General features: G+C 70.3%; 52 protein-coding genes and 1 tRNA gene (1 of these 53 only partly in view). 22 read left to right on the top strand and 31 right to left on the bottom strand.

Translation table 11 applies throughout. The features are described 5' to 3' along the window. Positions 1–159 precede the first annotated feature (159 nt). Positions 160–1,278 carry a DNA glycosylase AlkZ-like family protein gene (locus ACYU96_RS18725; RefSeq protein WP_460756988.1) on the top strand — a complete coding sequence of 373 codons (1,119 nt, stop codon included), beginning with the start codon at positions 160–162 and terminating at the stop codon, positions 1,276–1,278. A gap of 48 nt (positions 1,279–1,326) precedes the next feature. Here the strand turns inward: ACYU96_RS18725 and ACYU96_RS18720 are convergent, their stop codons facing one another. Both ACYU96_RS18720 and ACYU96_RS18715 read right to left on the bottom strand, forming a co-directional pair. Then, positions 1,327–2,964, bottom strand: coding sequence for a thiamine pyrophosphate-binding protein (locus ACYU96_RS18720; RefSeq protein ID WP_460756986.1), 1,638 nt, complete (start codon positions 2,962–2,964; stop codon positions 1,327–1,329). A 204-nt stretch (positions 2,965–3,168) separates the two neighbouring features. Then, entirely contained in the window at positions 3,169–3,843 is a 675-nt protein-coding gene (locus ACYU96_RS18715) for a GntR family transcriptional regulator (protein ID WP_460756984.1), read from the bottom strand. A 691-nt stretch (positions 3,844–4,534) separates the two neighbouring features. Here ACYU96_RS18715 and acs point away from each other — a divergent pair. The 5 genes from acs to ACYU96_RS18690 all read left to right on the top strand — a co-directional run bounded on the left by acs (position 4,535) and on the right by ACYU96_RS18690 (position 11,930). Then, positions 4,535–6,598, top strand: coding sequence for an acetate--CoA ligase (gene acs, locus ACYU96_RS18710; protein WP_460756981.1), 2,064 nt, complete (start codon positions 4,535–4,537; stop codon positions 6,596–6,598). Between the two features lie 132 nt (positions 6,599–6,730). Further along, the gene (gene mshD / locus ACYU96_RS18705; protein ID WP_460756978.1) at positions 6,731–7,696 is read left to right on the top strand and encodes a mycothiol synthase; all 966 of its coding nucleotides are present in this window, start codon (positions 6,731–6,733) and stop codon (positions 7,694–7,696) included. A gap of 12 nt (positions 7,697–7,708) precedes the next feature. After that, positions 7,709–10,153: an RNA degradosome polyphosphate kinase gene (locus tag ACYU96_RS18700; protein ID WP_460756976.1), complete on the top strand. Its 2,445-nt coding sequence runs from the start codon at positions 7,709–7,711 to the stop codon at positions 10,151–10,153. Further along, positions 10,150–11,148, top strand: coding sequence for an NUDIX hydrolase (locus tag ACYU96_RS18695; protein ID WP_460756973.1), 999 nt, complete (start codon positions 10,150–10,152; stop codon positions 11,146–11,148). Before ACYU96_RS18700 ends, ACYU96_RS18695 begins: the two co-directional genes overlap by 4 nt. Before the next feature lie 149 nt (positions 11,149–11,297). Next, positions 11,298–11,930 carry a hypothetical protein gene (locus ACYU96_RS18690; protein ID WP_460756971.1) on the top strand — a complete coding sequence of 211 codons (633 nt, stop codon included), beginning with the start codon at positions 11,298–11,300 and terminating at the stop codon, positions 11,928–11,930. Positions 11,931–11,943: 13 nt separating this feature from the next. On the opposite strand, the gene ACYU96_RS18685 is transcribed toward ACYU96_RS18690, so the two are convergent. After that, positions 11,944–12,948 (bottom strand): inorganic phosphate transporter, encoded by a 1,005-nt coding sequence (locus ACYU96_RS18685; RefSeq protein ID WP_460756968.1) that lies wholly within the window; start codon positions 12,946–12,948, stop codon positions 11,944–11,946. Beyond that, positions 12,949–13,569, bottom strand: coding sequence for a DUF47 domain-containing protein (locus tag ACYU96_RS18680; RefSeq protein ID WP_460756965.1), 621 nt, complete (start codon positions 13,567–13,569; stop codon positions 12,949–12,951). It lies immediately after the preceding gene. A 403-nt stretch (positions 13,570–13,972) separates the two neighbouring features. On the opposite strand from ACYU96_RS18680, the gene ACYU96_RS18675 reads away from it, so the two are divergent. The 4 genes from ACYU96_RS18675 to ACYU96_RS18660 all read left to right on the top strand — a co-directional run bounded on the left by ACYU96_RS18675 (position 13,973) and on the right by ACYU96_RS18660 (position 18,247). Beyond that, positions 13,973–15,418, top strand: coding sequence for a sugar porter family MFS transporter (locus ACYU96_RS18675; RefSeq protein ID WP_460756963.1), 1,446 nt, complete (start codon positions 13,973–13,975; stop codon positions 15,416–15,418). A 127-nt stretch (positions 15,419–15,545) separates the two neighbouring features. Continuing rightward, positions 15,546–16,043, top strand: coding sequence for a MarR family winged helix-turn-helix transcriptional regulator (locus ACYU96_RS18670; RefSeq protein WP_460756960.1), 498 nt, complete (start codon positions 15,546–15,548; stop codon positions 16,041–16,043). 4 nt (positions 16,044–16,047) lie between these two features. Then, on the top strand, positions 16,048–17,664 hold the full coding sequence (locus ACYU96_RS18665; RefSeq protein WP_460756958.1) for an MDR family MFS transporter: 1,617 nt from the start codon (positions 16,048–16,050) through the stop codon (positions 17,662–17,664). Between the two features lie 88 nt (positions 17,665–17,752). Next, on the top strand, positions 17,753–18,247 hold the full coding sequence (locus ACYU96_RS18660; RefSeq protein WP_460756955.1) for a MarR family winged helix-turn-helix transcriptional regulator: 495 nt from the start codon (positions 17,753–17,755) through the stop codon (positions 18,245–18,247). Positions 18,248–18,256: 9 nt separating this feature from the next. Here ACYU96_RS18660 and msrB read toward each other — a convergent pair whose 3' ends face one another. Together msrB and ACYU96_RS18650 are read right to left on the bottom strand one after the other, a co-directional pair. After that, positions 18,257–18,679, bottom strand: coding sequence for a peptide-methionine (R)-S-oxide reductase MsrB (gene msrB, locus ACYU96_RS18655; protein ID WP_460756953.1), 423 nt, complete (start codon positions 18,677–18,679; stop codon positions 18,257–18,259). A gap of 72 nt (positions 18,680–18,751) precedes the next feature. Next, positions 18,752–20,269, bottom strand: a complete 1,518-nt coding sequence (locus tag ACYU96_RS18650; RefSeq protein WP_460756950.1) for a DEAD/DEAH box helicase — start codon at positions 20,267–20,269, stop codon at positions 18,752–18,754. A gap of 138 nt (positions 20,270–20,407) precedes the next feature. On the opposite strand from ACYU96_RS18650, the gene ACYU96_RS18645 reads away from it, so the two are divergent. Next, positions 20,408–21,145, top strand: coding sequence for a M50 family metallopeptidase (locus ACYU96_RS18645; RefSeq protein WP_460756948.1), 738 nt, complete (start codon positions 20,408–20,410; stop codon positions 21,143–21,145). 84 nt (positions 21,146–21,229) lie between these two features. Here ACYU96_RS18645 and ACYU96_RS18640 read toward each other — a convergent pair whose 3' ends face one another. Beyond that, positions 21,230–21,511, bottom strand: a complete 282-nt coding sequence (locus tag ACYU96_RS18640; protein WP_460756945.1) for an iron-sulfur cluster biosynthesis family protein — start codon at positions 21,509–21,511, stop codon at positions 21,230–21,232. Positions 21,512–21,710: 199 nt separating this feature from the next. Here ACYU96_RS18640 and ACYU96_RS18635 point away from each other — a divergent pair. Continuing rightward, a tRNA-Lys gene (locus ACYU96_RS18635) sits at positions 21,711–21,786 on the top strand. A gap of 87 nt (positions 21,787–21,873) precedes the next feature. Here the strand turns inward: ACYU96_RS18635 and ACYU96_RS18630 are convergent. The 4 genes from ACYU96_RS18630 to ACYU96_RS18615 form a co-directional block, all read right to left on the bottom strand. Next, on the bottom strand, positions 21,874–23,037 hold the full coding sequence (locus ACYU96_RS18630; protein ID WP_460756943.1) for a tyrosine-type recombinase/integrase: 1,164 nt from the start codon (positions 23,035–23,037) through the stop codon (positions 21,874–21,876). Continuing rightward, a complete protein-coding gene (locus ACYU96_RS18625; RefSeq protein WP_460756940.1) occupies positions 23,034–23,249 on the bottom strand; it encodes a helix-turn-helix transcriptional regulator in 216 nt (71 codons plus the stop codon). Before ACYU96_RS18625 ends, ACYU96_RS18630 begins: the two co-directional genes overlap by 4 nt. 345 nt (positions 23,250–23,594) lie before the next feature. Next, positions 23,595–24,890: a hypothetical protein gene (locus tag ACYU96_RS18620; RefSeq protein WP_460756938.1), complete on the bottom strand. Its 1,296-nt coding sequence runs from the start codon at positions 24,888–24,890 to the stop codon at positions 23,595–23,597. A gap of 811 nt (positions 24,891–25,701) precedes the next feature. After that, positions 25,702–26,145 (bottom strand): hypothetical protein, encoded by a 444-nt coding sequence (locus tag ACYU96_RS18615; RefSeq protein ID WP_460756935.1) that lies wholly within the window; start codon positions 26,143–26,145, stop codon positions 25,702–25,704. 128 nt (positions 26,146–26,273) lie between these two features. Here ACYU96_RS18615 and ACYU96_RS18610 point away from each other — a divergent pair, with 128 nt between their 5' ends. Next, positions 26,274–27,080 carry a UTRA domain-containing protein gene (locus ACYU96_RS18610; protein ID WP_460756933.1) on the top strand — a complete coding sequence of 269 codons (807 nt, stop codon included), beginning with the start codon at positions 26,274–26,276 and terminating at the stop codon, positions 27,078–27,080. Positions 27,081–28,098: 1,018 nt separating this feature from the next. Here the strand turns inward: ACYU96_RS18610 and ACYU96_RS18605 are convergent. Beyond that, positions 28,099–29,145 (bottom strand): PIN domain-containing protein, encoded by a 1,047-nt coding sequence (locus ACYU96_RS18605; RefSeq protein WP_460756930.1) that lies wholly within the window; start codon positions 29,143–29,145, stop codon positions 28,099–28,101. 105 nt (positions 29,146–29,250) lie between these two features. Here ACYU96_RS18605 and ACYU96_RS18600 point away from each other — a divergent pair, with 105 nt between their 5' ends. Beyond that, positions 29,251–30,318, top strand: coding sequence for a hypothetical protein (locus tag ACYU96_RS18600; protein WP_460756927.1), 1,068 nt, complete (start codon positions 29,251–29,253; stop codon positions 30,316–30,318). A 1,241-nt stretch (positions 30,319–31,559) separates the two neighbouring features. On the opposite strand, the gene ACYU96_RS18595 is transcribed toward ACYU96_RS18600, so the two are convergent. From ACYU96_RS18595 to ACYU96_RS18540, 12 genes are all read right to left on the bottom strand, one after another. After that, entirely contained in the window at positions 31,560–32,744 is a 1,185-nt protein-coding gene (locus ACYU96_RS18595; RefSeq protein WP_460756924.1) for a tyrosine-type recombinase/integrase, read from the bottom strand. Beyond that, positions 32,696–34,573: a hypothetical protein gene (locus ACYU96_RS18590; RefSeq protein WP_460756921.1), complete on the bottom strand. Its 1,878-nt coding sequence runs from the start codon at positions 34,571–34,573 to the stop codon at positions 32,696–32,698. The genes ACYU96_RS18595 and ACYU96_RS18590 overlap by 49 nt, the downstream gene beginning before the upstream one ends. Further along, positions 34,570–34,782: a helix-turn-helix domain-containing protein gene (locus ACYU96_RS18585; protein ID WP_460756918.1), complete on the bottom strand. Its 213-nt coding sequence runs from the start codon at positions 34,780–34,782 to the stop codon at positions 34,570–34,572. Before ACYU96_RS18585 ends, ACYU96_RS18590 begins: the two co-directional genes overlap by 4 nt. Before the next feature lie 47 nt (positions 34,783–34,829). After that, positions 34,830–35,615: a class I SAM-dependent methyltransferase gene (locus tag ACYU96_RS18580; RefSeq protein WP_460756916.1), complete on the bottom strand. Its 786-nt coding sequence runs from the start codon at positions 35,613–35,615 to the stop codon at positions 34,830–34,832. Positions 35,616–35,653: 38 nt separating this feature from the next. After that, a complete protein-coding gene (locus ACYU96_RS18575) occupies positions 35,654–36,649 on the bottom strand; it encodes a bifunctional DNA primase/polymerase (RefSeq protein ID WP_460756913.1) in 996 nt (331 codons plus the stop codon). 153 nt (positions 36,650–36,802) lie between these two features. Beyond that, on the bottom strand, positions 36,803–37,174 hold the full coding sequence (locus tag ACYU96_RS18570) for a hypothetical protein (RefSeq protein ID WP_460756911.1): 372 nt from the start codon (positions 37,172–37,174) through the stop codon (positions 36,803–36,805). Positions 37,175–37,208: 34 nt separating this feature from the next. Next, positions 37,209–37,538, bottom strand: coding sequence for a hypothetical protein (locus ACYU96_RS18565; RefSeq protein WP_460756908.1), 330 nt, complete (start codon positions 37,536–37,538; stop codon positions 37,209–37,211). A gap of 1 nt (position 37,539) precedes the next feature. Further along, positions 37,540–38,670, bottom strand: a complete 1,131-nt coding sequence (locus ACYU96_RS18560) for a hypothetical protein (RefSeq protein WP_460756905.1) — start codon at positions 38,668–38,670, stop codon at positions 37,540–37,542. A gap of 3 nt (positions 38,671–38,673) precedes the next feature. Then, entirely contained in the window at positions 38,674–40,890 is a 2,217-nt protein-coding gene (locus tag ACYU96_RS18555) for an FtsK/SpoIIIE domain-containing protein (RefSeq protein ID WP_460756902.1), read from the bottom strand. A 3-nt stretch (positions 40,891–40,893) separates the two neighbouring features. Continuing rightward, positions 40,894–41,100, bottom strand: a complete 207-nt coding sequence (locus tag ACYU96_RS18550; protein ID WP_460756900.1) for a hypothetical protein — start codon at positions 41,098–41,100, stop codon at positions 40,894–40,896. Positions 41,101–41,111: 11 nt separating this feature from the next. Further along, positions 41,112–41,429, bottom strand: a complete 318-nt coding sequence (locus ACYU96_RS18545) for a DUF6284 family protein (RefSeq protein ID WP_460756897.1) — start codon at positions 41,427–41,429, stop codon at positions 41,112–41,114. Further along, the gene (locus ACYU96_RS18540) at positions 41,426–41,656 is read right to left on the bottom strand and encodes a hypothetical protein (protein WP_460756894.1); all 231 of its coding nucleotides are present in this window, start codon (positions 41,654–41,656) and stop codon (positions 41,426–41,428) included. The genes ACYU96_RS18545 and ACYU96_RS18540 overlap by 4 nt, the downstream gene beginning before the upstream one ends. Before the next feature lie 76 nt (positions 41,657–41,732). Here ACYU96_RS18540 and ACYU96_RS18535 point away from each other — a divergent pair, with 76 nt between their 5' ends. The 4 genes from ACYU96_RS18535 (at position 41,733) to ACYU96_RS18520 (ending at position 46,410) form a co-directional block, all read left to right on the top strand. Then, positions 41,733–42,638: a GntR family transcriptional regulator gene (locus tag ACYU96_RS18535; protein ID WP_460756892.1), complete on the top strand. Its 906-nt coding sequence runs from the start codon at positions 41,733–41,735 to the stop codon at positions 42,636–42,638. Beyond that, positions 42,635–43,318, top strand: coding sequence for an HAD family hydrolase (locus ACYU96_RS18530; protein ID WP_460756889.1), 684 nt, complete (start codon positions 42,635–42,637; stop codon positions 43,316–43,318). The genes ACYU96_RS18535 and ACYU96_RS18530 overlap by 4 nt, the downstream gene beginning before the upstream one ends. A gap of 106 nt (positions 43,319–43,424) precedes the next feature. Continuing rightward, a complete protein-coding gene (locus ACYU96_RS18525) occupies positions 43,425–44,717 on the top strand; it encodes a protein NO VEIN domain-containing protein (RefSeq protein ID WP_460756886.1) in 1,293 nt (430 codons plus the stop codon). 376 nt (positions 44,718–45,093) lie between these two features. Continuing rightward, complete coding sequence (locus tag ACYU96_RS18520; RefSeq protein WP_460756883.1) at positions 45,094–46,410, top strand: helix-turn-helix domain-containing protein; 1,317 nt, start codon at positions 45,094–45,096, stop codon at positions 46,408–46,410. Here the strand turns inward: ACYU96_RS18520 and ACYU96_RS18515 are convergent. Next, positions 46,407–46,970, bottom strand: coding sequence for an NUDIX hydrolase (locus ACYU96_RS18515; protein WP_460756881.1), 564 nt, complete (start codon positions 46,968–46,970; stop codon positions 46,407–46,409). The genes ACYU96_RS18520 and ACYU96_RS18515 overlap by 4 nt on opposite strands. Before the next feature lie 166 nt (positions 46,971–47,136). Here ACYU96_RS18515 and ACYU96_RS18510 point away from each other — a divergent pair, with 166 nt between their 5' ends. Then, on the top strand, positions 47,137–47,937 hold the full coding sequence (locus ACYU96_RS18510) for an HAD family hydrolase (protein ID WP_460756878.1): 801 nt from the start codon (positions 47,137–47,139) through the stop codon (positions 47,935–47,937). 91 nt (positions 47,938–48,028) lie between these two features. On the opposite strand, the gene ACYU96_RS18505 is transcribed toward ACYU96_RS18510, so the two are convergent. The 3 genes from ACYU96_RS18505 to ACYU96_RS18495 all read right to left on the bottom strand — a co-directional run bounded on the left by ACYU96_RS18505 (position 48,029) and on the right by ACYU96_RS18495 (position 50,755). Continuing rightward, positions 48,029–48,661 (bottom strand): hypothetical protein, encoded by a 633-nt coding sequence (locus tag ACYU96_RS18505; RefSeq protein ID WP_460756876.1) that lies wholly within the window; start codon positions 48,659–48,661, stop codon positions 48,029–48,031. A 574-nt stretch (positions 48,662–49,235) separates the two neighbouring features. Continuing rightward, entirely contained in the window at positions 49,236–50,141 is a 906-nt protein-coding gene (locus ACYU96_RS18500) for an SDR family NAD(P)-dependent oxidoreductase (protein WP_460756873.1), read from the bottom strand. Next, positions 50,138–50,755 (bottom strand): NAD(P)-dependent oxidoreductase, encoded by a 618-nt coding sequence (locus ACYU96_RS18495; RefSeq protein ID WP_460756870.1) that lies wholly within the window; start codon positions 50,753–50,755, stop codon positions 50,138–50,140. Before ACYU96_RS18495 ends, ACYU96_RS18500 begins: the two co-directional genes overlap by 4 nt. Before the next feature lie 100 nt (positions 50,756–50,855). Here ACYU96_RS18495 and ACYU96_RS18490 point away from each other — a divergent pair, with 100 nt between their 5' ends. Next, positions 50,856–51,422: a TetR/AcrR family transcriptional regulator gene (locus ACYU96_RS18490; RefSeq protein ID WP_460756868.1), complete on the top strand. Its 567-nt coding sequence runs from the start codon at positions 50,856–50,858 to the stop codon at positions 51,420–51,422. Between the two features lie 34 nt (positions 51,423–51,456). Here ACYU96_RS18490 and ACYU96_RS18485 read toward each other — a convergent pair whose 3' ends face one another. Further along, a complete protein-coding gene (locus ACYU96_RS18485) occupies positions 51,457–51,951 on the bottom strand; it encodes a hypothetical protein (protein ID WP_460756865.1) in 495 nt (164 codons plus the stop codon). 253 nt (positions 51,952–52,204) lie between these two features. On the opposite strand from ACYU96_RS18485, the gene ACYU96_RS18480 reads away from it, so the two are divergent. Then, complete coding sequence (locus ACYU96_RS18480) at positions 52,205–53,656, top strand: FAD-binding protein (RefSeq protein ID WP_460756863.1); 1,452 nt, start codon at positions 52,205–52,207, stop codon at positions 53,654–53,656. A gap of 154 nt (positions 53,657–53,810) precedes the next feature. Next, positions 53,811–54,866: a glycerophosphodiester phosphodiesterase gene (locus tag ACYU96_RS18475; RefSeq protein ID WP_460756860.1), complete on the top strand. Its 1,056-nt coding sequence runs from the start codon at positions 53,811–53,813 to the stop codon at positions 54,864–54,866. Positions 54,867–54,876: 10 nt separating this feature from the next. Here the strand turns inward: ACYU96_RS18475 and ACYU96_RS18470 are convergent, their stop codons facing one another. Further along, the gene (locus tag ACYU96_RS18470) at positions 54,877–56,274 is read right to left on the bottom strand and encodes a protealysin inhibitor emfourin (RefSeq protein ID WP_460756857.1); all 1,398 of its coding nucleotides are present in this window, start codon (positions 56,272–56,274) and stop codon (positions 54,877–54,879) included. Between the two features lie 5 nt (positions 56,275–56,279). Continuing rightward, a protein-coding gene (locus ACYU96_RS18465; protein ID WP_460756854.1) for a mechanosensitive ion channel family protein crosses the window boundary here: on the bottom strand, positions 56,280–56,638 show its 3' portion. 763 nt of this gene lie beyond the right edge of the window; the window shows 359 of its 1,122 coding nt (coding positions 764–1,122); its start codon lies beyond the right edge, outside the window; it ends in the stop codon at positions 56,280–56,282.

The raw sequence follows: 56,638 nt of genomic DNA, 5'->3' as shown, positions 1-56,638 counted from the left end.
GTCGTCCAGGTCTCCGACCGGGAATTAGTGACCGATCGTTCAGGAACTCATCCTGCCACACGGCCCGATGGAAGGAAACCGTCGACAGTGCGCAGCGGTCTCGTCCCCGGTACCAGGCCGCACGGCCCGCATGTCAGCCACCCGCCGTACTCTCGCCCCATGCCCAGCAAGCACCGGCTCTCCGTCACCCAGGCGCGGCGCATCGCGCTCCGTGCCCAGCTGCTCGATGCGCGGCGGCCGGTCGACCTCGTGCACACGGTGGAGGACCTGACGTTCCTGGCGGTGGACCCGACGTCGGCGATCGCGCCCGCGACCGACCTGATCTCGTGGTCGCGGCTCGGCAGCGGCTACTGGCCCGGCGCCGTGGACGACGCCATCGCCGACGGCATGCTCTTCCAGCTGCGCGGCACCGTGCGCTCGATGGGAGACCTGCCGCTCTACCTGGAGCAGATGACGCGATGGCCGCAGCACGACGGGCTGCGCGCGTGGCTGACGGAGAACGCGAGCTTCGAGCGGGACATCCTGCGCCTCCTGGAGGCCGAGGGGCCGATGCTCGCCAAGGACATCCCCGACACCGCGGTGACCCCGTACCGCTGGGGTGCCGAGGGCTGGAGCAGCCGGCGCAGCGTGGCGGAGATGCTGGAGGCGCTCAACATGCAGGGCAAGCTCGCGATGGTCGGGCGCAAGGGCCGCCAGCGGCTCTGGGACCTGGCCGAACGGGCCTATCCACGGGTGGATCCCGTGCCGCTGCAGGACGCCCGGCGGGAGCGCGTCGGCCGGCGGCTCGCCGCCGAGGGCATCGCCCGCCCGCGGGTGCAGAGCAGGCCCGGCGACGGCGACGGCTGGTGGACCGACCTGCCCGGCGAGCAGGTCGAGGTCGAGGGGACCGACGGCGAGTGGCGCGTGGACCCGGAGCTCCTGGAGCACGCCGACGACGACTTCGAGCCGCGCACGGCCCTGCTCTCCCCGTTCGACGCGCTCATCGCCGACCGTCGGCGCCTGCTCGACCTCTTCGACTACGAGTACATCCTGGAGATGTACAAGCCCAAGGCACAGCGCCGCTGGGGGTACTTCGCGCTGCCGGTCCTGCACGGAGACCGGTTCGTCGGAAAGCTCGATGCCAAGGCGGAGCGCAAGGCCGGCGTGCTGACCGTGTTCGAGCTGCACGAGGACCTCCCGTTCGACGGCCACGTCATGGACGCGGTGCACGCCGAGGTGGAACATCTCGCGTCGTGGCTGCGCCTGGGCGAGGTGCGCTACGCCCGTGGAGACGAGTAGCGCGGGCAGGAACCGCCACGCGGTGGCTCCCCGCCCGCACGTCGCCGCTCAGCGCTTCGCCTGAGCCGCCATCTCGTGCATGTACGGCGCCACGACCTCCGGCGACACCTTCGCGTCGACCACGAGCGTCCCGCGCGCACCGTGCCGCACCCACTGGACCACCCAGTCGAGGTCGGTCGGGCGCTTCACGGTCACGGCCTGCGCCCCGAACCCGCGAGCGATCGCGGCGAAGTCCATCTCGCTGACGCGCATCACTCCCTGGTCCAGCCCTTGCGACCCGTACTGGTGCACCTCGGCGCCATAGACGGCGTCGTTCACGACGAGCACGAGCGTCGACCGGCCGAGCCGCACCACGGTCTCCAGGTCGGCGATCCCCATGACGCCGCCGCCGTCGCCCGTGACGATCACCGTCAGTGCGTCGGGGCGGGCCACGAGGGCGCCCGGCGCGGAGGGGAAGCCGAGCCCGATCGACTGGAACGCGGTCCCGACCAGGAGCGTCGCGTCCGGCCGGGGGACCGACAGGTAGCTGGGCGCCCAGCCGATGAAGTGGCCGCCATCGGACACCACCTGCCGGTCCTTCGGGAGCATCCGGTCCAGGTAGGTGAACAGGGAGCGAGGGTCCAGGCGGCCGTCCCGGGCGACGCCGTCGCCCGTCTCGCGGACGTTGTGCAGGTCGCGCTCCCCGGCCTCGTGGGCGACGCCGGACCAGGGTTCGACCGGCGTCTCCCCTGCCTCGAGCGCGCCGAGCAGCGCGACGACGGTCCGCCCGACGTCCGCCCGCAGGTGCAGCCCGACGCCGGCGTGGGTCGGTCGCGCGGCGACATCGACCTGCGCCACCTTCGCCTCGGGCGCGAACGCCGTGCCGAACCCGGTCTGGAAGCCGTTGAGCCCGGCGCCGAGCACCAGCACGACGTCGGCCTGCCGGATCAGCTCGGCAGCGGGCGGGGAGGCGAAGCCTCCGCACACGCCGACGTCGTACCGGCGACCGGCGAACAGCCCGCGGGCCGGGGCGGACGTCGCGGTGAGGGCGCCGATCCGGTCGGCCAGCAGCCGCACCTCGGCGGCGGCGCCCACCGCCCCGCGGCCTGCCAGGACGAGTGGGCGCTTGGCCTCGCTGATCAGCGAGGCGACGGCCTCGATCTGCTCCTCTCGCGGACCGGCGGCCTCGGGCGGCGGCTCCAGCGCGGGGACGGTGTCGTCCCGCGCCTCGGCGGTGGCCAGGTCGTACGGGATGCCCAGCACGACGGGACGCCGCCGGACCAGCGCCTCCTGGACGGCGGCGACCGCCTGCCGCCCCGGGGCGGCAGGGTTCACGTGCCGCACCAGCGCACCCGCCGCGCGGGCGATCGACGCCTGGTCGACGTCGATGTCCCGCTGCCCGCCGGACGGCGCGTCGCCCGTCACCAGGAGCATCGGGGTGCGGGCGAGAGCGGCCTCGGCGAGCGGGGTCACCGCGTTGGTGAATCCGGGACCGTAGGTGGTGGTCGCGACCGCGAGGCGACCCGTGGCCCGGTGGTAGGCGTCCGCCGACGCGACGGTCGCCGCCTCGTGGCGCACCGCGGTGACGCGCGCTTCCGTGCGGCTCAGGGCATCCAGGAGGTGGGCGTTCCCGTTGCCCATCAGGGCGAAGACGTCATCGGCGCAGGCCGCGACGGCATGGGCGACAGCTTCGGAGACCGTGGTCATGAATGTCGTCGTTCCTCTCGCTCCGCGCGCCGGACGGGATCGCCGCCGGCGTCGAGATTCCGTTGTCCCGCTCCGGGCGTCCGGAGCCGGTTCGGATCGCATCGCCCCTGGTCAAGGGCTCCGCTTCCCGTTCGGGCCGGGTGGCCCGGTCGACCAGGAGGCTGCTCCGGCACTCGGGCTCGCCGGGACAGCACGCTGGTCTGCTCACGTCCGGGCGGTTCGCGCCCGGGCCGAGAGGTATTCGTTCATGGTGCGCAGCTTGTGGTTCCGGACCGCCCGCTCGACGTCGTCCAGCGGGGCGCCGGCGGTGACGAGCGCGAGGATCCGGTCGTGCTCCTCGACGGAGACGGCGGGACGGCCGGGCATCGCGGCGAAGCTGGAGCGCCTCACCAGTGACATGTGCAGCCACTCGCGCCGCAGCAGGCCGAGCAGGTGCTCGTTGGGGCAGGCCCCGCAGAGCACGCGGTGGAACTGCTCGTTCAGGGCGGTGAACCGCACCGGGTCGAACCCGCTGCCCAGCAGCTCGCGCATGTCCTCGTTGAGCGACCTGGCCCGCTCGAGCCGGTCGCCGTCCAGGTGGGGCGCGGCCAGGCCGGTGGCGGCGCCCTCCAGCCAGGCCAGGGTCTGCATGGCATCCGCGTACTGTCCGACGTCGACCCCGCGCACCTCGGCGCCCACGTTCCGGGTGAACGTCACCAGGCCCTCCGCCTCCAGCCGGCGCACTGCCTCACGCACCGGCACGGGGCTGACGTCGAGCTCGCGCGCGATCTGGTCCAGGACCAGGCGGTAGCCGCTGGTGTACTGGCCTTCCAGGATGCGTTCGCGCAGCGTGCGATAGACGCGCTCGGACTTGGAGACCTTCTCCGGGGCCTCTGTCACGACCGGTTCCTCCTTCGCAACCATCGTGTTTGATCTCATATATGATCGTACGCCGAGGATTCCGTCATCGTGTGGGTGCTGTCAAGGGCCGGGACCGCGGCACTTCGCCGGAGCAGCCGCCCGAGCGGGCGCAAACAGATTTTCAGCCGAACTTCGCGGTTGGCGATAAAATTCCTGCGTGAAGATCGGCGAGTCCCGCTTGCACTTACTCCCCTAACGGTGTGTTATTGAGCACACAGCACTACCAAAGGGACGGTCGGGTACCCACGCGTCGGAAGTCCGTATTCAGGACACGCCGGCCGGGCGCTCGGTCCGGAGCGGCGGAACACGCGGCCCCGGTCACTCCGTCTTGTTGGCGAGAGCGGCATCCGGCTCGAGGAATCTCCCAGATGCCGTGCTCGTGGGGGACGAGAACTCGCCACCGTGCTGGTCGGGCCCGTCGCAGGGCCGGGATCGCGAACCGCTCGCGACGCGCCCGACCATCCGGCCGAATCGATACGGCCGCTGTCGCCGCACGGTTCGCGCCGCCGCTCGTGGGCCGATTCCGACCGTTCGCCACCTCCACGGTCCCGAACGCGAAGCGCGCCTCACGCCGCGGTCCCGGTACGTGATACCTATCACCTGTGGGACTAGACTTCAGTCAGGAGTCCGAACAAATTAGCCCCGCATGGTTCCTGCATGCCCCGCAACGATGCGCACCGGAGGTCCGATCGTGACAGACACACAGCCCGCAAGCCCGGCGCCCCAGTCGGGAGGCGGCGCCGGCCCGAGCCTCGAGAACCTGCTGCACGAGACCCGCGCGTTCCCGCCCAGCGAGGAGTTCGCGGCCCAGGCGAACGCCAAGGCCGGGCTCTACGAGGCGGCGAAGGCCGACCGGCTGGGCTTCTGGGCGGAGCAGGCGAACGAGCTGCTCACGTGGAAGACCCCCTTCACCGAGACCCTGGACTGGTCGGGCGCCCCCGTCGCCCGCTGGTTCGCCGACGGCACGCTGAACGCCGCCTACAACGCCGTCGACCGGCACGTCGAGGCGGGCAACGGCGACCGCGTCGCGTTCCACTTCGAGGGCGAGCCGGGCGACACGCGCACGATCACCTACGCCGACCTCCAGCGCGAGGTGAGCAGGTGCGCCAACGCGCTGGCCGGCCTGGGCGTGGTCAGCGGCGACCGCGTCGTGATCTACATGCCGATGCTCATCGAGTCCGTCGTCGCGATGCTGGCGTGCGCGCGCATCGGCGCGCCGCACTCGGTCGTGTTCGGCGGCTTCTCCGCCGACGCGCTGCGCAGCCGCATCGCCGACGCCGAGGCCAAGGTCGTCATCACCGCCGACGGCGGCTACCGCAAGGGCGCCCCGTCCGCCCTCAAGCCGGCGGTCGACGAGGCCGTCGGCCCGAAGGACGGCGCGCCGTCGAGCACCGTCGAGCACGTCCTCGTGGTCCGGCGCACCGAGCAGGACGTCGACTGGACCGAGGGCCGCGACGTGTGGTGGCACGACGTCGTCGAGACCGCGTCCGACCAGCACGAGCCCGTGTGGGTCGAGGCCGAGCACCCGCTGTTCATCCTGTACACGTCCGGCACGACGGGGAAGCCCAAGGGCATCCTGCACACGACCGGCGGCTACCTCACGCAGACGGCGTACACGCACAAGAACGTGTTCGACCTCAAGCCCGGGTCCGACGTGTTCTGGTGCACCGCCGACATCGGCTGGGTCACCGGCCACTCCTACATCGTCTACGGCCCCCTCACCAACGGCGCCACCCAGGTCCTGTACGAGGGCACGCCGGACACCCCGCACAAGGGCCGGTGGTGGGAGCTCGTCCAGAAGTACGGCGTCTCGATCTTCTACACGGCGCCGACGGCGATCCGTGCCTGCATGAAGTGGGGTGACGACATCCCCGCCGGATTCGACCTGTCGTCGCTCCGCCTGCTCGGCTCGGTGGGCGAGCCCATCAACCCCGAGGCGTGGATGTGGTATCGCAAGCACATCGGCGCCGGCGCGACGCCGATCGTGGACACCTGGTGGCAGACCGAGACCGGCGCCATCATGATCAGCCCGCTGCCGGGCGTCACGGCGACGAAGCCCGGCTCGGCGCAGGTGCCGCTGCCCGGTGTCGCGGCCGACGTCGTCGACGACGAGGCGAACGTGGTGCCCGACGGCGCGGGCGGCTACCTCGTGCTCTCCGAGCCGTGGCCGTCGATGCTGCGCGGCATCTGGGGCGACCTGGAGCGCTACAAGGAGACCTACTGGTCCCGGTACGAGGGCCTGTACTTCGCCGGCGACGGCGCGAAGAAGGACGAGGACGGCGACATCTGGCTGCTCGGCCGGGTCGACGACGTCATGAACGTGTCCGGTCACCGCCTGTCCACCACGGAGATCGAGTCGGCCCTGGTGTCGAACGACATCGTGGCGGAGGCCGCCGTCGTCGGCGCCGCCGACGAGGCCACCGGCCAGGCCGTCGTCGCGTTCGTGATCCTGCGCGGCGAGCACGCCGACCGCGCGGTGACGGACGCCGGCGCCGCCGAGGTGCAGACCGAGCTGCGCAACCACGTGGCCAAGGAGATCGGCCCCATCGCGAAGCCGAAGCGCATCCTGGTCGTGCCGGAGCTCCCGAAGACCCGCTCCGGCAAGATCATGCGCCGCCTCCTGCGCGACGTCGCGGAGGACCGCGTGGTCGGCGACGCGACGACCCTGGCCGACTCGACCGTCATGGACAAGATCGCGGCGGGGCTCAAGGCCCCGGCCGCCCAGGAGGACTGACACCCCGCGACCGCCGAGGCAGCACCCCGCACGACCGCGGCGCTGCCTCGGCGGTTCCGCTGCCGGGGCGGCGCCGTCGGCCCCGAGGACCACCCTGCGGTCCCGGCCCAGGTGATAGGGGAAGATGGGGACGTGTCCTCCACGATCGAGATCGGCCCGCTCGGCTCCGAGACCCGCCATGCCGTCCGGAACGTCGCAGCCGCCGCTGCCGGAGCCGACGGCGTCGTCCCGCTGTCCGAGCAGCCGCTGCTGAACCTCGCACGCGACGAGGCCTGGCTCACGCACGTCGTCGCCCGTGACGGTTCCGACGCCGGCGGCGTGGCCGGCTACCTCCAGGTCGACCGCTCGGGGCCGGTGGCTTCCGCCGAGCTCGTCGTCCACCCCGACCACCGCCGGACCGGCGTCGCGCGGCGGCTGCTGCACACCGCCGAGCTGGACGTCACGTTCCCCATGCGGTCGGGAGAACCGGGTGGCCAGCAGCTTCGCGTCTGGGCGCACGGAGACCTGCCGCAGGCCAAGGAGTTCGCGGCGGCCCTGGGCTACAGCCCGGTCCGCGAGCTGCGCTTCCTCGCACGCCCGCTCGACCACGACCCCTCGCTGCCGACCCCCGAGGACGTCACGCCCGACGAGGACTACGTGCTGCGCACGTTCCGGCCCGGCTCCGACGACGACGCCTGGCTCCGCCTCAACGCGAGCGCCTTCGCCGCGCACCCCGAGCAGGGCCGGCTCACGTCCGAGGACCTGCGCGCCCGCCAGGCCGAGCGGTGGTTCGACCCCGAGGGCTTCTTCCTGCTCTTCCCCGCAGCGGGCGGGTCCGACCCCGGGCCGGACCCGGTCGCCTTCATCTGGACCAAGATCGAGACCGGCCAGCCCACCGGGTCGCGGGACGGCGAGATCTACGTCGTCGGCGTCGCGCCCGAGGCCCAGGGCAGAGGGCTGGGCCGGCTGATGACCGACGTCGGCCTGGCGCACCTCGCGCACGCGGGCGCGGACCGGGCGGTCCTGTACGTCGAGGGCGACAACGCACCCGCGCTGTCCACCTACCAGCGCGCAGGGTTTCGGCAAGATGCTCGTCATGTTCAGTACTTCCGAGCGTGACAACATGAGGCCATGAGCTCCACGCGCTCCCGCGACCAGCACGGCAGGTTCGTCAAGCGGGCCGCGGCGTCCCCGGCTCCGGCACCGGACGCGAGGCCGGCGGTGACGGCGCAGGCCACCCGCCCGAACGACATCGCACGTCACGACCCCGCCGACCCGGACCTGCCGCCGGAGGCGACGCCCGCTTCCACCTCTTCCCGGCCCCTCACACCGGAGCTGGCCGCGCACATCGCCGAGCACATCGCCGAGGAGCCGGCCGACAACGCGGCGGTCGCGCAGGCCGTGGCGGCGAACGAGGTCGCTGCCCTTCCCGACGACCGCTTCCTCGAGCGGGAGATGTCGTGGCTCGCCTTCAACGAGCGGGTGCTGGAGCTCGCCGAGGACGAGAGCCTGCCGCTCCTGGAACGTGTCCGCTTCCTCTCGATCTTCGCGTCCAACCTGGACGAGTTCTTCATGGTCCGGGTCGCCGGCCTGAAGCGCCGCATCGCCGCCGGCCTCGCCGTGACCAGCGCCTCCGGGCTCAGTCCGCGCGAGGTCCTGACCACGATCTCGGAGCACGCCCACGTGCTGACCGCACGGCACGCGCGCGTGTTCTCCGAGCAGGTCCAGCCAGCCCTCGCGGCCGAGGGCGTCACGCTGTCGCACTGGGACGACCTGGACGAGAAGGAGCAGGACCGCCTGCACAAGTTCTTCCGCAAGCAGATCTTCCCGGTCCTCACGCCGCTCGCCGTCGACCCCGCGCACCCCTTCCCGTACATCAGCGGCCTGTCGCTCAACCTGGCCGTCGTGGTCGCCAACCCGTCCACGGCCAAGGAGCACTTCGCCCGGGTCAAGGTGCCGCCGCTGCTGCCACGGTTCATCACGGTCGACAAGCAGGGCAAGCCGCGCCGTCCCGGGACGAAGAAGGCCGACCCGCACCGCGGCCCGATCTCCTTCGTCCCGCTCGAGGAGATCATCGCCCAGCACCTCGACCAGCTCTTCCCGGGGATGGACGTCCGTGAGAGCCACACGTTCCGCGTCACCCGGAACGAGGACGTCGACGTCGAGGAGGACGACGCCGAGAACCTGCTGCAGGCGATGGAGAAGGAGCTCCTGCGCCGGCGGTTCGGCCCCCCGGTCCGCCTCGAGATCGCCGAGGGCATCAGCCCGCGCATCCGCGACCTCATCGTGCGCGAGCTGGGCGTGCGGGAGTCCGAGGTCTACGAGCTCCCCGCACCGCTCGACCTGACCGGTCTCACCCTGCTCGCGGACCTCGACCTGCCCACGCTGCACTACCCGCCGTTCGTGGGCGGGACCCACCGGCACCTCGCCGAGGTGGAGACCGCCAAGCCCACCGACGTCTTCGCGGCGATGCGGCGGCGCGACATCCTGCTGCACCACCCGTACGACTCCTTCTCCACGTCGGTGCAGACGTTCCTGGAGCAGGCCGCGGCCGACCCGCACGTGCTCGCGATCAAGCAGACGCTGTACCGCACGTCGGGCGACTCACCGATCGTGGACGCCCTGATCGACGCGGCCGAGTCGGGCAAGCAGGTGCTCGCGCTCGTGGAGATCAAGGCGCGGTTCGACGAGGAGGCCAACATCTCCTGGGCGCGCAAGCTCGAGGAGTCTGGCGTGCACGTGGTGTACGGGATCGTGGGCCTCAAGACGCACTGCAAGCTGTCGCTGGTGGTCCGCCAGGAGCCCGACGGCTCGCTGCTGCGGTACTGCCACGTCGGTACGGGGAACTACCACCCCAAGACGGCCCGCCACTACACGGACCACGGGCTGCTCACCTGCTCCCAGGACGTCGCCCAGGACCTGACGCGCCTGTTCAACCAGCTCTCCGGCTACGCGCCGCTGTCGAAGTTCCACCGGCTGCTGGTCGCCCCGCGCGCGGTGCGCGCCGGCCTCGTCGAGCGCATCGAACGTGAGACGGCCGCCGCCCGCGCCGGGCACGAGGCCTGGGTGAGGGCCAAGGTCAACTCCTGCGTGGACGAGACCGTCATCGACGCCCTGTACCGCGCCTCCCAGGCCGGGGTGAAGGTGGACCTCCTGGTACGCGGCATCTGCGCCCTGCGGCCCGGAGTGCCCGGGCTGAGCGAGAACATCCGGGTGCACTCGATCCTGGGTCGGTTCCTGGAGCACTCGCGCATCTTCGCGTTCGCGAACTCCGCCGGGCCCGCGATCGGGGAGGGACCGGAGGCCGGACCGGAGGTGTACATCGGCTCCGCCGACCTCATGCACCGCAACCTGGACCGCCGCGTGGAGACCCTGGTGCGGATCACGGACCCGTTGCACGTCATCGAGCTCACGGAGCTCCTGGACACCTCGATGGCCGACTCGACGTCGTCGTGGCACCTGCAGTCCGACGCCACGTGGGTGCGCCACTCGACCGGTCCGGACGGGCAGCCGCTGCGCGACATGCAGTCGGTCCTGATCCAGCGCCAGCGGCGTCGCCTCGAGCCCATCCGGTGACAGGGACGCTGGGGCCGGGCGACGCGCACGCTCCCGTGATCGACTCCGCCGGCGCCCTCGTGTGGCGCAAGCGGAGTGGCACGCTCCAGGTGCAGCTGGTGCACCGGCCCAAGTACGACGACTGGTCGTGGCCCAAGGGCAAGCTGGACCACGGCGAGAGCTCCCCGACGGCGGCGGTCCGCGAGGTCGCCGAGGAGACGGGCAAGCCGATCGTGCTCGGCCGGCCCCTCCCCGGCCTGCAGTACCTCACGCCGGAGGGCCGCGTGAAGCGCGTGCGCTACTGGGCGGCGCGGCGAGCACGCCGGGGGCACGACTCCTACGCGCTCTCCGCGCGGCCGCCGGTGGCGCCCGTGAACCGCCGGGAGATCGACGCCACGGAGTGGCTCTCGGTCGACGACGCCGCCCGCCGGCTGACCCGCGAGACCGACCGCGGCCCGCTCGAGGCCCTGGTCGCGGCCTACGAGGAGGGCCTGCTCAGCACCCGCACCGTCGTCATCGCCCGGCACGGGCTGGCGCTGCCCCGTGCCGCGTGGCACGGGTCGGAGCGAGACCGCCCGCTGACGCCCGTCGGCCACGCGCACGCGGCGGCCCTGGTGCCCGTGCTGGCCGCCTACGGCGTGGAGCAGGCGTTCAGCTCACGCTGGGAGCGCTGCGCCACGACCGTCGATCCCTACGTGCGGGCGGCCGGCCTGCGCCCGTCGTTCAGCGAGTACCTCACCGAGGCACAGCACGAGCGCTCCCCGTCCCGCGTCGCCGCGACGGTGCGCGACCTGCTCGCGGAGTCGGACGAGTCGACGGTGCTGTGCACGCACCGGCCGGTCATGCCGACCGTGCTGGACGCGCTGGCCCAGCACGCGCCGCGCGAGGTCGCGGACGTGCTGCCCACCCGCGACCCGTTCCTCGACCCGGGCGAGGCGCTGGTCGCGCACGTCGCCTCGGCCATCGAGGGCCCTCGGGTGGTCGCGGTGGAGCATCTGACGCCACCGCTGCACTGATGACGCTGCCGCCGCGCGGCACAGGGCGGACCCGGCGAGCCGAGCCACCGCCCTCCGGAACACCAGGGCGATGTGACGGTCGGGGGTTGCGCTCCACGCGAACACCAGGGGTCTCGCCGTAGGCCCGGTCAAAAGAGACACTTGACGGCATGGACGACCATCGCGTTCCCCGCCGCCCCGCCATGCTGGATCCGCGCGACGCCGAGGGCATCACCGGCGAGCTGGACCCCGCGATGCGCGACGAGGTCGCCCACGTCACCGCCCGCATCCTCGTCGACCGCGCCCGCACCACCGAGGACCCGGTGGTCGTGGACCGCCTGGTGCGCCTGGTGGAGCACGAAGGCCTCGACACCGTCGCGGAGCTCTGGGCGGACGCCGCGCCGTCGTCCCTGCCGGGCGCGCTGTGGCGGATCTACCTGCTGCGCGAGTGGGTGCGCCGCGACCTGCAGACCATCGTGCTGCGCTACCGGCTCGGCGTCGACGCCGCCCCGGTCAGCGAGGCCGTCGCCGGCGTGCCGAGCCCACCGGAGCCGGGAGACCTGCGGCAGCTGGCCGACGCCGTGCTGTCGGGCGTCTTCACCGGCGACCTCGCCGTCGCCCTGGAGCGCGCGGGCGCCTTCTGCCGGATCCTGTCCACCGGAGCCGCGTTCGACGCGGATGCCCGCGAGCACGCCGACCCCCGGAGCGCGGCCCGCATGACGCACGGCGCGAGCTCGCTGCTGCGCACCGCGGAGGAGCTGGAGCAGGCGGCCGGGCTCTGGCGCCAGGGCCTGCTGGAGTAGTCCTGCCGCCGGTTCAGCCGAGGACCAGCAGCAGCGGCCAGGTGACCAGGGCCGCGACCAGAGCCGCGGCGGGGATCGTCAGGACCCACGCGGTCGCGATGTTCCCGGCCACGCCCCAGCGCACGGCGGACAGCCGGTGCGTCGCCCCGACGCCCATGATGGCGCTGGTGATGGTGTGCGTGGTGGACACGGGCGCGTGCAGCACGAACGCGTTCGCGTACAGCACCACCGCGGAGACCGACTCGGCGACGAAGCCACGAGCGGGGTCCAGCTCGATGATCTTGCGGCCGAGCGTACGCATGATGCGCCAGCCGCCCGCGTAGGTGCCCGCGGAGATCGCCGCCGCCGCCGCCAGCTTGACCCACAGGGGGATGCCGGCGTCCGGGTCGGCCCAGCCCGCCGCCAGCAGCGCCAGGAAGATCACGCCCATCGTCTTCTGGGCGTCCTGGAGTCCGTGCCCGAGCGCCATCGCAGCCGCCGACGCCGTCTGCGCCATCCGGAACCGGCGGCCCGTGCGCGCCGGCGAGGCGTTCCGGAAGGCCCACAGCACGCCGATCATCACGGCGAACGCGATCCCGAAGCCCAGCAGCGGCGACACCACCATGGGCACCACCACCTTGTCCACGATCGCGGACCAGTGCACGACCATCCCGCCGGCGAGGCCGGCGCCGACGAGGCCACCGATGAGAGCATGCGTGGACGACGACGGCAGGCCGAACCACCAGGTGATCAGGTTCCATGTGATCGCCCCGACGAGGGCGGCGAGGACCACGACGAGCTCGACGTGGGTGCCGGCCCCGTCCAGGTTCACGATCGACGTCGCGATGGTCTCGGCCACCTGGGTGCCGAGCAGGGCCCCCACGAAGTTCATGACGGCCGCCAGGATCAGCGCGACGCCCGGCGTCAGCGCCCGGGTCGAGACCGAGGTCGCGATCGCGTTGGCTGCGTCATGGAAACCGTTGGTGTAGTCGAACGCGAGAGCAAGGGCCACCACGACGACGACGAGTGCGGCCTCCACTCACGACTCCTTGAGGGCGATCGTCTCGACCATGTTCGCGACCTTCTCGAAGTGGTCGGCGGCGTCCTCCAGGACGTCCACGATCTCCTTGAGCTTGATGAGCAGGATCGGATCGGTGACGTCGTCGAACAGGTGCGCGATGAGCTTGCGGTGGAGCTTGTCCGCCTCGTTCTCCAGCCGGTTCACCTCGACCCAGTAGTCCGCGAGCTTGCCCATGGTGCGCAGCCGCGGCATGGCGTCCGCGGTCAGCTCGGCGCACCGGTGCAGCACCTGGACCTGGTCGGAGACCCGGCGCGGCAGCTCGTCCACCTTGTACAGGACGATGAGGTCGGCGGCCTCCTCCATGGAGTCCATGCAGTCGTCGAGGGCCGAGGTCAGCCGGTAGATGTCGTCGCGGTCGAAGGGGGTGACGAAGGTCTGGTTGAGTCGCCGCATGATCTCGTGGGCGGCCTCGTCGGCCTGGTGCTCGGTGTCGCCCAGGCGGGCGGCCAGCTTCTCGCGGCCCTCCCGATCCGCTCCCAGCAGCTCCGCCAGGAGCGAGGCTCCCGTGACGAGGTGCTGCGCCAGCGTGCCCAGCAGGTCGAAGAACGTGGTGTCCCGCGGAGTAAGGCGCAGACGCACAGGTAGCTCCAGGAAAGAGGTGGATCGAACTGGCTCAGCGTAGAGCCGCTTGAGCGATGATCGCCAACCAGATTGCACTTCTTGACTCCTTCGTGACACACGACACGAAGTGCTGGTCCGGGAGCCGGAGCAGGGAAGAAGTCCTGGAGAAGGTAGGGGCGACACCGGACCGGGAGCGCCTCTCGGCGCGGGGCCGCTCGTAGCGGCTGAAGATGGAGCCCGGGGCTACCGCAGCCCGGCGTCGCCGGAGACCATCCTAACGGCCGTCCGCCGAAATCCAAGGCCTTGCGCACGTGACGAATCTCGCGCGGCCGTGTCGCACCATGCCGAGTCGACGGTGCGGATCTAGCATCGAAACCGGTAACGAACGCCGAGACCCGCCGTCCGAGCCAAGGGAGACGTCATGTCCAGCACCCCGCAGACCGTCCCGACCTCTTCGCACTCCGCGCATCGCCGGGCCCTGGTCCTGGCGATCGCGGCGGCGGTCGGCGGGTTCCTCTTCGGCTTCGACTCCTCCGTGATCAACGGGGCGGTCAATGCCATCGAAGGCCAGTTCGAGCTGGACTCCACGGTCACCGGGCTCGTCGTCGCCGTCGCCCTGCTGGGCTGCGCGCTCGGCGCGTGGGCGGGCGGACGTCTCGCGGACCGCTGGGGCCGGACCCGGGTGATGCTCCTGGGCGCCGTCCTGTTCCTGGCCTCGGCGATCCTGTCCGCACTCGCCTGGTCCGCGCTCGACCTGGCGCTGTGGCGGTTCATGGGCGGGATCGGGATCGGGATCGCCTCGGTCATCGCGCCCGCCTACATCGCCGAGGTCGCACCGGCGGCGATGCGAGGCCGCCTGGGCTCGCTCCAGCAGCTGGCGATCACCGTCGGCATCTTCACCGCCCTGCTGTCCGACCAGCTGTTCGCGACCGCGGCGGGCGGCGCCGCGGAGGAGCTGTGGTTCGGCTGGGAGGCGTGGCGCTGGATGTTCCTGGCGGAGGCGGTCCCGTCCGTGGTCTACGGCGCCCTCGCGCTCCGCATCCCGGAGTCGCCCCGCTTCCTCGTGGCGGCGGGCAGGGGTGACGAGGCACGCGCGGTCCTGACCAGCGTGCTCGGCCAGGAGGAGGACATCGACGGCCGGATCAGGCAGATCGAGCGCTCCATCGAGGCGGACGAGTCGAACGCACGCCTGGGCTCCATCCGGGGCTCGGTGCTGGGTCTGAAGCCGATCGTGTGGGTGGGCATCCTGCTCTCGGTGTTCCAGCAGTTCGTGGGAATCAACGTGATCTTCTACTACTCGACGACGCTCTGGCAGGCGGTCGGGTTCGAGGAGTCCCAGGCGTTCACCGTCAGCACGATCACGGCGGTGACGAACGTCGCGGTGACGTTCATCGCGATCGCCCTGGTGGACAAGGTGGGCCGCAAGGCGCTCCTCCTGGTGGGCTCCGCCGGCATGACGGTGATGCTCGGCGTCATGGCGCTGGCGTTCACCCAGGCGAGCGGGGCCGCGGAGGACATCCAGCTCACCGGCGCCTGGGGCCCGGTCGCGCTGGTCGCCGCCAATCTCTACGTCGTGTTCTTCGGTGCGACCTGGGGCCCGGTCGTGTGGATCCTGCTCGGCGAGATGTTCCCCAACCGCATCCGGGCGGCAGCCCTCGGCGTCGCGGCGGCCGCGCAGTGGCTCGCGAACTTCACGATCACCCTCACGTTCCCGCCGCTGCTCTCGGCGTTCGGCGCCTCGATCCCCTACCTGCTGTACGGGATCTTCGCCGCGTGCTCCTTCGTGTTCGTCCTGACCCGCGTGCGCGAGACGAAGGGTGTCGAGCTCGAGGACATGCCCGAGGACACGCGGACCCGGCGGCACTGACGGGCGTGGCCGGCTCCCCGGACCCGGCCACGCCACCCGGCTCGACCGTTCGACGCATCACCTCCTGATTGGTTGCTTGGCGCAAGCATCTTGGCGTATTGTTGCTTGCAGCAACCAAGGAGTCGAGATGCACCACGAGCGCCCCGTCACGAGCCCGCCGTCCGGCGTCGGCACCGCCGACCTGGTCGACGCGCTCACGCTCCTCGGCCGCACGCAACGTGTCGCGGCCGAGCGGACGGCGCGCGATCTGGGCTGGCCTCGCGCAGGACTCGGCGTCCTGCGGATGCTCGGCTGCTCCGGCGCAGCACCGCTGTCCGACGTCGCCGCCGCGCTCCAGGTCGACCTCTCCGTCGCGAGCCGCCATGTCGGCGCCCTCGCCGACGCCGGCTACGTGGTCCGCGCGGTCGACGAGGACGACCGCCGGGTCCGCACCGTCGAGATCACGGACGCCGGCCGCGCACTCGTCGAGCGCACGAACGAGCAGTTCGCCCAGCTCGCCGAGCGCATGTTCGGGACATGGTCCGAGGACGACGTCGCCGCAGCGGTCATCCAGCTCCGCCACCTCACGGACGCCATCGGCGCCACGCACGACATCGACCCACACCAGAACGTCTCGAGGATCTGAGCCCATGAGCAGCACCACCACACAGAGCGCGGAAGCACCGCCGTCGACCCCGTCGACCGGCTCCGCCCCGATGTCCCACCGCCGGGTCCTGGAGGCGCTCTCCGGGATCCTGCTCGGCATGTTCGTCTCGGTCCTCGCCATGTCGGTGGTGTCGAGCTCGCTGCCGAGGATCGTCACCGACCTCTCGGGGTCGCAGTCGTCGTACACCTGGGTCGTCGTCGCGACCCTGCTGACCTCGACCATCACCGTGCCGATCTGGGGCAAGCTCGCCGACCTGTACAACCGCAAGACGCTGGTGCAGGTCGCGCTGGCGATCTCGGTCGTCTCCGCGGCGTTCGCCGGGTTCTCGCAGGACGTCGGGCAGCTCATCACGGCGCGCGCGTTCCAGGGCATCGGGGCGGGCGGCCTGCAGGCGCTGTCGGTCGTGCTGATCGCCGACATCGTCAGCCCGCGCGAACGCGGGAAGTACATGGGGCTGGTCGGCGCGTTCATGGGGGTCGGCATGGTCGGCGGACCGATCCTCGGCGGCTGGCTCACCGACACCTTCGACTGGCGCTGGAACTTCTTCGTGGGCCTGCCGTTCGCCATCGCGTCGATCATCACGCTGCAGCTCACGCTCAAGCTCCCGAAGCGGCCGCGCCGCAAGGCGAAGATCGACGTCGTCGGCGCCGCGCTGATCTCGGCCGGGATCGCCTCGCTGCTGCTGTGGGTCACGTTCGCGGGCGACAAGTTCGACTGGGCCTCCTGGCAGACGGCCGTGATGGTCGGCGGAGCGCTGCTGGCCCTGGTCGCCGCCGTCCTCGTCGAGCTGCGGGTCGACGAGCCGCTGATCCCGATGCACCTGTTCCGCAACCGCACCCTGGTGCTCGCCGTCATCGGCTCGGTCGCCGTGGGTGTGGCGATGTTCGGCACGTCGGTGTTCCTCAGCCAGTACATGCAGCTCGCGCGCGGCAAGACGCCGACCGAGTCCGGCCTGCTGACCATCCCGATGGTCGCGGGGATGTTCCTGACGTCGACCGTCGTCGGGCAGATCATCACGCGGACCGGGCGCTACAAGCCGTTCATGGTGGCCGGCGGAGTGCTGCTCACCGGCGGCCTGGCCCTGCTCTCCACCATCGACTTCCGCACCAGCCTGGTCCTGGTGAGCGTCTACCTGTTCCTGCTCGGGTCAGGCGTCGGCATGCTGATGCAGAACATGGTCCTGGCCACGCAGAACACGCTGCACATCAAGGACTCGGGGGCCGGCACGTCCACGGTGGCGTTCTTCCGCTCGCTCGGTGGCGCGATGGGCGTCTCGGCGCTCGGTGCCGCGTTCGCCGTCCGGGTCAGGGACGGGATCACCGACGGCATGCAGGCGATCGCGGGCCGGCTCGCCGCGGCGGGCATCGACCCGTCGCAGCTCGGCGGCGGCTCCGACGACAGCCTGCCCGACCTGTCGACCATGCCTCCCGTCGTGCGCGAGGTGATCGAACGGGCCTACGGCGACGGCATCGCGGAGATCTTCCTGTTCGCCACTCCGCTGGCCGCGATCGCCCTGGTCTGCGTGCTGCTGATGAAGGAGATCCCGCTCGGGCACAAGTCGGGGCTGGAGCAGATGAAGGAGTTCGACACCGCCGGGTGAGCCGCCTGAGACCGGGCACAAGGTGAAATAACCGGCCGACATCCGGTCGCCACTGTGCCCCGTGGCCCTGACACGGAATGATGGGCCCATGTCCGAGACATCGACGGCCTCCGGCGACGGCGCCCATCCAGCGGATCTCGCTCCGTTCACTGCCCTGGAGCACGAGATCCGGCTGATCATCCGCCGTGCCCAGTCCGCGGGCACACGGATCGCAGAACGGGTCCACCCGGAGCTGGAGGCCAGCGCCTACCCGCTGCTCGCACACATCGCGCAGAACCCGGGGACGCGCGGCTCGGACCTGGCCGCGCACTTCGGTGTCGGGCGGGCGACGGTGTCACGACAGCTCAGCCGGCTCGCCGACCTCGGGCTCGTGGAGCGCGACATCGACCCGGAGGACAGCCGCGGACAGCGGATCACCCTCACGGCGGACGGCGCCGCCCGCTTCGAGCGAGCGCGCGCCAACCGCATCGAGATGTTCGCGGGCGCACTGGCCCGCTGGGACCGCGAGGACGTGCAGCACCTGGCCGACCTGCTCCACCGCTACTCGGCGGACCTGGTCGCCTGGCAGTCGCAACGCCGCTGAGCGAAGGGCTCAGCCCTGCTCGGCGACGCCCTCGGGGATCTCGTCGAAGGTCAGGCTGATCGAGTTCATGCAGAAGCGGTCACCGGTCGGGGTCTGCGGGGCGTCGTCGAACACGTGGCCCAGGTGCGAACCGCAGCGCGCGCACCGCACCTCGGTCCGGACCATCCCCATCGACCGGTCCTCCAGCAGCTCGACCCGGTCGCCGGCGAGAGGGCTGTAGAACGACGGCCACCCGCAGTGCGAGTCGAACTTGGTCTCGGACCGGAACAGCTCGTTCTGACACGCCCGGCAGCGGTACACGCCCACGCGCTTCTCGTCGAGCAGCTCGCCGGTCCAGGCACGCTCGGTCCCGGCCTTCCGGAGCACCCCGTACTCCTGCGCGGACAGCTCCTCGCGCCACTGCTCCTCGGGCTTGGACACCTCGTACGTCATCGCTCGCCTCCACTCGGTACGTCAGGAGCCGGGCGGAACGACGATCGCGTCTGCACCGGCTCCTGCGTCAACCTATCCGGCAGGGCTGATGTTCCGCCCGCGGCCACGCCCGCCCCGGCGCCGACGCCGGTTGCCGCCCCCGTTGCCGCCACCGCCGGTGCCCGAGCCGCTCCCGGCGGCCTCCGCGGGACGACCGCCACCACCGCGCCGGCCCTCGCCGGCGGGGCGCTCGCCCGTCCTCCCGCCACCGTGCCCGGCCGCGCCGTTGCCGCCCGCGCCGCCACCCTGCGCGCCACGACGGCGCCCGCCGCCGCTGCGGCCGCGGCCCTGGCCGCCACCGTTCCTGCCGGACCGCGGGGCCGCCGTCGACCCCGCGCCGCCCTGGACGGGCGGCGGCGCCTGCTCCACGAGCGGTGCCATCTCACCCACCAGGTCCGACACGATGTGATCACCCGGGACCACGGTGCGCGGACGCGCCGAGATCTTCGCCTTGCGGGTGAGCACGCTCATGTCGCCGCGCTGCTCCGGCAGCATCACCGTGACGACGTCCCCGACCGAACCGGCGCGCGCCGTGCGCCCGGAACGGTGCAGGTACGCCTTGTGCTCGGCCGGCGGATCGACGTGCACCACGAGCTCGACGTCGTCCACGTGGATGCCGCGCGCCGCGATGTCCGTCGCGACCAGCACCTTCACGTCGCCCGACGTGAAGGCCGCGAGATTCCGCTCGCGCGCACCCTGGCCGAGGTTCCCGTGCAGGTCCACTGCGGGCACGCCCGACGTCGTGAGCTGCCGCGCGAGCTTCTTGGCCTGGTGCTTGGTCCGCGTGAACAGGACGCGGCGGCCCGTGCCCCGCGCGAGCTGGTGCACCACGTCCTTCTTCGCGTCGCGGTCCGCGACGGCGAGGATGTGGTGCGTCATCTGCGGCGGCGGAGCGGCGGCGTCGTCCACGGAATGCGTCACGGGCTGCTTCAGGTACCGCTTGATCAGCACGTCGACACCGTTGTCCAGGGTCGCGGAGAACAGCAGCCGCTGGCCGTCGCGCGGCGTCCGGTCGAGGATGCGCTTCACGCCGGGCAGGAACCCGAGGTCGGCCATGTGGTCGGCCTCGTCCAGCACGGTGACGTCGATCGCGTCGAGCGACAGCACGCCCTGCCCGAGCAGGTCCTCGAGCCGCCCGGGGCACGCCACGATGATGTCGACCCCGGCCGCCAGGGCCTGGACCTGCTTGTTCTGGGAGACGCCGCCGAAGATCGTCGTCGTCCGCAGCCCCATGGTGCGCGCGACGGGCGCGAGCGCCTCGTCGATCTGGTTCGCGAGCTCGCGCGTCGGGCAGAGGATGAGCCCGCGCGGCCGCTTCCGCGCGCTCGACGACGGCCGGCCGGCTCCCGAGCCGGCGGCCAGCCGGGTCACGAGCGGCAGCGCGAACGCGAGCGTCTTGCCGGAACCGGTACGCCCACGGCCGAGCACGTCACGCCCGGCGAGGGAGTCCGGCACGGAGGCTGCCTGGATGGGGAAGGGTTCGGTGATACCGCGGTCGGCGAGCGAACGCACGACGGCGTCGGGCAGGCCGAGTTCGGCGAAGGTTGTCACAGGGTGCGTGGCCTCTCAGGGCTCGTTGCTGGCTTCCGCCGCGCAGCAACCCGGAGGGAACCTCACGACGCCGGGCGCGCGGGTTCGCGCTGCCCTCGATAAAAAAGTGTCTCACGTTCTTGTGGTTCGATGGCCCGCATGACGGACTTCTTCGCCCAGGCCGGCGACGTGCTCGGCACCATCTGGAGCGCCGCGATCACGCCGGTGGACGCGCCGTCCTCCGTCCTGGTCCTGACCATGTGCGGGGTCGCGCTGGCAGTCGTCCTGTTCCGGCCGTCATGGCGCCTGACCAGGCATGTCATCACGATCGCGCACGAGGCGGCGCACGCGTTCGCCGCGCTCCTGACCGGGCGGAAGCTCGAGGGGATCCGTCTGCACTCGGACACGTCGGGCGTGACGGTGTCGCGTGGCCGGCCGCGTGGTTTCGGGATGATCGTCACAGCGTTCGCCGGGTACGTCGGGCCGGGCGTGATCGGGCTGGGGGCGGCCTGGCTGCTGCGTGAGGGCTACGCCGTCGGGCTGCTCTGGCTGCTCGTCCTGCTGCTGGCCCTGCTCCTGGTGCAGATCCGGAACCTGTTCGGGCTGTGGTCGATCCTCGTCAGCGCGGCCGCGCTCATCTTCGTCTCGTGGTGGCTCTCGCCGGACGCGCAGATGGGGACCGCGTACGCCGTGACGTGGTTCCTGCTGTTCGGCGCGGTACGGCCGGTGCTGGAGCTGCAGGTACAGCGTGCCCGCGGACGCGCGCCGTCGTCGGACGCCGACCAGCTCGCCGGGCTCACGAACGTTCCGGGACTCGTGTGGGTGGGGCTGTTCCTGCTCGTCACCGGCGGCTCGGTGCTGCTCGGCGGCGGATGGATCCTCGCCGCAGCGGTGTGACGCGACCGGGGCAGCGCGCCGACGATACGGCGCGCTGCCCCGGTGGACGAACCGTGCGGCTCGTCGACGTTTTTCGGCGAGGCCTCAGGCCTGGACCAGCACGAAGCCCGGACCTTCGGTGTCAGGCTGCACGTCGAGCGTCAGCTCGTCGAGCGCGGCGGAAGCCGCCTGGTCGACGAAGACATGCGTGGTATCGGACTGAGCAACAACCTGGTCCTCGATCTCAGGACCCTGGACGAGCACGAGCTCGAAGTTGCCCGGCTGACCCGTTGCCTCCGCGATGCGAAGGCCACCTTCGGCAGGAACCTGGTTCTCCTGGACCAGGCCCTCGACTGCTGTGCGGGCGTTGTCGGTCACGGTGAGCACGGCGGGCTCCTCTCGTCGGTGTCGTGACACGCCCCACCGAATCAAGGAGCGAGCGACACCGCAAGCGCGCAACGCGGCGGAGACGACATCTCCGACGATGAGGGCATCACTCCGCCGCCGCGCCGAGTAGGGTGAAATCTGCGGCTGACTTCGCGCTGACCTGGGTAGGCTGAGGCGTCGCGCGCCGACCAGGCGCCACGGGCCTCTAGCTCAACTGGCAGAGCAGCGGACTTTTAATCCGCGGGTTCTGGGTTCGAATCCCAGGGGGCCCACCAAAGTCTGTCTCTGACCTGCACAGACAGACCAATGCCCGTGGTCCGATCGAACACACGATCGGACCACGGGCACTGTCACGGGCACCGTCAGGCCGCGTCGCCCGCCTCGTCGCCGTCGTCGGACCGCTGGAACAGTCCGTCGAGCGGGCTCGACGCGCTTCCTACGATGCGGCGGCCCATGTACACGTCCTGCGTCATGGACGGCCGAGCGTGCCCGAGCTGGTCCGCGATAGCCCGTGCCGTCGCCCCGCCGCCGTCGAGCAGCGTCGCGACCGTGCGCCGGGCCGTGTGCGACTTCACCCAGGCGAATTCCTCCCCACGGGCCTTACGGAGATCCTTCCCGGCGTTGCCCACGTCTCGGAGGCCACCCTTCGAGTCCGGGAAGACCAGCGCGTCCGGAGCCTGCCCGTCGGCACGACGACGGAGCATCACGACGCACCAGTCCGAGAGCCGGAGTGCCCGCTCCGAGGTCTCCGTCTTGACCGGCTTCCGGATGAGGCCACGACCCTTGACACGGCCCACGGTCCACTCGATGTGGACTACGCCGGCGTCCAGGTCCACCTCGGACCAGCGGAGCGCGAGAGCTTCGCCGAGACGTACCCCCGTGGCGAGCAGGAAGCGCATCAGGTCCGGGAGGTCGCGACGCCTGGCGAACGTGTCGCCGTCGAGCCGTTCGAGGAAGCTGGACACCTCTTCGCGGGTGAGCGCACGAGGCGCGGAGCGCCGCCCTGCCTCCAGCCGTGCGACATCGCGCACGGGATTGGCGCGGAGCACGTCGCGCCGAACGAGCATCCCGCATGTCCCGTTCAGGATCGCTCGGACCGCCTTCGCCGTGGCGAACCCCTTCCGACGCCGCAGCTCGTCGATGAACCGATCGACCCTGCCCGCCGTGAGGTCCGCGATACGCACGCGGCCGATGGTCTTGTAGACCTCGACGCGCGCGTACCGCTCGTACTGGTCCAGCGTCGTCGGGGCTCGCGAACCCTCGTTCACGAGCACGCGGTACGCCTCCAGCCACTCGCGGACGGCTTCCTCGAGCGTCGCTCCCTTCTTGAGCGTGCCGTCCGCCGCCATGGCGGCATCGATGTTCCGTTTCGCGGTCCGTCGAGCTGCCTCCTTCGTCTTCCCGACGCCGGTCCCCTTCCGCTTCACGCCGTTCAGGTCGCGGTACGCCTGCCGGGCCCGCCACCCCGAGGGGGTCTCCTCGTAGGAGACCTCCCCGCGCTCCCCCGGCTCCAGACGGCGCTTCACGATGCGACCCCGGTCGGGAGGTCGGCGACCCAGGCGTGCACGTCCTGAGGGCGGTACCGGATGTACTTCCCGACGCGCCGCGACGCCGGCCCCTTGCCCGACGAGCGCCAGGCGTACAGCGTCGCGACGGGAACTCCGAGGAACTCGGACACGTCGTCGATGGTCCACAGTCGGTCGATCTTCGCGGTGGGGTTCGTGGTTCGCGTGGTCACTGTGCTTTCGTCCTTTCGGCGGTTACTTCGTGGCCGGGCGGTCGGGCGGCCGGGTGCTAGTGCTAGAGCGCGCGGTCTGTCCGTCCGGCGGGTATGTGAGGGCCGTAGCTCGGCTACAGGCGGGGGTACTAGCGGCCTAGATCGGCGGTATCTCGCGGTTCTGGGTGCTAGTGCTTCGACTAGCGCTAGGCGACCTCCGCCTAGCGTCCGAGGGGTGAGCGAGGGGATGAGGGGTGACGGGTGTCACCCCTTGATGTCACGGCTAGATTCGGTGTCTGACCTGGGGTTTTAGCCGTGAGGGTGAGGGGTGACGTCACGTCACCCCTCACCCCCTCGCGGGCGGGGCTACTCGCGGAGCCGGAGCAGGGTGCGGGGCTGTCCGCGGTACTCGTCCTCGTGGCGCTCGATCAGGCCGCGTGCGATGAGTTCGTCGATCGCGGTGTCGAGGTGCTGGCGCAGGTTCGGCCCGAGGCCGCGCTTGACCGTGCTGGCCGAGACCGGCGTGGTGGTGAGCTTGTCCAGGACCTTCTTCGCGGTGCGTTCGACGATGGCGGTGTCGTGGTGCTCATCGAACGCGGCCCGTGCCTCTGCTCGCTCGCGTGCGGCGCGCTGGGCGTCGGCGTGTAGCGCGTCGCGCATCCGGGCGCGGGTGCGGTCGGAGACGGCCATCACGTAGCCGGCCAGGTGCCAGTCGGGTTCGGTGACGTCGGTTCGCCGGGCGAGCAGGGCGAGCAGGGCCGCGACCTTGAGCCGGACGAGAGACTGTTGCCCGTCGTCGTCGGTCACTTCCTCCCGGAGTCGGGCGCGGCCTTCGGCCTGGAGTTCGGCCTTGATCGAGGTCGCCACGTGCAGGAGGGTGTGGCGGGGCTCGGTGGTCAGGACCGGGCTGGACCAGTCCAGCGGCTCCGGGGCGGGTGGGAGTGTGTCCGGTGCGTCGGGGTCGGTGGCGGGCATCCACAGGAACCGCTGGGGCGTGCCCCCGGCGTCGTCGCTCAGCAGTGGTCCAGCTTTGCGCGGCTGCACGCCCGCGACGAGCGCGGCCCGGTAGGAGTGGGCGGGTACGAGCTTGCGGCGTGTGGCGTCGGCGTTCTGGAAGCCCAGGGCCTCCCCGGAGAACATCTTGCGCACCTCCGAGGCCGTGGTGGACGCCTGACGGCCCAGCAGGGCCGTCAGGGTGTCGACCTCGGGCACGTCGAACCACACCGAGTGCGGCGCGGGGATGTCCTGGCCGTCATCGTCGGTGTCGGTGAACACGTGCGAGATGCCCTCGCCCGAGCCCAACGGCCGTTCCGTGATGAGCCGACCGCCACCGGGCGGCACCGCGAGGAAGCTCGCAGCGGCGCGCGTGGCCACACCCTTGCCGACACCGGACGGCGCGACCAGCCCGACGAACACGTTGAGCGAGGCCACGGCGGAACGGTCGTTGCCTCGTGGCGGGAGCACCACGGACGGCGGGACCGACAGCGCCACGCGGGCCAGCACGCACCCGAGCACGGCCCACGGTGAGGCCATCGCCGCACGGGCGTACTGGCGCACGGCCGACAGTTCCGGGCGGGAGTCCCAGAACCCGAGTCCCACGGTCTCCACGTCCAGCGCGCTGTCCGTCGTCCTGTCCGTGTCACCTTGCGTACGGGCGGACATGTCCGTCGCGTCGAGGGGTAAGGCGGGTGCGGGGGTGACGTGATCGTCTCCCGTGGTGTTCACTGGGTTGGGGCTGTTCATCGTGTTCCTTCCTGGCGGTCGGACTGGTGGGAGTTCTGTCCGGACGTCCGACCCCTGGCCGGGTCGGGTGTCCGCGTGTCCGGGGCGGACAGTTGGCGCTGTCCGCCTCGGTGCTGTCCGGGCTGGTGTCCGCCCGAATGTCCGCCGGGGTGTCCGGGTCGCGTGTCCGCGTCCGGGTGCCTGTCCGCCCGCGCCGTGCGTGGGGTGAGGCCGTAGCGGTGGGCGAGGTAGGCGGGGTCGAACCCTGCTCGCGCCAGCGCGTTCGCCAGCTCGCGGCGCTCGGCCTCGCTCGGGATCGCAGCGGCCGGCGTAGGTGGCGGTTCGGTGCGGGCCAGGTGGGCGTCCAGCCCGCGGGAGTGGCGACGACGCCGTTCGATCGCGTGGAGACGGGCTCTCGCGGCGGTCGCGGCGCGGCGGCCGGGTGGTAAGCCGTGCCAGTCGTGGCCGGGCCTCGGGGCCTCGGCGGATGCCGTGGTGGGCATTCGAGGGTTCCTCTCGGTGGGTGTGTTCCTGGCCGTGTGGCCGGGGCTTGAGGGCGGTAGCGGTAGCGGGTCTGGGACCCTGCCGAGGGGCCGTAAACCGGGTTTACAGGGGTCCTGGCTTGGTGGGGCTCTCGCGCTACCTGGGGCCGGGATCGTTGGAATCTCGCGGATTCTGGGGTAGCGCGCCGGGTAGTGGCGGCGCTACCGGTAGCGGGTGCTTGCGCTACCTTCGCGGGCCGTCGTCGGGGTCAGTCGCGGTCGGTCCAGCCCGCACGCCGCGTGTTGCCCGCCGCCTGGGAGCGGGCCAGGATCGCGTCCGTCTCGGCGCGACGGACGGCGGCCTCGCGCTCCTGCTGGGCGAGGAACCCGTCCACGTCGTCAGACGGGAGCACGTCACCGCGCAGCTCGATGTACAGGTCGTTGGCCGCGTCGTAGCCGAACGCGACACGGTGGACCTCACACGCCGCCATGTCGTGGTCCAGCTTCCGACCCGGCAGACCGGCCTCCGTGCCCATCGCCCACGCGTCCTCCTTGACGAAGATCCGCACCTCCCTCGCGTGCACGTGCGTCTCCATGACGCGGTGCTGACCGAGCCGCCCGATCAGCGCGCCCGCCTCCACGAGCGCGTCCAGCAGCGTGCGCGGCTCACCCGCCGCGATCGACGTCACACTCTCCGTCGTCGTCATGCTCATCGTTCCCCATCCCTTCGGGTTACCCCCCTAACGGTTAGGGGGCTTACGGAGAAGGTAATGGGGGGTTACCCCCGTGCGCAACCCCTGGAGGGAAATCCCCCCTAACTTCTTCCGGCATACTGGGACTCATGGACCCGCGAACGTTGCAGGAAGCCGCCACTCTCACCGACCCGATCGAGCGTGCGCGCGTGCTGACGCGGATGATGACCGAGGACCAGGGACTCCTTGACGCCGCCGCCCGGTACCGCCGCCAAGCCATCGCTGACGCGCGCGAGGGAGGCATGTCGCGCGAGCAGATCGCATCCGCTCTCGGCGTCACGCCTCCACGCATCACGCAGATCGCCAAGGGACCAGTCGCGAAGGCGCCAGAAGCATCCGCCACACCAGCACCCCGCGTCCTGGTCCAGCGGAGCATCCCGACGCCACCCTCCGTCCGTGGCAGCGTGAGCCTCTATCTCGTCGAGGCAGAACGCCAGGGCATCAAGGCGGATCGGAAGATGCTCTACATCGGCTTGGAGCCCGCCACCGAGCACGTGGCAAACGCCTTGCACGTCGAGACCGGCGACGACGTCGTCGCGCGCCGGAAGATGATGTTCGCGAACGAGGTCCCCGTCCGCATCGCGACGTCGTACTTTCGCGCGGACCTGTTCGCCGACACCCGCATGAACAAGCCCGACTTCGTACGCCCATCGCTCCAGGCCGCGCTGGACGAACTCGGGTACACGTTCGGCCGCGCGGAGGAATTCCTCATCTCGCGTCGGCCGACGATCTTTGAGCGCGAGACCCTGGAACTCGAACCTGATGAGTGGGTGGTCCAGGTGCTTCGCACGAGCTACAGCGCAGAAGACACCCCGGTCCACGCACTGGAGACCGTGTGCGCCGCAACGCGCCACCTGTTCCCCATCGGCCAGGTAGCCGGCGCCGACGAGTTCTGATCCAACCTAGGGCTGACCAGGCTTACTGTCGACCTGTTCAACGATCCATAGGACCCCATCGGGGGCCACGTCGAACTGCACGGCTCGACGACCCACTGCTACACCCTCGGGTGCACCGCACTGCATGGAGTCCGGGGTAGGAGTCTGTTGGAGTCGTCGGTGGTACGGAGCCGCACGCAGGACCGCCCCATGTTCGTTGTGAATCGTGAACCCAGATTCGTGCTGGCCGACCTGAAGTGTCGACCCTGCGATCCCGACACGCACCCAGTCAGGATATGGACTCGAGGGTTCAAACTTTTCCGGTATCTGGCCAAACACGAGGTCCAGATCAGCTGCCCATCCGTCCAGGGGACGAGGGATCGTCACCCGAGCACTACTGGCGCGCCTCGGCACACGCGTCAGAGCGTCAGGGAGCGCACAAGCCTCGGGCGTCACTCGTATCCGAATAGCGAGAACGCCGAGTTGCTGCGACACGCCAGGGAAATGCAACGGCCATCCGTCCCGTGGTGGCAGCAGCCCCAGGGCCGGGGCTTCCTTGATCCCCTTTCCACTGCGCGGGTCGGGCTCGACTCGGAAGTGCCCTCCCGAGGGGTGGCGAGGATCCACACCGTGCAGACTGACCTTGAGCCCGCCGAGGTCCGCGTTCGTGAGGTAGAACGATGTTCGGTGCGCCCACAGATGCCAGGTACTGGAGAGCGGGCCCTGATCGGTACCGACATTGACATAGAGACGGAACCGCTTCTTTCCACCCATGCGTCGGAAGGTATCGGACGGGCGTCGTCACGGGCACCGAGCCACGGAGAACGACCGAAGGTAACCCCCATTACCCCGCGATCACGACAACAGTAATCCCGGGTAACCTGCACGGGGAAACGTCTCCGCGGGTTCCGGGTTCGATCCCCGGGGGGCCCACCTTCGCTCCAGGTCAGGAGTGGTTCCCGACCTGGGGTGCGCCCGTTACGGGGTTCGCATCCAGCGGAAACCCACCGCTATCGCACCCGCTGTCCTGCCGAGGCTTTCACTCGATCTGCCTGTAACGAACGAACTCCACAGCGAAGCCGGCCTCGCCGTCGCTCAGTTCGAGGTTGGACGGACTGAACGTCACGCCGAATCTAGCGATGATGGAAGCATCCCAGTTGGCGTCGACCATCCCCGGCGACGATGTGTAGATGTGGCTCCAGCCCTGCGCTTGTGCATGAGCAGCCGGGACCACGGCTTCCAGTCGCACTCGCAGTGGCTGTTCGAACTCTACGTACACCTCTCCCCCCGGGAGCTCACGCGTAAGTGCGGTCTGGAGTTCACCGCGATCGTGAACCTGGGCAACAGTCGCGTCGCTCGCTTCAAGCGGCAGCCGTGCCGAGGCAGGTTCCATAGCGGTGTCCTCGTACCCCCATGGGCCGAGGTACACCTCTGCGAACGTCAACTCGCGGTCAACGGCCGCGTCTTCCGCGGGTACCTCCTCGGTCGCTGGACTGACACGATCGATCACCCACCGTCTCAGGTCGGTGATGAGTTCCAGGGAACCAGAAAGTTCGTCTACTTCAGACTGCAACTCACGGCAGAGTTGGTCCGCTTCCCCTCGGAAGGCCTTGTCGCGGGTCGCGAGATAGACGGTGTGCCCACGCTCGACGAGGAGTCGTGCACTCAACCACACCAGCGTGTCCCTATATCCCCCGCCCTTCCCATCGAACGGAGGGACTCGGTCGGCCGCCCTCTGCACCACCAGGGCGTGACTGTCTTCCGGCCATGGCAGTGTGACGATGCCATAACGCCGGAGTGCGTCAGAAAATAGTTCGGCATAGCCGGTCGTCGGAGACGGATGAAATGCGGCAGGCAAACCGAGCCGCCGTCGGGCGTTGTTTTGCTTCAGCATGGCCTGGTGTGCTTCTTCTACAGCCCGGCCGTGATTCGCCACGGTCTCGACGAAGACTGATGCGGGGATCGCGATGCGAAGATGAGGGATACGTGCAGCCTGGCGATAGGTGACGCCGGAAAGCGACCAGTCGGAGGCAAGCTCGGTGCTGTCGAGAACCAAATAGGCCGGGAGGTCTGCGCTCGGGCTCATGTCGCATCTTCCCACGTGGCGCAAGGTCCGCGGCCATGCGGGCCCTCCTCGGCGGGCGTCGGAGGAGACCTGGTAGACCAGGCGGACCGCGCGCTAGGGTAAAGCATGACAAGTCCTGATGAGGTCGCAGTTGTGCCCATCGACGTGGAACACCTACTCCTTGACTGGGCGAACCCCCGGCTCGCGGCAGAAGATCATGACCCCGAGCGTTCGCAGGCGGACCTCGTTGCGATCATGGATCGGAAGTACAACGCCCTCGCCGTCGCTCAGTCCATCGCGAGACACGGGTTCTTTCCAAGCGAACCTCTCATCGCAATCGTCGAGGGAGATAACTTCAGGGTCCTCGAAGGAAACCGCCGGCTCGCTGCCCTGAAGGGCATGCGCGACGACCAACTCAGGGAGCGGTTGGCGCAGGAGAACCGCGGATGGTCACGCTTGGACGTCAGCCGTGTCCCGGCTCGGGTGCCCGTCCTCATCGTCGAACGAGAAGAAGACGTAGACCCTTTGCTTGGATTCCGGCACATCTCCGGTATCGATCCATGGTCTCCATACCAGCAAGCACAATTCATCGCCAAACTTGTCGACGAGAGGGAAATGCCCTTAGAGGCTGTAGCTGACGTAGTCGGGCGCCCGCTGACAGAGGTGCGATCCATGTATCGCGATTTCGACATTCTGCGCCGAGGGCAATCGTTGAAGGTGGACGTTAAGTCCGCTCGGGACCGTTTCGGCGTTTTCACCGCCGCGATGGGTAGGCCCGCGATCCGCGCGTTTATTGGAGCGTCCGACCCTGCTGAAGTTGACCCTGAGTACGAGCCTTTCGAAGACGAGAAGGCGCCCGAGTTCGAAGAGTTGCTCGGTTTCTTGTTCGGTAGTCCGACTGAGACACGGGTCGTCGGCGACTCCCGCCAGATCAAGGATCTCGTTGCGGTCTTCCGAGATGAGAGCGGGGCGGCGCTGCAGGAACTAAGAGCCACGCGGGACCTCGGGGAGGCGCTGTCTGCGCTCGGGCAGCCTGACGCTCAGGTGACCCGTGCGCTGTCGCTGGCGAACCGACATCTCCGGCGAGCTATAGAAGCGACCCCGGGCGCACTATCCGCTGAGGCGGTCACTGAACTTTCAACCGCACAGTCGCTAATCGAGCAGTTGACGGCGAAGTCAGAGGCCACGTCGTGACCGTATATTTTCGGACGGCGGAGGTTGATGCGTTTAGTCCCAACGCTGTTGCGGACACAGTTGAGGTCCAGTTGCTCGCTTCGGGCGACGCGTATTTGTCGTACTCGGAGTATCGCGACCTATTTCCAGCCGGCTCTGGCCCGGCCGCCATCGAATTAGAGACTGGTTTCGCCGAAGTCGAGGATCGTGCTCGGGTCATGGGGCGACACTATCCTTTCAGTTTTGACGGGCAGGGAGTGCGATTCGACCCTTCCGGGACGTGGGAGGTGTACGCCTTCCTGTTGCTTCTTTCGCTGCGCGGAACACCGTTCCGAGAAAATCAAGACTGGAAGCGCTCAGACCCCCTCTTCGACTTCGTGGTGATGCGCGCATTCGCTAGCAAGTACTCGGAAGTCCTGCACTTCGGGTGGCCGCCTAGAGGCGACCGCCCTCCTACTTTCCCTGAAGCCATTGACTGGGCTGCAGAGTCGTTGGGTCTGGAGTTGCGCTCTGTGACACAGTCGCTCCCCACACACCGGCAAGACGGCGGTGTGGATGTAATCGCGTGGAATCCGTATGCCGACCGCGCGAACGGTTTCCCTGTCGTGTTGGTACAGAACACGATTCAGCAACACTTCGCTGGAAAGCCTGCGGACGTCGACCCTCTCCTGTGGCGGGACTGGATCAACTTCGGCAACACTCCTGGAGTCGGTTTCGCAGTTCCTTTCGTGCTAACCGCGGACGACCCCTGGCGCCCTCAGGTCATCAGCAGGGTGCTTGACTTTGTAGATCGCCCACGCCTCATGGAGATGCTCGCTAGCGACGAGCCGAGCGACTGGGATCGTTGGGCCGGTATCACGTCATTTGTCGCCGAGCAACTGGCCGCTATTCAACAGGAAGCGACCGCGACAGCAGCGTCTGTCGCTCCTGCGCGGTCGCGGAAGAGGAAAGCGCGTCCCCCGCGGCCGGCCACGGCTTAAGGTCCGCCCTGCTAGTCAATTTCCAGCACAAAGGGGTTCACTTGTCACTGCGGGTGCGGGTGCGGTAAGCGCAACAACCGGCGGAACGGCTCTGTCTACTTGGCGGCCGATGGGCCGAGCAATCGGATTGGCCGGTTACCCATCACATCATGCGCATCGCCGGACGACGAAAGACGGTCCCAACTTTAGTAGTTGGGACCGTCTTTCGTGGCTCATGGGGCGAGCCTCCTCCGTGCGCCCAGCTGAGTCAGGAGTGTCGAGAGGACCACGGTGCCCCCGCGATCACCCGCCGAACTGCTCCAGAATCTCCCGCTGGTCCGGCCCCACATCCGGCGTAGCGACGTAGTACTTAGCCGTGATAGCCGAACTCGCGTGCCCGAGCTGCTTCGCCGCAGCAGCGATGTCCGCGCCCCTCTCCACAGCCGTTCCGACGCTCTTGCGGAATGTGTGCGGCGTGATCCAGGTCCACTTTGGGTGCTGCTCGCGGAACTTCCGCCACTGCTTCTCGACGGTGCTTCCCTCTCGGAGTCCCTGAACCGTGGAAGGGAAGACGAGGTCGAGCGGACCTGGAGCAACCTCGGCAGCGCGCCGTTCCAGCATCACCATGGCGAACTTCGGCACAAAGTAGCCTCGCGGCTTCTTGCCCTTCGTCGTGTCCTGACGGAACAGTCCAACGCCCTTCTCCCGGACTACTGTGCCCGTGAGGTAGACGATGTGCTCGTCAAGGTCGACCTCTGACCAACGCAGCGCCAGCGCCTCGCCAATGCGGCACCCCGTGGCGAGCATGACGTCGACGAGATCGGGTAGGTCCCGCGCCACCGCCTTGGTGTCCTCAGCGAGCGTCGCACGCAGCTCGACAACGCCAGCCACGTCCAGTGCGCGAACATCCTTGGATACCGTGGCCGGCACGGGTGTGACCGACCGTGCAGGGTTGACGCTGATCGCGTCCTCACGGACCGCAGCGTCCAGCATGCCTTTGAGGCACGTCAACGCGATCCGTGCATTCGCCGGGTGCTTCGCTACCTCGGCAGCAATCCAGGCTTCCAGGCGCGAGACAGTGCACTCGCGCAGGCGGAGACCGCCCAGACCAGGTACGACGTACTGCTCCGTGATGTACCTGTAGGTCTGGCGCGTGCCGACTGCCCGGCCGCTCGGATCGACCTTCGTCCGGAGCCAGTAGTCCGACAGCACATCGAGTCGGGTGTCTGCAGTGATCGTGTCGGACGACGTCCGCTTACGCGTCGTCAGTTCGGTCTGGAGACGCTGCTCCGCCTCGGTGCGCGTGCCGCCCCATGCCTCGACCGGGCGGGTGCGACCGTCGTTGTCGCGGAAGCGGCAGCGCGCGGCCCATCGGATCTTCTTCGTGGGCACGGTCTCACCGTCCGGCGTGCGCCAGGACTTGCCCTCTCCGACGAGCTTCACGCCGTTGTAGTACGGCGTGGTGTTGATCTTGCCGTGGGTGCCCACGGGCATTGGCTTACGCGACATGGTTGGTGACCTCCAGGGTCGTGACGTCGTGGTTGGGGCGGCATCGGGTGGTGTAGCCGGGGCCGGTGAGGGGTTCTCCGCAGTCGTCGCAGGCGGCGACCTGAGATGGTCCGTATTTCCGCCCCGCAACCCCCGCTCCCCCGTTTGTGCTGGTCAGAGGGTCGGAGTCGGCGGGGGTAGGCGGGGGTAGGCGGGTGTTGGCGGGGGTAGGCGGGTGTTGAACCCCCGCCTTTGACCCGCCCACCCCCGCCTACCCCCGCCTCGCGCAACGCTGTGACCTGCGATGACGGGGGTTGCGGGTGTTGCGGGGGTTGGATACGGGCCATCTCAGGTGGAGTGAGCGCCCAGACGGTGACCTTCTGCTTGTTCCGGGTCCCGAGGTCGTCCACGGTCCAGCCCGCCGACCGCAGCGCCGGCGCGTTGCGCTTGATCACACCGGCCACGGCACGCACGCTGCGCGGCCACGTGCGCGGGGGTAGCCCGTCAGGCTGGACCAGGGCGTGGAGGTCGGCAGCAGTGCCCTGCCACGCCTCGGTGATCGTCTCGGTCAGGGCCGCAAGGAACGGGTCCGACGTGACGGCGTCCAGAGCCAGGCTGTTGGCCTGATCGCTGTACGCGGTCAAGGAGTCGGTGCCGTGCACCTGGTCCAGCGCTCCCAGAACCATGGCGAAGTCAGCCATGCGCGGCATGGTCCCCAGACGGACCGACGGCATCCGCGTCTTGCAGATCCGCACCTGTTCCAGCAGCGCACCGAACACGCGCGGGTGCGCCGACTCCCACGCCGCGGCGAGCTGCGACTCGGGGCGGCGGCGATCCTCGGTGATCCGGTCCAGGTTGACCACGATGGACCGGTCCGCGAGGTCCGGCGCCATGGCTCCGACGTCGATCCCGTTCATGAGGATCACGCGGCGGAACGAGAACACCGACAGCCCGTCGTCGCTGTACAGCTCGCGGCGCACGTCGCCGTCCCCGGTCACGGCCCGACACAGCGAGTCCGACAGCCACGGCGGGATCGTGGACAGGTTGTCCAGCCCGACCACCCACGACCCCGACGCGGCGGTAACCCACCCGTCGGCGTCGCGGGGCGGCTTGCGCAGCGGCACCGGGGACGGGTCCACGAGCTGGACCAGGTTCTTGGTCGCGGACGACTTGCCCGTGCCCTGCTCCCCGAGCAGCGCGAGCATGGGGTGCGGGATGTGCGCCCACCCGAGGGCGGCGACGAGCCACCCGAGCACGAGCGGCCGGTCAGCCGCGGTGACGTTGATCAGCGCCCACAGGTCGTCCAAGGTGCCGCCCGGCTCAGGCATCGGCAGCGCACCCGACAGCGCGGTGCGGCGGAACAGCACCGGGGCCTCGGTGACGACGGACCACCCGTCCACGCCGACGCGCACGACGTGTTCGGCGGCGTCGCCCAGGTCGATCCAGGTAGCGCCGTCGTGCTCGGCAACGCGGATGTGGACCTGTTCCGGCTCGGCCTCGCCTGCGGTGCCCTGGAGCACGAGCAGCGCGTCAGCGAGGGCCTGCTGTCCTGCGATGGCCCCGGTGTGCTGGCGGTACGCCTTCGCCAGCTCGGCGCGCAGCGAGGACCGGCCGCCGCGCAGCATCCGCACGACGTTGCCGCCCGTGCGCGGCACCGCATAGGCGTCGCCGTCCGGGGTGCATCCGAGGTCGTAGCGCTGGAGTGCGAGGTCCACCAGGACTGCCGCGGCGGTCTTCTTCTCCGGTGCGCCATCGGACGCCGCGGCGGGAGTGGTCGGGTCGGTCGCGGGGGCGTCGGGGACGGTCTCGTTGGGCTGCGGGGCGCTCATGCTGCGCTCCGGGTGAACTGGTCCTCGATCCATGCCTCGACGTCCGAGAGGCGGTAGCGCAGGTGACGGCCGATCTTCACGCCGGGCGGTGTCGGGCGACCGGCCGAACGCTGCACGTACAGCGAGCGGACCGGGATGCGGAGCAGGTCGGCCACCTCCTGCGGGGTGAGCAGCACTTGGGCGGCGGCGCCTGCGATGTACGTGGTCATGGCGGTCTCCTTCTGCGGCGTGAGCGGTCGTGGTCGGGTGGGCGCGGTCATGCGACGGCCGCAGCGAGGTCGGTGCGGCCGAGGGCGAGCAGCTGGGTGCCGATGTGCTCGGTGTAGGCGGGCGGGACGGACTCGAACAGGCCCGCCCAGGTCATGTCGTGCTCGATGCCGAGCAGCGCCTTGACGACGTCCTTGCTGCGGGGCACGTAGCCGCCCTTGCGGACGTACTTGGCCTCGTACTTGTCGCGCCGCGCGCCGCCGTAGGATCCGGCGACCCACTCATGAGCGGAGTGGTCGCACGGCCGCGGCGCGGTGAGCGGGGTGTTGGTCTCGAACAGGCGCAGCCGCTGGAGATGGATCGTCACGCCGTCCGTGTCGACGGTCGAGAGGCCGAACATGCATCCGCACAGGCCGACCGGGTCGACCATCTCGGGTCCGGCGTCCTTGACGTTCTCGATGACGTACGGCAGGCCCGTGAGGGTCACGAGGGCGCGGAAGTCGGGGATGAGCTTGGGCCAGTCGGTGACCTTGCCCGCGTTGCCGCGAGAGTAGCCCTGGCAGGGAGGGCTGGCGTGGATGGCGTCGAAGTCCGCCAGGCCTAGCAGCTCGACGGTGCCGTCAGGGTGGGTGAACGGCAGCCGGTGACCGGCCAGCAGCAGGCGGAGCGCGATGAGGCCGTCCATCCGCAGGAACGGGAACGGGTAGCGGCGCTGGTTGACCAGGTCGATGCCGTAGACGTCGTATCCGGCGCGGTGGTAGCCGGTTCCGGCGCCGCCCTGGCAGCAGCACAGGTCCAGCGCACGCGGCCTACGTGGCAGGGACAGGATGCTCATGGTGTGTCCTCTCTCCAGCTGGTCGTGGGTGGTGGTGGTCATGCGGCGGTGCGGGGCTTGGCGGCCCCGCGGCGGAAGCCGGAGCGGATCGTCTGCCAGGCCTCGGCCTCGGTGAATGCGCCGTTGGCGATGTGGCCAGCGCACGCGTCCAGCAAGGTCCCGGCGGCGTCGGTCTCGGTCAGGGAGCCGCCCGCGATCAGTTCTCCGAGGCAGCACGCGGCGGCGAACAGGGCGTGATTGCGGGTGCCCTCGGTCGCCTCGCAGATGTGCTCGGCTTCCTTGGTCAGCACCGCCCGCAGGTAGGCGGAGCGGTGCGTGACGGGGCGCAGCTCGCGCGGGCTGACCGGTGCAGCCGGGCGCGTGGTCAGGCGCTGGACCAGCCAGGAGGGCAGCGGCTCGGGCGGGGTGTCGAGGCCGACCAGGTAGCGACCGGCGTCGGTCACCGTGGGCGGGGCGACGACGTAGCCGCCGTTGCCGCGGGTGTCGATCCACGGCCCGAGGCGTCCGGCGCTGTTGCCCAGCGGCTCGGTCAGGTGCGCGGTGGTGTAGTACCGGTGGACGCCGCCGGACGGGGTGTCCACGGTCCAGGTCTCGGGCAGGCCGTTCGGGTCACCGCAGTCCTCGGCAAGAGCCATGAGGACTCCTTCACCCGAGGTCGCCTCGCCCCGGGCCTCGACCGGCGGGAGGGCTGCACCCGGCTTGGGAGTGTCGGTGTCGATCACCAACAGCCCCGAAGGGCCGCACGCGATCCCGACGCCGTACGGGGCAGCAGTCCACGCCCGGCTGATCCGGTCGGGGTTCGTGGTGGCGCGCTGCTCCCATCCCGTGTGTTCCTTCCGGCACCACGGGTCGCGGTGGTCGCAGTCGGCCGCAGCGTGGCGCGGCGTCGCCGGGCGCTTGCTGCCCGGGATGAGCGGGAAGACGCGCCAGCCACGGGCGGCGTACTCCAGGGCCGTGGCCAGCAGCGCGCCCCGGTGCAGCTCGGCAGTGGTGCTGCCCGCGTGCGTACTGGTCCAGCGAGTGGGTGTGCTCATGACGGGTGCTCCCTCGGGTCCTCGGCCACGTTGTGCGGCCTGTTTTTGGCATGGGTGGGGTAGGGGCACGGCGGGTAGCGGTAGCGGCCCGCCGTGCCCTCAGCAGTGCGTGAGGTGGGGGTTTCGGGGTGCGCCGGCCGGGGCGCTACCCCGCTACTTCGTTGAAATCACGCCGTTTTCGGCGGTAGCGGGCCCGCTACCGGTAGCGGGCCTCCCGCTACCGATCGCGGGGTTCTCGATGAGCGCGGCGGGGGTGGTGTGGGCTACCTCGGCAGGGGCGGGACCGAGGGCGATACGGCACATCACCGTGACCAGCGTCGCGGTGAACGCGATCACGGCGACCACGGCGGCGATCGTGGCGACCAGGTCCAGCCCGAGGGCCTTGGACGCGACGGTGACGCCCAGGGCGACGACGAACACGGCTCCGGTGCGGCGGACGGCGAGCTCGACGGCGGCCACGAGCTCGCGGGCGTCGCGCACGAGCTCGGCGTACTCGGTCGGGCTGAGGTTGTCGTTGCTGTTCACGGTTCCTCCAGCGGTGTGGGCAGGTGGTGCGGGGTCAGGCGGCGGTGTGCCAGTGCTCGGGCAGCTCCTCTCCCTCCTCGGTGGCGTAGAGCCGTTCGGCCCATGCGGTCTCGAATGCTTCGACGGTCAGCCGGGGGTGAGCTGCCCAGAACTCGCGTAGCTCGGGCGAGGCGTACGCGGCGGCGAACGATCCTCCGGCGAGGAACAAGCGTTCCTCGGTGACTCCGGCGGCCCTGCCGCGTGCGTTGAGCAGGACACCGTTGGTGGCCTGGTAGGCGGCTGCGATGTGGGCTTCCAGGTAGTCGCCGTACTCGGACCGCATCGCGGCCCACTCGGCGGCGGCGCGCTGGAAGATCGGGGACATGTCACGCCTCCACCAGAACCGGCGCGGCATCCGTCACGGGGGTCTCAGTCGCCTGGGCCTCGTCGGGCGTCGGGTCCGGCGTCTGGTCCGGGGTGGTGGTGGCGCGTGCCTCGCGGAGCAGCTTGCGGGCGTAGCCGTCGCTCACCTCGTGCCCGGCGGCAGCCAGCGCCGACAGAGCGTCCGGGCCGGACGCGTCCGGAGCCTGGTCCAGCAGGCCGGACACGATGGCCAGGCGGGCGGACCGGTCCGCCCGGTCAGCACCGGACCGGACAGCGGACCGACGCGCCTTGGACCGGTTCCCGGACCGGACCGGGGACCGGCGCGATGACCGGTCCGTGGACCGGTCCGGACCGGTCATCGCCTCCAGTTCGGACCGGACCGACTCAGCGGCCCGCGCCTCGTACTCCGGCGCGGTCTGGACCGGCGCGGCGACGGCGAGACCGGCCACCCGCTGGTTCGTCTCGATATGCATCCGGGCGACGTCGGCGGTGCCGTCCGCGACGGCAGACAGGGACTCCAGCCAGGCGGCCACGTGGGCGCGCATCTGCTCCGGCGGCACGGTCCGCAGAGCGACCGCGCGGGCCTTGCGGCGCTTGGTCTCGGCGCGCTCGATGGCCCGGCGACCGGCCGGAGTGCCGGTCCCGGTCTCGTGGATGCGGGCGGCGTCCTCGACGGTCAGGAACAGGCGGTGCATGCGGGCGGTCTGACGCATGCTGGACCAGGACGCGCCGGACGCGAGGTGGCGGTCACCGATCAGGGCGAGGTGCCACATCAGGGCGGCGAGCAGCGGCACGACGAACCGGAACGCGACCGCGCCGGCCGGGTGGTCCAGGTAGACCTCGTGGACCGCGGCGAACACGCCCGACGCGGACGACAGCGCCCACGTCAGAGTGAGCAGCGTGCCGCCGGGCCGGTTGTCCCGGGCAGCCTCCCGAGCCAACAGGGCGACCGTCACGAGGCTCAGCTCGAACACGCCGGCGGTGGTGTACGCGGTGACCGGGTCCATGCCCAGGACGTCGGTACCGAACCCCACCATCGCGAGGTAGGCGGACACTGTCGAGATGAGGGCGACGGAGACGGCTCCGGCAAGGACCAGGCGACGCGAGCCCGGCCGAGTGGTGTTGGTGCTCATGGGTCAGTCCTCCTCAGTGGTGTCGGACAGTGCGATGACGTCACCAGCGGCCGTAACAACGTCGGTGCGGACAAGGCCCTTGCGGACGCTCACGCCGCGCTTGACGTTCTTGGAGGTGACGCCGTGGCGCTTGGCGGCGGCGTTGACCTGGGTGGCGTCCCAGCCCTCGTAGAGGGCGGGCTTGTGCTCAGCCAGGCGGGCTGCGAGCTCGTCGGACCAGACCTTCCCGGTAGGCCACTCCGGGTCGCTCTCGGGCCACACGGCAAGCAGGTGGTCCAGGATCGTGGAGTGGTCCAGGTCGGCGGCCTCGTCCCCGGCGGCCATGCCGGTCAGCAGGCCCTTGGCCTCGCGGATGGCACGGGCACGCTCAACGATCTTGTCGGCGGCGGCCCCGTCGACGAACGCGCCGCGCACGAGCTGCGGGTCGGACTTCTCCCCGGCGAGCAGGGCGATGCCCTTGTCCTCCTGGGAGAAGATCGTTGCCCGGTGCCCGGCCTTGTACATCGACGTGCCGAGGACCATGTCGTTGGTGGTCTGGTCCCCGACCCGCAGGCAGGCCCGCAGGCTCAGGAGCGCGCTGATGCCGGTCGGGATGGCGTCCTTGTTCGGTCGCTGGGTGGCGAGCCACAGCATGATGCCCAGGGCGCGGCCTCGGCGGGTGATGTCCTCGGTCAGCGCCGAAATCTCGCCGCCCACGGTCGGATCGGTGAACCCGAGCTGGGACTCGTCGATGACGAACAGCAGCGGCTTGAACCCATACGGGTTACCCACGGCAGCCAGCTCGTCGGTGACCTTGGACTCCGGGGCCACGTCCCGGGGCAGGCCACGAATGATCTTGGCCCGACGACGCATCTCGGCCTGGACCGCGCGCAGGTCGGCCAGCAGCGCGGCCAGGTCGTCGGGGTCGTCGCCGGAGCGGCACACGTGAGCGATCGGGGCCAGCGGCAGCAGGTCGCCGGTGCCCTTGAGCTCGTGAATGTGCAGCTCGGTGCGCGGGTCCAGGGCCGCGCCCAGGATCAGGACCCGCAGGAAGAACGTCTTGCCCATGCCGGGCAGGCCACCGACGACGCCGTTGTTGTACATGAGGCTCGTCGTGACGGGGCGGCCGCGCTGGTCCTCCCCGATGACGAACGGCTCGAAGACGTTCGTCTCACCCCGGTTGCGGTACTTCCACTGAGCTACGGCGCGCTCCGAGAGGCCCTTGTCCGCGATGAACAGGTTCAGGCGCGACGGGTGGGCCTTGGGGTTGCCCTCGGGCCACACCGTGTCGAGCGGACGCCGCAGCGCGGAGGCCAGGCGGTCCTTACGCTCGATCACGTCCGCAGCGGTCGCGCCCTGCGGCAGGTCGATGTGGATCTCCACGCCGCCCGTGGTGGAGAAGATCCGCAGCACCTTGACCTCGGCGTTGCCACGCTTGGCCTCACCCATCGAACCCAGCCCCAGGGTCAGCAGGGCATCCGTGACGACGTCCACCGTGAGCTTGGGAACGTCACCCTTGTGCGACTCCGCAAGGGGTGCGGTCATGTGCCGGGTGCCGACGACACCAAACGCGGTCAGGGCTGCCGCGCCCGTGGCAATGGCGGCGGCGGTCAGGCCCTCGGGGCCGGTGTAGGTGTTGATCGTGACCCCAGCGACGCCGGACATCACGCCGCCAGCGGCCAGACCGGCCAGGCGGGCGCGGACGCCGTCACCGTGCTCCTTGCGCAGCGTCTTCCACTCGCTGGTGCCGCGCACGCCCACCATGAGCGCGGTACGGGTGGCCTTGTTCTCAGCGTCCGTCACCCAGCGCGACAGGCCACGCACGCACAGCCCGAACCCGACGCTGGCACGGACGAGGAAGCGGGGCAGGTACACGAACGGCAGCCGGACGCCGTGGTGCGCGGTCCACGAGGCCACGAACTTGGCCTCACGTCGCGCAGCGGCGAGGAACACCTCCGGGGAGGTGGCCCACTGCGGCAGGACCGACAGGGGCTCGTGGTCCCCGCGGTGCTCGACGACGCGAGGCGCACGAGGCGAGGCCTCCGGCTCGGGGCGCGCGGGCGGGTCGATGACCTCACCCGACAGTGCGTTGTCGTCCTCGGGATGGACCAGAGCGGCGCCCTGGTCCAGCCGGTTGGCCTCGACCTCGTGACCGGGGCCGTAGACCATCGCGGTCAGAGCGGCGTCGTCGGGCAGCCCGTCATCCGGGGTGCCGTGCATGTGCTCGTTGGGGCTCGTCATTTCTCAGCCCTCCACCATGCCGTTGGCGCCCGTGAACAGGTTGTTGAGCAGGTCGTTCAGGGCGTCCACGCCCCACATGCCGAACGAGGTAGAGGCCAGGGCCAGCCCGAGGCAGACACCGAGGGTGAGGGTGCCGACCTTGGCCGTGCCGTACTTGACGGCGATGAACGAGACGATCAGCAGGAAGACCAGCAGGGAAACGGTGATCATGACGGTTCCTCTCAGGCGGTGCGGGTGGCGGGACGGATGACGACCCGGCGGGCCGTGGACAGCGGGCTACCCGGCGCGAACCCCGGGGCCGTTGACGTGGCGCGGTTGGTGCTCGTCTCGACGGCGGTACGCATCGCGACGCCGAGGGCGACGACCGCGCGGCGGTGCGCCCTGACGGCCACCTCGTCGGGCGAGGCAGCGAGGCGGCACTCGGCGTCCACCACGGCAACCTCAGCCGCGATGACCGGTTCCTCGGCGGCGATGGCTGCCAGGTCGGTGAACGTCGGCTCGACGTCGCTCAACACGTCGTAGCTTGTGTAGGTGTTCATCGGTTCTCCCCCGGGGTCGCGCGGCGCTCAGCGGCAATGGCGGCGTTGTGGGCGGAGCGCACGCTCTGCCGCATCGCCACGATCTCGGTGCCCATGCGCGAAACGGTCCGGCCCTCATCGGCCAGACCGCTTGCGAACAGCAGCCGCCCGGCCTTGATCAGGCCCTCGGACAGCGCGAGGAGCAGCCGCCTCGCGGCGGCCAGGTCCTCAATTCGGCTCTGTGTCATCACTCGCCTTTCAGATTGAACTAGGTTGGCTAGTCACATTCTCGAACAAGGCGAGACTTGCACAGCCTGGCTAGCCATGTCAACCGATAGCCGAAAGTTGACTAATTTGGCTGTCCAAGCGGGTACCGTGGAACACATGAGCCTCGACCCTGACGACCCGCGCCCGCCCTACCAGCAGGTCGCAGCCGCGATCCGCGCAGCGATCCTCACGCGCACCATCGCGCCCGGCGACAAGCTGCCCACCCAGAAAGAACTCGGGGAGCGCTACGGCGTAGCCCGCATGACCGTCCAGCAAGCGCTACGCATCCTCAAGGACGACGGCCTGGTCATCTCGCGCCAGGGAAGCGGGATGTACGCACGCGAACGGACCGAACGCCCCGTAGGGCTCCGCCCGCACCTCGAAAAGGCCTTCGAGGCCGACGACGTCCGGATCGACTTCGTGGGCTACACCGCCGAGACACTCCACGGCGCTATCGCAGAACCGCTCGACAAGATCCGGACCGGCCGACTCACGCCCAAGTCGATCCAGCTCCGACTCCTGGTGTCTAACATGGCCGCACGGCTCGCGCTACCGGCCGCGACCAGCGGAGACGACGACGAGAGCGCCCGCACCCGGCAACGCATGGCCGACATCGGCGCACGCCACATCAGCGCCGTCCGGGACTCCGTGCTGGAGCTCGGCGACCTCGGACTCGTCCCCACGGTCACCGTCGAGACCCGGGCATTCGGCTCCGCACCGGTCTTTAAGGCCTACGTCATCAACGGCGACGTCGCTTTCTTCGGCTTCTATCCCGTGGTCACCCACGAGGTCCGGGTCAACGGGGAGAAGGTCAGCATCTTCGACCCGATGGGCAAGGATGCTGTCCTCTTCCACTACACCGACGACGGCGACCCCGAGTCCATCGAATCAACCTTCGTCGTACAGGTACGTCAGTGGTTCGACAGCGTCTGGAACAGCGTCGCAACCGAGGTGACTCCGTGACCGACGCCGCCCAGCTCATCAACGAAGCGGCCGCCGTCCTCCTCGATTTCGACGGTCCCGTCACCCCGCTCATGCCCGCGCCGGCCAACATGCACGCCGCCGACGCCGCACGCCAGGCACTCGCCGCTCACGGCATCGAACTGCCCACAAGCGTTGCCTCGACGTCGGACCACCTCGCCGTCATCCGATGGGCAGGAATGCACGCGCCGAGTGTCCTCGCCGACGTTGAGAACGCCTGCACAGCAGCAGAGATCGACTCAGCACGAACCTGCATTCCCACTCCCGGCGCACACGAGCTTCTCGCTGCACTCCACGCCGTCGGAACGCCGGTCGTCATCGTCAGCAACAACGCCGCAGAGCCGATCCACGTCTATCTCGATCACCACGGTCTGACCGCGTACGTGCGCGACATCGTCGGCCGCCCACACCTCCGACCGGATCTCATGAAGCCGGAGCCACACACAGTGCGTCGCGCGCTGGCCATCGCGGAGGCCAGCGCGCGAACGGCTGTCCTCGTCGGTGACTCTGTGTCCGACATCGAGGTAGCCAAGACAACAGGTGTCCGCTCCATCGGATACGCCAAGACGCAGCAACGGGGAACGGAGCTGCGCGAGACTGGCGCAGACGCTGTTACAGACGACATGGCCAGTCTCATCAGCGAGGTCGGTCCACACCACTGAGCCGGTCGGACCCGCCCTTGCTGCCCAGTGGCGCACCCGGAACCGCCGGTGCCTGCACCAATAGAATCGGCTCTTACCAAGAGGCTCGTCCAAGGGAGCATAGGTCGTGACGGAACCGAACTCGTTGCCGATCGTCGGTCCGAAGGTGAAAACTCCGAACAAGGAACAGATCACCAACGAAGTAGTGGAACTCCTGGGGATTCACCCAGTCACGAAGTCGAACGGGTCGACGGTCGTCAGTGACACGCTGGATCGGATCCACGCTGCGGTCACAGGCCACCCCGCCACAGGAATGGGTGCGTACCAGAAGACTGCCGCGATCCTCGAAGCGCTGGGCCTGACGTACGACCCCCACTGGGACACCAGTGCGGGGTCGACGGTGACGCTGCGTGCTTACTCGCGCATGCTCGTCGCACTGAGCAAGAGGCCGCGGTGTTTCGTCCTCAACAGCACCGACGCTTCCGTGGGCAACGCGTGGGAAACCGACAAGGAGCAGCACTACCGCTACGACACGAACGTCACCGGCCGAATGCCCCTTAATGACGCAGGTCCGGGTTCGCTTGTGCTGTTCTACAACACGAGCAACCACAGCCGGAACCGGATGAGCTACACCGCCACCGCACGGATCGAGTACATCGCCCCGGGGTGGACTGGCCCGTGGACTGCTGACCTCAGCGGGTACCAGGAGTTCGACAACCCCGTTCCTGCCCGCCAGGTGGAGATCACCGGACGGAACAACCAGCACGCGATCACCGAGATCACGTGGGAGCAGTACCAGGAGATCGTCGCCGCGGGCACGGGCACACGCCCTGAGAGCCACGACGTTGACGCGGGCCTCGACGTAGGAGGTGAGAGGGCTGCTGAGCGCGTGACCGCCGACTTCCCGGCAACTGACGTCGAGATTCTCGGCGACGAGGTCCCGGTTCGTCGTGAAGATGGTCCTCTTGCTCCGTCGCCGGAGCGGGAGCCCGTGTACGAGGGTGGTCCCGCTGGGGACAGCTCGGTACGCATCCCAACTGGCCGACGCTCCGTGAGTGACCGTGAACGCGACAAGATTGTCGAAGAGCGGGCTGTCGCCCTGGCCACGAGGCATCTCGGAAACCTGGGATGGAAGGTTGTCGCTGACCGCCAGAAGGACGGTGTCGGCTATGACCTCGACCTCACCGACGGCGAGCGGATCATGCACCTGGAGGTCAAGGGCATCCAGGGCCCGCGGTTGGAGTTCAACCTCACCGCCAAGGAGTGGTGGAGGGTTCGCACCGATCCCGACTTCGTGCTCGCCGGCGTGACCGATGCTCTGAACGCGACGAAGGTCCACGTCAACTTACTCAGCCCGGAAGACCTCGTAGACGCCGATCGCGTGGCAACCCAGTACCGAGTCGTAGCCAAGGGCCACTAGGAACAGCGATCCATGGGCTGACATCCGCGCTGCTGGACCATCTGCTGGTTACGGCAGTGCCCGATCGCGAACCTGCGTTCGGCTATCACGGCGAACTCGACCACACGCCCAGCGGATACCCCACGGAATCACCGGCAGACAGCGAGCACCTATGTACATCTACAGCACCTGCGTCAGCCTCTCCGTTGCAACGGATGGCATACGGTGAGACCCAGCGGCTATCCCGCGAGATCGTCCGGTTCATAATCCGCGGGTTCCGGGTTCGATCCCCGGGGGGCCCACCCCCTCCCAACTGCATGTTTGATCATTTCTTTGTGATCAGCCCTTCCCCGAATGGCGCAGAAATGGCGCAGCCGGCCCGACCAGGGAGCAGCCCATGAGTCAGCACGTCGACCCCGGTTTCGGGGCATACCTGAGAGCGTTGCGTGAGGAGCGGGGGCTGTCCCTGCGAAGGCTGGGCACGCTGGTGCATTGCTCCCACGGGCACGTCTGGGACCTTGAGCACGGCCGGAAGGCCCCGAGCCTGCGGGTGGCCGCGCTGCTGGACGATGTGCTCGGCGCCGGCGGCCAGCTCGCCGGCATGGTCCAGCCCGAGTCTGCCGACCTTATGGCGGCCCCGCTGCCGTTCTCGGCAGCCGGCGGGCTCGACAGCGTCGTCGAGCTGTGGCGCAGCGACCTGCAGCGGCGGGACTTCCTCGCCGCGGCGGCGTTCAACGCTGGCGTGTTCCTCGCGCCGGCGCTGCGGTGGCTCACCGCTACGCCGTCCGGCATGCCCGCGAGCGCCGGGCCGACGGTGGTGGGGATGCCGGATATCGAGATGGTGCGGCAGATGCTGGGCGTGTTTCGCACGGCGGACAACCAGTACGGCGGTGGGCACGTGCGGGACCGGCTGGTGCGGTGGCTGCACCACGACGTCGCCGAGCTGCTGCAGGGCCGGTACGACGCGGGCACGGGCGCGCCGCTGATGTCGGCGGCGGCCGAGGCGACGCAGATGGCCGGGTGGGCGTCGTACGACGTAGGTCGGCACGCGCTGGCGCAGCAGTACATGGTGCGGGCGCTTCAGTTGGCGTCCATGGCGGAGGACCGGCCGCTGGGCGCGGAGATCCTTGCGGCCATGAGCCACCAGGCGGCCTACCTGCAGGCGGGTGGTGAGGCGGTCGACCTGGCGCGGGCGGCGGCGCGGGCGGCGCGTGACGCCGGCGTGGAGGCGATCGCGGCCGAGGCGGAGGTGCTCGAGGCGCAGGGACACGCGGTAGGTGGTGACGGTCCGGCGACCGCGGCGGCGCTGGACCGGGCCGAACGGCTGTTCGACCGCGCCGAGCGGACGTCGGACCCGCAGTGGCTCGGGTACTTCGACGAGGCGTACCTGTCGGCGAAGTTCGGGCAGACGTTCACCACGCTCGGGCGCGGCGACCTGGCCCTGCGGTTCGCCGAGAGGTCCCTGGACATGGACGAGCGCTACGCGCGCGGACGGGCGTTCAATCTCGCGCTCGTGGCTCGAGCTCACGCCCAGAGTGGGCACGTCGAGGAGGCCGCCGCGGCGACCCAGCACGCGGCGGACGCGGCCGAGGGGATCGACTCGGCCCGCTCGCGCGACTACCTCGCCGAGATCGCCGACCGGCTCGCACCACACGCCGGCCTCCAGCCCGTCGCTGCCGCCCGCGCGCGCGTGCACGGCGTCGTGACGGCCTAGATCGCGCCGCGCGCCCGATCCAGCAGCAGGCGGGTCAGGCCCACGACCGAGGCGGCGCCGATGATCTCGCCGCGCTGCATCATCGCCTCGGCCTCGTCCAGCGGCACCCAGCGCAGCGCCTCGGCCTCGTTGACGTCCGGCGGCGCCCCGGTGTCGTGGGCGCCGCGGGCCAGGTAGACGGTGTTGTGCTGGTCGACGTTGCCCACCATCGGCTGGAAGGTGACGTACTCGCGCACCTCGGCCGGCCGCCACCCGGTCTCTTCCTCGGCCTCGCGGAACGCGGCCACCTGCGGGCCCTCGTCCGGGTCGAGGTAGCCGCCCGGCAGCTCCCACACCCACCGGTCGATGATGAACCGGTGCCGGTACATCAGCAGCACCCGGTCGGCGTCGTCGAGCATCAGCACCATGATCGCGGCCGGGATGCGCAGCACCCACTGCTCGAACTCGACGCCGTCGGGCAGGCGCACGCTCGCGATGCTCACGCTCGCGCGCCGGGTGTCGTCCACCAGGCGCTCATCCAGGATGTCCCACTGCGTCGGCCGTTTCGCATCGGTACTCACGACTCGTCAGCGTACGGGCCCCGCCGCGGTGTACGCCACGGGTGTACGCCTGGGCGTACACGTGTCAGCCAACAGCGGCAGACAGTTACGACCTGCCAGCGGACAGCGCCCGGGATGGAACCTGTTTTCACGACGTGCCAGCTACCAACTCGTGAAAGGCCCGCCCGTGAGCACCGAAACACCAACCACACCCCACCTCGTCGCCCTCGACATCGACGGCACTCTCCTGGAGACCGGCAAGCCGCCGTCGGACGCCGTCGTGGCGGCCGTGCGTGACCTCGTGGCCGGCGGCCATCACCCGGTGCTCGCGACCGGCAGGTCACTGCTCGGCGCCACGCAGGCCGTGAAGTGGCTCAAGCTGCGCGACGCCTGGATCGTGGCATCCAACGGTGCGATCACCGCCCGTGTCGGCGGCGGCCGGATCACCGTCATGGAGCGCATCAACGTGGATGTGGAGAAGATCGTCCGGCACGTCGCCTCCAAGCTGCGCCTCCGGATCGCGGCCGAGATCCCCGGTGAGGGGTACCGCGTCACCGAGCGGTTCGCCGCCGAGGAGCTGCCCGGCACGCACCACCTGTCGAACTTGGAGGGCATGTGGTCGACGACGACGCCGCGCGTCTCCGTCGTCGGTCCCGGCGCCGGCTGGCTTATCGAGGACTTCCGTGGGATGGGCCTGTCCGCCGACGCGCCGCACTCCGAATGGCTCGACGTGACCGCCCGCGGCGTGAGCAAGGCCGTGGCACTGGAACGGGTCAGGATAGCCGTGGACGTCGCGCCCGCCCGCACAGTCGCAGTCGGAGACGGGACGAACGACATCGGCATGCTGCGCTGGGCCGCGCGCGGCGTCGCGATGGGACACGCAAGGGGGAGTGTGCGCGAGGCGGCGAACGAGGCCACCGGGACGATCGCAGAGGACGGCGCGGTGCCCGTCCTGCGATCCGCGGCCGGCTGGGCGGCCCGGGTCTGACCCCGGGAACGGCGAAACGCCCCCGCTCTCCGGAGAGAGCGGGGGCAGACGCCACAAGCTCATGTGCTGCGGGCCCAAGTAGATCGCGCTACTAGTTCACTCCGAACACCTTCTCGCCAACAGAGTTCTGGACAGCCCAGACTCCACCAGCGCGCTCGGACTCGGGAACCTGGATGAGCTCCATGTTCGTCGCCTTCATCGTCGGCGGGTAGATCTCCTGCGCGATGTTCGCCTTGTCGCCGAGCTGCGTGAATGCGTCGATACACCCGTCGCCGGTCGCCGCATCGTAGGTCTTGCCCACCTTGGTGACGAAGGAGGTCGAGAGACTGAAGAACGGCTGGGCGCTGAGGTCGGTGGTGTCCTGGCCGTTGTTCTTCATCTGCTGCTCAAAGTTGTGCCAGTCCACCTGGACCGTGATCGGGACTGCGATGCACTCGCCGTACGACTCGGTCTTGCCGAACGAGACCGTGAACGCCGACTGCTCGGAGATCTGGCGCGCTTCGCCCCTCTTCAGGGGATTGTCGCGCGAACCACCCGGGGCCTGCGCCTTCTCCCCTCTAGCATCCTCCGGGGCCGCAGTGTCCTCGGGCGGCGCTGACGTGGTGACTTCATCCTCAGGGGCAGCCTCGACCTCGGGAACTCCCAGCGAGCACGCCGACAGGGCGAGCATGAACGAAACGGCGGTAGCGGCGGTGACGGCGGCCGCCATCATCTTGTTCTGCATGCCTGAATCCTCCCGCCGAACGCCGTAGAGGGCAGCGTGATTGAGGGTGAAATAGCGGGCGATCTGTGACGGGGCTCTGTGTGGGTCACGAAGTCGTCGACGTAGCGCGGACCACCACCCAACATCCCGGCGCGTCAGCCCTTCAGATCGCCCTAGACCGTGATGTAGGCGCCCCTGGGCGCGACGGCAGCGACCTCGTCCGGAGCGACGTAGACGGGGTGCTTCACGCAGCCGAGGGTCATGCGGGTGAGCCAGGCGAGCAGGCGGCGCGCGAGGCGGCGACACCCACACCGAGGGCCGCTGCTGCTGACCATCCAGAGCGGGACGATCCTCGACCACTCGAACTGGGCGAAGGTCTTTCAGAGCCGCGGTCAAGCGCGCCGACATCGGGCACGTCCGGATCCACGACCTGAGTGCACTCCTACGCGAGCTGGCTGCTGCAGGGCGGACGCTCGCTCGCCGAGGTCGGCAAGCTGCTTGGGCACCAGCGCCCCTGACCACCGAGCAGTACTCACGCCTGGCCGAGATCGCCTCCATCCGCGGGTTCCGGGTTCGATCCCCGGGGGGCCCACCGTCACTGCAGGTAGAAACGGTCACTGGTGTCCACCAGCCGTGCCTGCAGGGTGGTGTCGTACGACACCGGCGGGGTCGGCTTCTCCGCGTCCCTGACGAAGTACCTGCCGGTGAGCCGGTCCGCTGCCGGGTCGGTGGCCAGGCGGAGGGCTGACGCGGCCCCCTGTTCCGGGGTGAGCATCCCCCGTCGGATCAGGCCGCCGAAGGGCCGCAGGTACGAGGGGACGATGTCGTCGATGATGTCGGTGGCGGCGATCCCGGGGTGCACCGCGTTCACGGTCACTCCGTCGTCGGCGAGGGTGCGGGCGAGGTGGTATCCGGCCATCACGGTGAGCAGCTTGGCGCGCGCGTACGCCTGGAAGGGCACGAACCCGTCGGCAGGGTTGAGGCGGGTCAGGTCGCCCAGCTCAGCCGGGTCCAGGGTCGCGGGCCGCGGGCGGCCGAGCACGCTGACCTGACGGGTGTCGCGGATCGTGTCGGAGACGACGTTCACCACCCGTGCTCGCCCCTTGCGCAGGGCCGGACCGAGCAGGGTCATCATGCCGTAGGCGGCGAGGTAGTCGACCGCGACGTGCCGCTCCACCCCGTCGGCGTTCACGCGGCGGTCGGAGAAGTGCGCGCCGGCGTTGTTGACCATCAGGTGCACCGCGTCGTGCCGCGCGGTGAGCTGGTCGGCCGCGGCGAGGACGCCGTCCCGTTCGGACAGATCCCCGTGGAGGACTTCGAGGCCGTCCCGACCCGCGTGGCGGGCGATCTGCTCGCGGAGGGCGTCGGCGCGTGCGGGAGTGCGGGCGACCGTCACCACGTGCGCACCGGCCCGCGCGAGCTCCACGGCGATGACCCGGCCCATCCCGCCGGTGGCGCCGGTGACGACCGCGACCTTGCCGGTCAGCGGGGCCGGGCTCATCGGTGGATCCTCGGGTAGCCGCGCACGAAGCGCGGGTCCGTCGCCTCGCCGACGACGAACGCTGCGAGGTCCGCACGGCTGATCGAGTGCCAGAGCCTGATCGGCAGCCGGTCACCGACCTCGTACCTCCCGGTCGCGCGGGAATCGGTCAGCGCCGGCGGACGCACGATCGTCCAGTCCAGGTCGGAGCCGGTGACCAGCGGTTCCATGGACTCCTTGTCCTTCAGCCTCTCGGCGACGCCGGCCCAGGTCGCGAGGGAGTACAGGGAGCGGTCGCGGGATTCGAGCACGCCGTGCGCGGACACCACGACGAGCCGGGAGACCCCGGCTGAACCCATCGCCGGGACGGCGGAACGCATCGCGTCGGTGCACACCGAGGTCGGCCCCTTCTCGGCGCCACCCAACGCGCTGATCACCGCGTCGGCCCCCGTGAACGCGCGGGCGAGCGTCTGCTGGTCGGCCAGGTCGGTCCAGACCACCTCGGTCAGTCCTTCCCGTGGCTCGAAGGCGCCCGCGCGCCGGACGAGTGCGGCGACCTCGTGTCCGTGCTCGAGCGCGGTCGACACCACGTGGCGACCAGTGGCACCGGTCGCGCCGAGTACGGCGAGCCTCACCCTCTGTGGTACTTGTTGTCTCATAGAGCGAGTGTGGCATCGCGGAGAACTGTGAGTCAAGATGTCTCGCAGATCGACCGACACTTCGTAGGATGAGGAAATGAGCACCAAGACAGATCCGCGGTTCCTGCGCAGCAAGGAGGCGATCCTCCACGCCGCCCGAGAACTGCTGCTGCGGCAAGGACCCACCGCTGTCACCCACGCGCAGGTGGCCGAGCACGCCGGCGTCGGCCGCGCGACCGTCTACCGGCACTGGCGCCGCGCCGACCAGATCCTCGCCGAGGCGATGGCGACCGTGCCCATGCCCTTCTTCGACACACCCACCACTCCCACCCGCGACTGGCTGCGCTCCGAGCTCACCGCGATCGCCCGGCAGCTCGAGCTCGACGACGTCCGCGTGGTCACGACGACTCTCGCCCACGCCGCGCTCTGGGACCAGGACATGGACGCTCGCCGAGAACGCTTCGCGCGGCTGCTCGCCGAACGGCTCGCCCGCGCACTCACCGACGCGCAGCATCGTGGCGAGCTCACCCTCCACACCAGCGCCGAGGCCGCTGCCGCGCTCGTGCTCGGGCCGATCTACTACCGCGCCACGATCGAACGCGGCGTCACGGATCAGCAGCTCGCTGAAGCCGCCGTCGACGCGGTGGGTACCTGGTCGCCCTGACGCCGTCCCGTGCGGGGTGCACGGCGACACCGCGTCAGGCCGGACCCGTCGTCCCGGCCCGGTCCCGCAGCCTCCCCCAGGGCTTCGCCACCGCGATCCAGGTCGCCAGCGTGAGCGCCGCCAACGACACGGCCGGGGGATACACGAGCTGGGCGACCACCTCCGGCGCCGGCGCCGCACCGTCCGACAGCGCGGCACCGTAGGCCGCCACCTCCGGCATCCCGGGCCGCAGGGCGAACAGGATCGCCGCGCAGAGCGCGAGGTTCATCACCAGCTTCACCGCCACCCACCAGTACCGGACCAGGCCCCATCGGGTGAACGCGCCGAGCGCCAGCCCCGTGCCCAGACACACCAGCGCGGAGACCAGCATCGGGCCCACGACGTACGTCCCGAGCGCCTGGTAGGCCAGGCCCGCGGCGGCCGGGTCGGCTGCCGTCATGCCGACGGCGACCAGCACCGCCACCATCACGTCGACGCCGATCCACGCACCGGCGGACACCACGTGCAGGGTGAGGACGAGCTTCCGCATCCTGACGGATAGCTGCCCGCGTCCGCGCACCGGACTCTTCGATACCTGTGTGTTGGCCATGCCACCCACGATCCTGGGCCCCGCGCGCGCCGTCGTCGGCCCGGGGTCGTCAGCCGGGTGGCACCGCGGTGCCGCCCGGCCAACGTGCCACCCGCGGTCGCACCGGCCGGAACAGCCCGGCACGACCCTCCCGATGCCGCACGAGGGGGGACATACGCTGTGGTCAGCCCACCTGCCGACGCCGGAGGACCACATGTCGCACCTGGACCGTCGCACCTTCTCCGCCACGGACGCGAGCGCCGTCGTCGCCTTCGACCCGGTGGCTTCCCGCTGGCTCACCGCCGCTCAGGCAGGCCGGTCCGCCGGGTCCGCCGGCGGTCCGCCGCGGGTGCCGCCGCTGGACGGCGAGCTGGTCTCCGACCCCGAGTCCCTCGCGGAGGCCGCCCGCGACTACGGCCGGGTGGTGCACCATGCGCCGGGGGCCGTCCTGCGCCCGGGCTCGGTCCGCGACGTCCGGACGATGGTCCGCTTCGCCGGCACCCACGGCCTCACGGTCGCGGTGCGCGGTCAGGGCCACTCGGTCGACGGCCAGGCGCAGGCCGAGGGCGGCGTCGTCGTCGACTCGCGCACGCTCGCCACGATCCACCACGTCGGTGCGGACCGTGCCGTGGTCGACGCCGGTGTCACGTGGCGCGAGCTCACCCTCGCAGCGCACCCCGTCGGTCTCGCCCCTCCGGTCGTCACCGACTACCTGGGCCTGTCCGTGGGCGGCGTCCTGAGCCTGGGCGGCCTGGGCGGCGCCACGCAGCACCACGGGTTCGTCGTCGACACGGTGATCGAGCTCGAGGTGGTCACGGGCGACGGGCGTCTCGTGACCTGCTCGGCGGAACGCGAGCCGCGCCTCTTCGAGGCGGTCCTGGGCGGCCTCGGCCAGTTCGGCATCATCGCCCGCGCCACGGTCGCCATGACGCCCGCCGGCACCACGGCCCGCGTCTACCACCTCTTCTACGACACGGTTCCGGACCTGCTCGCGGCCCAGCGCCGCGCTCTGGCCGACAAGCGCTTCGACTACCTGGAGGGCCAGCTCGTCCCCGGCGACGACGGGGGCTGGGCGTACCTCCTGGAGGCGGCGAGCTTTCGCACGCCTCCGCAGGAACCGGACGACGACGCGCTCCTCACCGGCCTCGCACCGGCCTCCGCGGAGATCGCCGACCAGCCGTACCCCGAGTGGCTCCGGCGCGTCGACGAGTCCGTGGAGCAGATCGAAGCCGCCGGCCTGGGCGCACCGTGGATCAACCTGCTGGTCCCCGATGCGGCCGCGGACGCCGTGGTCGCCGGGCTCGCGGACTCCCTCACCCCGGCCGACGCGGTGGGCGTCGCACTGGTCTATCCGATCGACGGAGCCCTGCTGACCCGGCCGAACGTCCGCGTACCGGAGGGGAGCGTCGTCTACACCGTGGCCCTGCTGCGCGTGGTGGACCCGGCGGACGAGGCCGCCGTGGAACGCCTCGTCGCCGCCAACGACCGCCTCTACGCGGCGGTGCTCGAGGCGGGCGGGACCCAGTACCCGGCCAGCATGCTCACGATGACGCCGGACCTGTGGCGCCGTCATCTCGGCGACCGCTGGGACGCGGCCGTCGCCGACAAGGAGCGCTACGACCCGCGCCGCGTCCTGAGCCCGGGCCAGGGCATCTTCCCGCGCTGACGACCGCCGGTGGCCTCCGTGCAACCCCTGAGCGAACGCTCCGGGTAGGTGGTTGAACACCCGGGGAAGTTTCCCGGAATTCAGCGACGACCGGGCAGAACACGCCTCCTGCGGACCTATCGTGAGAAAAGGAGTCCGCAGATCGGAGCATGCCATGGCAGTCCTGGAACGCCCCGCCACCCGGGTGCGACCCACCGCGGTCCGCCGCACCTCCGTGTCCCGTCGCAGGACCAGCCGCTCCCCGGCTCGTCCCGCCGTCCGGAAGCGGGTGCCGCGCTGGACTCCGCTGGTCTGGCTCGCCCTGCTCGGCGACCACCGTCGGCATGCGAGGTTCACGGCCCGTTCCGCCGCCGCGAACGCCACGGGCGTCCCGGGGGCAGCCGTCGCCCCCGTGGCGGCCGGCACCGGCAGCGGCTCGGCCGTGTCCGCCGTGACCTTCGCGGAGCGGCCACGTACGCTCGGCCGGATGACCCGACCCGCCGTCGTGGCGCACCGAGGGAACTCGTCGGTCGCGCCGCAGAACACCCTGGCCGCCGTCGAGGCCGCGTGCCGAGCAGGAGCCGACGCCGTCGAGATCGACCTGCAGCGCACTGCCGACGGTGCCGCCGTCGTCATCCACGACGGCGTTGTCGACGAGACCACCGACGGCCGGGGCGCCGTGGCCGACCACCGCCTCGACCAGCTCCGCGCCCTCGACGCAGGCCGCTGGTTCGGCCCGGCGTACACGGGCCAGCGGGTGCCGCTGCTCGGCGAGGTGCTCGACCTCCTCGTGCGCTACCCGTCCACGCAGCTGCTGCTCGAGCTGAAGGACGTCTGGGACGCGGACGCCGTCCGTGGCGTGACCGCGGCGATCGACGACGCCGGCCTCGGGGAGCGGGTGCTGGTCCAGTCGTTCTGGCCCGACACCGTGGCCGCCGCGCGCGACGTCGCCCCGCACCTGAGGCGCGGGCTCCTGCTGGCGTTCGAGCCGCCGGACGTGCTCGACGTCTGCCAGGGCCTCGACGTGACGGCCTGCAACCCGTCGGCCGAGATGGTGCGGCGCGACCCGGGAATCGTCACGCGCCTGCACCGAGCGGGCCTGCGGGTCATGGTCTGGACGGAGAACGATCCGGCCGGCTGGTCGTTCCTGTGCGACGTCGACGACAGCACAGGTGTGGACGCCATCATCACGGACCGGCCGGACCGCCTCCTGGGCTGGTTCGCCCGCTGACGCCGGCCGGTCACCGCCCCTGCGAGAGGACGAGCCGCACGAGGCGGAGCAGGTCCGGCGTCGCCCGCTCCTCCGGGACCGCGACCTCGTGGCCGCCGCAGAGGATCACGTAGGTGAACCCGTCGGTACGGCCCGGCCGGCCGGTCCGTCCGGCCGCCTCCCGTTCGAGCAGCATGATGTCGACGCGGTGCACCAGCGTGCGCACCTCGTCGGTGAGCGGGTCGTCGCCGTCCAGGTCGACGGCGCCCGTCTCGGTCATCCCCGCGACCCCGCCGCTCCGGCGTACCTCGACGACGCCGCACGGCGCTCCCGTACCCGACGGCGGCTCCTGCGCGCCGTCCCCCTCGGGCGCGCCGGCGCCGTCGTCGCCGGCCGCGACGACACCGACGCCCTCCCACGCCCCGCGGACGGCGTCCACGTGCTCGCCTGCCGCCTCGACCGTGGCGGCGGCGAACCCGGCGAAGTCCGTGTCCGGGCCGACGGCGAGCAGCGCGTCGTACCAGATCTTCCCGGCGCCCTCGGCGCTCGGACCGCCGATCTCGGTCGCGGCCAGGTAGAACGCCCGGTTCGGGATGCCGGAGTTGATGTGCACGCCGCCGTTGTCGTCGGTCGTGTCGACGTAGTCGGCCAGGTGGCCGGGCTGCGGGTCCTTGCCCAGCACCGGGTCGTCGTAGGCGCTGCCCGGCTCCGACATCGACCGCAGCGCCCGCCCCCGCACACTCTGGGTGAAGAGCCCTTCGCCGATCAGCCAGTCGCCGTCCTGTGCTTCCTGGCCGAGCACCCGCTGCTTGACGCAGGACCCGAACACGTCCGACATCGACTCGTTCAGCGCGCCGGGCTGGTCCCGGTAGACGAGGCCCGCGGTGTGCTCGGTGACGGCGTGCCCCAGCTCGTGCGCCAGGATGTCGACGGCGATCGTGAAGCGGTGGAAGACCCGCCCGTCACCGTCGCCGAACACCAGCTGGGTGCCGTCCCAGAAGGCGTTCTGGTAGTCCTGTCCGTAGTGCACGGTCGCGCTGACGCGAGCGCCGTCGTCGTCGTACGACGTGCGGCCGTACGTGTCCGCGAACAGGGCGAGCGTCGCGCTGACGCCGTCCCAGGCCTCGTCGACGGCGTCGTCGCCCGACGGCGCGTCGTCCGTCTCGTCGCGCACGGGCTCGCCCGGCAGGGTCTCGGAGCCGCCGGCCGTGTGGACGGTCCAGGTGAGCTCGGCGGCGGGACCCGCGGGCTCGGGCTCGGCCGCCTGGGTGCGCACCTGGTGCTCGCTGCGCCCTCCGCGGAACTCCGCGTCCAGGTCCAGCGTATGGCGGCAGGTGTCCTGGATCGCCGGTGCGGGCAGCAGCCCGGACGCGGCGGCCTCGGCCACCCGGTGAAGGAGGTACGGGGGGACGAATCCGGAACGACTCATAAGTCTCAATCAACCATGCTGCGCTCCGGCACGCCAGAGGTACGGTCCGCGGCGAGCGGCAGGGGCGTCTCACCGCCCGGGTCCGCCTCGAACCGGGTCCGGGGGAGCGCGCCGACGGCTTCCCGCTGGACCCAGCCGATGATCTCCTCGCGCACCAGGCAGCGCAGGTTCCACAGGTCGTCCCCGTCACGCGCGCTGACACAGGCCCGGACCCGGATCGCGCCGCCGGTGGCATCCGTGACCTGAAGGCTCTGCGCCCGCCCGTCCCACAGCGAGGTGCTGGAGACGATCCGGCCCAGCTCCGCGCGCAGCGGTTCCAGCGGCGTCCGGAAGTCGAGGTCGAACTCGACGGTCCCGAGCAGGT

The organism is Myceligenerans cantabricum (genome assembly GCF_054777735.1).
Note: the sequence above shows the minus strand (reverse complement) of the source record. Positions and strands in the feature narration are given on the sequence as shown.

Coding starts and splice junctions, on each gene's coding strand:
- ACYU96_RS18500 (WP_460756873.1), bottom strand. CDS start 50,141: ATGAGCCCGGCCCCGCTGACCGGCAAGGTCGCGGTCGTCACCGGCGCC.
- ACYU96_RS18670 (WP_460756960.1), top strand. CDS start 15,546: ATGCACCACGAGCGCCCCGTCACGAGCCCGCCGTCCGGCGTCGGCACC.
- ACYU96_RS18565 (WP_460756908.1), bottom strand. CDS start 37,538: ATGTCCCCGATCTTCCAGCGCGCCGCCGCCGAGTGGGCCGCGATGCGG.
- acs (WP_460756981.1), top strand. CDS start 4,535: ATGCGCACCGGAGGTCCGATCGTGACAGACACACAGCCCGCAAGCCCG.
- ACYU96_RS18470 (WP_460756857.1), bottom strand. CDS start 56,274: ATGAGTCGTTCCGGATTCGTCCCCCCGTACCTCCTTCACCGGGTGGCC.
- ACYU96_RS18610 (WP_460756933.1), top strand. CDS start 26,274: ATGGACCCGCGAACGTTGCAGGAAGCCGCCACTCTCACCGACCCGATC.
- ACYU96_RS18620 (WP_460756938.1), bottom strand. CDS start 24,890: ATGTCCGCCCGTACGCAAGGTGACACGGACAGGACGACGGACAGCGCG.
- ACYU96_RS18585 (WP_460756918.1), bottom strand. CDS start 34,782: ATGACCACGTACATCGCAGGCGCCGCCGCCCAAGTGCTGCTCACCCCG.
- ACYU96_RS18725 (WP_460756988.1), top strand. CDS start 160: ATGCCCAGCAAGCACCGGCTCTCCGTCACCCAGGCGCGGCGCATCGCG.
- ACYU96_RS18580 (WP_460756916.1), bottom strand. CDS start 35,615: ATGAGCATCCTGTCCCTGCCACGTAGGCCGCGTGCGCTGGACCTGTGC.
- ACYU96_RS18545 (WP_460756897.1), bottom strand. CDS start 41,429: ATGAACACCTACACAAGCTACGACGTGTTGAGCGACGTCGAGCCGACG.
- msrB (WP_460756953.1), bottom strand. CDS start 18,679: ATGACGTACGAGGTGTCCAAGCCCGAGGAGCAGTGGCGCGAGGAGCTG.
- ACYU96_RS18660 (WP_460756955.1), top strand. CDS start 17,753: ATGTCCGAGACATCGACGGCCTCCGGCGACGGCGCCCATCCAGCGGAT.
- ACYU96_RS18540 (WP_460756894.1), bottom strand. CDS start 41,656: ATGACACAGAGCCGAATTGAGGACCTGGCCGCCGCGAGGCGGCTGCTC.
- ACYU96_RS18560 (WP_460756905.1), bottom strand. CDS start 38,670: ATGAGCACCAACACCACTCGGCCGGGCTCGCGTCGCCTGGTCCTTGCC.
- ACYU96_RS18485 (WP_460756865.1), bottom strand. CDS start 51,951: ATGCGGAAGCTCGTCCTCACCCTGCACGTGGTGTCCGCCGGTGCGTGG.
- ACYU96_RS18505 (WP_460756876.1), bottom strand. CDS start 48,661: ATGCAGAACAAGATGATGGCGGCCGCCGTCACCGCCGCTACCGCCGTT.
- ACYU96_RS18520 (WP_460756883.1), top strand. CDS start 45,094: ATGAGTCAGCACGTCGACCCCGGTTTCGGGGCATACCTGAGAGCGTTG.
- ACYU96_RS18475 (WP_460756860.1), top strand. CDS start 53,811: ATGGCAGTCCTGGAACGCCCCGCCACCCGGGTGCGACCCACCGCGGTC.
- ACYU96_RS18590 (WP_460756921.1), bottom strand. CDS start 34,573: ATGAGCGCCCCGCAGCCCAACGAGACCGTCCCCGACGCCCCCGCGACC.
- ACYU96_RS18645 (WP_460756948.1), top strand. CDS start 20,408: ATGACGGACTTCTTCGCCCAGGCCGGCGACGTGCTCGGCACCATCTGG.
- ACYU96_RS18605 (WP_460756930.1), bottom strand. CDS start 29,145: ATGAGCCCGAGCGCAGACCTCCCGGCCTATTTGGTTCTCGACAGCACC.
- ACYU96_RS18575 (WP_460756913.1), bottom strand. CDS start 36,649: ATGAGCACACCCACTCGCTGGACCAGTACGCACGCGGGCAGCACCACT.
- ACYU96_RS18700 (WP_460756976.1), top strand. CDS start 7,709: ATGAGCTCCACGCGCTCCCGCGACCAGCACGGCAGGTTCGTCAAGCGG.
- ACYU96_RS18555 (WP_460756902.1), bottom strand. CDS start 40,890: ATGACGAGCCCCAACGAGCACATGCACGGCACCCCGGATGACGGGCTG.
- ACYU96_RS18720 (WP_460756986.1), bottom strand. CDS start 2,964: ATGACCACGGTCTCCGAAGCTGTCGCCCATGCCGTCGCGGCCTGCGCC.
- ACYU96_RS18480 (WP_460756863.1), top strand. CDS start 52,205: ATGTCGCACCTGGACCGTCGCACCTTCTCCGCCACGGACGCGAGCGCC.
- ACYU96_RS18550 (WP_460756900.1), bottom strand. CDS start 41,100: ATGATCACCGTTTCCCTGCTGGTCTTCCTGCTGATCGTCTCGTTCATC.
- ACYU96_RS18615 (WP_460756935.1), bottom strand. CDS start 26,145: ATGAGCATGACGACGACGGAGAGTGTGACGTCGATCGCGGCGGGTGAG.
- ACYU96_RS18600 (WP_460756927.1), top strand. CDS start 29,251: ATGACAAGTCCTGATGAGGTCGCAGTTGTGCCCATCGACGTGGAACAC.
- ACYU96_RS18490 (WP_460756868.1), top strand. CDS start 50,856: ATGAGCACCAAGACAGATCCGCGGTTCCTGCGCAGCAAGGAGGCGATC.
- ACYU96_RS18665 (WP_460756958.1), top strand. CDS start 16,048: ATGAGCAGCACCACCACACAGAGCGCGGAAGCACCGCCGTCGACCCCG.
- ACYU96_RS18675 (WP_460756963.1), top strand. CDS start 13,973: ATGTCCAGCACCCCGCAGACCGTCCCGACCTCTTCGCACTCCGCGCAT.
- ACYU96_RS18535 (WP_460756892.1), top strand. CDS start 41,733: ATGTCAACCGATAGCCGAAAGTTGACTAATTTGGCTGTCCAAGCGGGT.
- ACYU96_RS18690 (WP_460756971.1), top strand. CDS start 11,298: ATGGACGACCATCGCGTTCCCCGCCGCCCCGCCATGCTGGATCCGCGC.